This is a genomic window from Veillonella parvula, assembly GCF_042850485.1.
GTDB lineage: Bacteria > Bacillota > Negativicutes > Veillonellales > Veillonellaceae > Veillonella > Veillonella parvula_Q.
Genome location: NZ_AP031417.1, coordinates 310,685 through 368,355, shown reverse-complemented (window position 1 = coordinate 368,355; position 57,671 = coordinate 310,685). Strand labels below are relative to the sequence as shown.

Here is a 57,671-nt window from a genome sequence, read left to right as displayed (position 1 = left end):
AATTCATAAGCCTCTTCCACCGTCTTCGGTTGTAATACTTTCATAAATGCTAACATAATCTGTCCTCTCAATGGTATACTAATACTAACAGAATTACGGTGCTAACTATAAAAATACAGTTCTCACCAAACTACAAACTTAACAAAAAACTATAGAATCTCGTGCATTTCTTATACTTTTATTTTACCAATTATTTACCACTAAATCTACGATGAAAGATATAAATTTACAGGAAATTTGCAAAGAATTACATATTTATGAATTTGGAATTGCCTCATGGCCACTACCTGAACAGGCCAAAACTATTTTATTTGAAAGCAACCCATGCCCCTTTACTACGGCAGATGTGGAAGCAAGACTACTAGGAACGACTCAGTTTATGCCCAAAAGTGCCATCGTTTGTCTATTCCCGTACCATGTACAACACAAAGGCCATGCCAATCTATCGCGCTATACATGGTCAACAGATTATCACCTGGTCATTAATGAATATTTAGAACGTCTTATTGAAAGATTACAAATAATTGATGACTCGGCTCAGTTCTCTATTCATTGCGACACCTCTCCTTTAGCAGATCGGTACATGGCCTACTTAGCAGGTCTCGGCTTTTACGGAAAGAACAACTGTTTTATCAGCCCTAAATGGGGTTCTTATGTCGTTATTGGTACGATTTTAACAACACTAGAACTCAAACCAAATACCCCTCTTGAGCAGTCCTGTATAGGATGCAATCGTTGTATTACAGCATGCTTAGGCCAATGTTTGGGCCATGACGAATTTAAATTCGCGACTTGTAAAAGCTACTTAACTCAGAAAAAAGGAGAACTTACCGATGAAGAGGAACAGATTCTCGCTAAAACACCACTCGTATTTGGTTGTGATGTGTGCCAAGAGGTGTGTCCTCATAACAAAGATATTCCAACTACGCCCATCCCAGAATTCCAACAGATAGAACCGTATATCAATATAAACGAACTAGAAACACTAACGAACAAAGAATTCAAAGCAAAATACGGTCATCGAGCCTTCTCGTGGCGAGGTAAAAAAATACTAATGAGAAATCAAGAGATTATAGATAGAAAAAATAAACTATAATATTCAATAAAGCATAATAATTAACAAATACGCTTATAATAATTATTATTAAACAAACTAACAAAATTTGATAAAGCATTAGCAACATAATCTACAAATCTTTAAAATCAAAAAGAGACGGCCCAAATGAACTATACCTTCAAAATTGTGTGCAAATTTTGGGGTACAGTTCAAGAAGTCGTCTCTTTTAATAGTTATTTAATTTCGTAATAGTTCAACTCATCCAAGCTCTTACCAAGAGCAGGGATATATAATTCAATAAACATATCTACCTCAGGCATATTTAGAGTTTTCAACTTAGCTAAGATAGAGTCATGTGCCTCTTTAAACTCATCATTTCCTGCCTTGAGCTCTTTGACGCATTTCATATAGGCTGAAATTGTATCGGCAGCCTTAACAATAGGCCATTCTGGACTAGCCTCTGCATCAACAAGTATAGGCTTATAAACAGATTGTAACCGGTCTGGCAAGGTTGATAGCATTTTTTCTTGCGCCAAAGTTTCAACCTCACCATACAGTTCACGCAACTTTGGATCAAAATACTTGATTGGTGTCGGCATATCTCCTGTAAAGATTTCACTCACCTCATGATACATGGCTATGACAGCTACCTTATTAATATCTACATTTCCACCGAAGTATTCATTTTTTATAGCTCCCAAATTGTGGGCTACCATGGCCACTTCAAGGCTATGTTCTTGAATATTTTCTATTTCCGTATTTCGCATGAGGCTCCATCGATTGATAAAGCGCATGCGTTTTAAAAATGCAAAAAATGAACTCATATATCCCCCATTGCACAATAGGTCCTTAAATTACCCCACGGAGTTTAAAGCCATAATCAAGGAATTGCACCGCTTCATCCCAACGGTTATCATCGTTTAACATGACTACAATCATAGTATGACCCTTACGTGTGGCAGACGCAATCAAACATTCTCCTGCTGCATTTGTAAAACCTGTTTTCAAGCCATTTGCACCAGGATATTTGTTGCGAATGAAGTGGTTTGTAGTACGAATTGTTTCTGGTGCGCGGTTTTGGTACGGCACCTTGTAGTAATCATTGGCAACCTTGTCACGGAACATTTGGTATTTCATACCGTACGCGGCAATCATCGCTAAATCACGAGCCGTAGAATGGTGACCCTTTTGTGTTAATCCATGAGGATTCAAGAACACACTATTCTTTGCCCCCGCTTTTGCAGCAATGCGAGTCATATCTTTAGCAAATTTATCCACAGAACCACTTACATTTTCGGCTACTACAATGGCCGCATCATTACCACTAGCAACCATCATACCTTCAAGAACACCTTCCAATGTAATCTGATCGCCTACGCGAACCCCAAGGTTTGATTCTTCCATGCTCGTTGCATAGCTACTTATAGTAGCTAATTCATCAAGCTGTGTGCCCTTTAATTCTAAGGCAGTTAACAAGGTGACCATTTTTGTAGTACTAGCTGGATGCATCCACTTATCTGGGTTCTTTGCAAATAAAATTTCTTTTGTATCTGCATCAATTAGGACTACGGCCTCACCAACAGTAGAAGGAGGTGTAATGTATGCAGCTTGAGCAACACTAGCACCTATAAATATGATTCCTATAAAAGTTATGGCCAATACCAATTTCTTATAAAACATATGAATATTCGTCGTTAAAAGTGTCATCACTCTCGTTCTACCTTCCAGTATCTTAACTTTCAAGACTATCATCTAGTGCTACATTTGTAGTAGTTGCTTTCTTTTTTGTCCCTTTAATTTCACCTGTCGATGTATCTACATTTTGAATATATACTACACGTTGAGGATATGGAATATCGATACCATATTTATCAAAGGCATCTTTTACATCAGACATGATGCTATATTGAACATCGAGAAAATCATTCGACTTAACACGAGCATAAGCAGCAATTCGTACAGAATTATCTCCAAATTCAGAAATACCTATTTCCATATTCTTCGGATTAAGGACACGTTTATCTGCTGCAAAAATATTTTTTAAGATTTTTATTGCCTCATGATGATCATTATTATAACCAATGTCAAACGTAAATGGGATAACCCGTTCTGTAGTATAAACAATATTAGTTACAGCTTGGGATGTAAGAAGAGAGTTAGGAATGTATACATTCTTTTGATCTTTTGTAGTAATAACTGTATACATAAATTGGATTGATTTAACACTGCCGACTACATCACCCACCTGAATAACGTGACCCGCTCTAAAAGGTTTGAAGATAAGAATCAATAAACCAGATGCTAAGTTAGAAAGGTTATTCTGTAAGGCGAGACCAATACCTAAACCAAAAGCACCAAAAGCAGCTATAAAGGATGTTGTAGGAATACCGATTTGGTTTAAGCAAATCAATACTAACCCTACTAGCAAGGCATAATTAATAATTTGAGTGATAAAGCTCATCGCTGCTGAGTCATAGGAAGCTTTTGTCATAATGCGAACGGCAAAAGCTTTTACCCATTTAATAGCATATCGCCCTATCCAAAATAAAATTAGTGCTAATAAAATATTTCCAGCTTGTGCAAAAAACCAGTCCCTTATTTGAATTAATATATTAGCGTCTTTAAAAAGAAATTCAGAAACAGCACTTAAGAAATTAGCCATAGTAACCATCCATAATATAAATCTAAACAATCACAAATATCTATCACAACATAATAGCAATATAATAACGGTAAATATATATGCTATAATTTTACATATGCATTTGCAATACGATAATAAAGATATTATATCTTTATATTCCATATATAACAATCATAAAACTAGGGAGACTTACATGTTCAAAAATCTATACGAAGCACCCCAAGAGCTCGCTACTGGAGGCTATGTAACTAGAGAGTTACACTCCGTTACGGTACACTTTGACGATATCCACTATTCTCTTTCGAGCGGACAATTAAATGGTGGCTATCACCATACGCTAGCGGTACGCAACCAACAGCTAACATATCAAATCGAAACAGAAAAAGATTTACCCGGTGGCTCTGTAGCCGATTATTTGGCTCAAGAATTTGAACATATTGATACTCCTGTTCATTTTAGTACAGCACTTCTCACGTCTGCCACAATGCATCTACACGCCTATGCCAAAGTTGAAGAACATGATACTATTGTGGAAACTATCGTGACTGCAGGCTATGAAAAAACGGCACATCGCGCAGGTACAGGCTATTGTTACGAAGAGCGGGATGGAGACTTCATAGTGCCAGGCACAATCAATATCCTCGTATTTACAAATAAAGCTTTAACAGATAGCGCTATGGTAAAAGCTGTTATGACAATTACCGAAGCAAAAACCGCAGCCCTTCAAGATTGGAATGTTGAAAGCGTACGCCTCCATCCGTTTATTAATGAAGATATTCCTGATGCAATTACAAAAGAACGAAAAACATCTGCCACAGGTACCTCTACAGATGGTATCATTCTCACCATTGATACAAATGGAGATATCTTAACAGATGCTGGTTCCTTTTCACTATTTGGAGACACCTTAGCCAAGGCCGTCTATGTAGGCGTACAAAGAGCACTAGAAAATGCTATCGGCGCTGAATAATCCTATTTTGTAATATACAAAAATATCTAGAATAATACCCCAAAAATTATCATTCAATACCCCACTCATATATGAAAAATATAATACAAATGAAAAACCGCACATCCTAGGCGATCGGAATGTGCGGTTTATTGCATATAAAACTGTTACATATAGTATAATTTTTGAAAATGAATATCAAATTAAAATTTGAAATATTTTCTCAAATTTTTCAAATTAATTATTAGATTCAAAGAATTATTATGTTTCATATGTTCCATGAGTATTATGTGCCTTTAATATTCATGGAAGAATTGTTGTAACTTTTTAAGATTTTTAGTTTTTGTAAGCCCTAGCATCAATAGAATACGAGCTTTTTGTGGACTTAAAGTATCACATACGAGATAGTTTGCCAGTGCATCTTGTGGCACTGCAGATACCATGCCACTACCAGTACGAGAAGCACGTACCGTTGGAAATTTTGCATTCTGTGTAATCTGACGTACATTTTGTGGAATTGTACCATGACCAAGCCCTGTTAAGATCAAACCGTCAGGATTTGTAGCAACTACACTCATAGGCACCATATCATCCATACCACCGTAGCAAGTCATTATAACTACACGAGGCAACTCAGATAATTTACTCACATCAAATACAGAGTCTTGCGTATGGCGTCGAGTAGACGCTTTATAATAGTGGGCAATACCATCTTGTACAATACCAAGATGTCCCACTAATGGACTATCAAAAGTCGCTACATTAGTAGTGTTGCATTTAGATACATCCCTTGCCCCATCAATGTAGCCATTTAATACGACTACCACACCTTTACCTACAGACGATGGCGTCCTCGCTACTTGGATTGCTTGCAATAAATTAATTGGCCCGTCTGCACTAATAGCACCTGCAGGTCTCATAGATCCAGTAATAACAATTGGCTTGTCTGTATGAACTGTCAGATTCAGAAAATATGCTGTCTCCTCCATGCTATCTGTGCCATGAGTAATGACAACACCACCGATATCATCTCGGTTAACCAATTTTTGCACCAACTTAGAAAGTTCTAACCAGTGATTTACGGTAATATCGGAGCTTTCAATATTACTAAACTGAGCATATGTATAAGGACCATACGGTTTTGTGCCAGGTACAGAGGCTAAAATTTCGTCAAGGCCTAACACCCCTGCCGTATAACCTGTTAAATCCGTATTTGAAGTACCTTTTCCAGCAATAGTTCCTCCAGTACCAATCAAAGCGATTTTTGTCTCCATATTGCCTCCACTATAAATCAAGATTTTCACCCTATCAATTAAAGGTTTGGGTCAAATGACGGCATCAACTCTAATTTATGCTTATTAATTCGATTCAGATAATCGATTCGCTCTTTTGTTGCTTGATCTTCAATTTTCCCAGTTCTAATATAATGATCCAATATAGCATAGGTAAATCCTAATTTATCCTCATCGGACTGACCGCTGAGACCATCACTTGGCACCTTATCAACTAGGTGCAATGGAATATCAAGAAGTTTTCCTATTTGACGAACTTCTTCTACTACGAGTTGTGCGAGAGGGCTAAAATCACCTGCACTATCTCCGTATTTTGTAGAGTATCCTACGTAGTCTTCAGATCCATTACAAGTATTTGCTACACGAGCACCATTTGGTAAATTTTGTCCTATTGCATAGAGAGTTGCCATCCGGAGACGAGGCGGGGTATTAATGGCAGCATCTTTAGATAAATCGGCTCTCCCCGTTACAGCATCATACCCCTTAGCCTGAACGATAGCATGAGTTAGCGCCTCATAGGCAGCACCAATATTGACCGTCATGTGCGGAATTCCTAAATGATTTACCACTGTCTGAGCATCATCAATATCCGATTGCACTCCATTTGGCATAAGAACACCAACTACGCGATCTGCACCGAGAGCTTCTTTGCAAAGAGCTGCCACGATAGTCGAGTCCTTACCACCTGAAATACCAACTACAGCACTACAGTTAGGACCATTTTTACCAAAATAATCTCGAATCCATTGAATGAGGGCATCCTTTGTAGCTTGTGGATTTTCTAACATAGGCCCTCCTACTTTTTCCGATAAATACGGTTCAATAAATCCATCTTCAATTGATAGTAGCTAGGACTCATATCAAGGTAGTGACGATGTGGATTTTCAAAGCGTTGCTCTTCAGGCCAAATTTCATTAGCTAATTGATCTTGCACATATGCTCGAATTTCCTCTAGGGTCGGTAAGTTCACAACTAATTTACCATCCTTGATAATAAGCTGCTTCATCTCTTTAAAAGTACAATTTTCAAAATATAATTCACGCCAAGGTTGCTCAGGATCGATATAACGATATGGTTCCTCTGTATCAGGTACCTCTCTCAACAATGTTAATAGATCTGCAATCGCACGACCTTTATCATTATAAACACGATATACCTTTTTAAGACCTGGATTAGTAATTTTTTCTACACTTTCAGAAATCTTGATACGAGGTTCCCACATACCATCTTTCTCGATGCTAGCAATTTTATATACCGCACCAAATACGGGGTCACTCTTAGAGGTAATGAGGCGTTCCCCTACACCAAAAATATCAATAGGGCCACCTTGTATGAGCAAAGATGTGATTGTATACTCATCTAGACTATTAGATGCCATGATTTTACAATCTTCTAAGCCTGCATCATCTAGCATGCGCCGCGCTTTTTTCGCCAAATACGCAAGGTCACCAGAATCTAGGCGAATTCCTTTTAAGCGTTTCCCCATTGGCTCTAATACATCCTTTGCTACCTTAATAGCATTGGGCACGCCAGAGTTTAACACATCATAAGTATCAACTAGGAATACTGCATTATCTGGATACACTTCGGCATAGGCTTTAAAAGCATCGTATTCAGAACCATAGTACATAACCCAGCTATGTGCCATGGTCCCGCTGACAGGAATGCCAAATTGTTGCCCTGCTAAAACGGTTGCAGTGGACTGAACACCACCAATGTAAGCGGCTCTTGCACCATATACAGCAGCGTCTACATTATGTGCACGACGAGCACCAAAGTCAGCCACAATACGCCCATCCGCAGCGCGAACAATGCGATTAGCTTTTGTGGCGATAAGGGATTGATGGTTCATCATAGTAAGCACTGCAGTTTCTATGATTTGTGCATCTATGAGAGGCGCCACAATTGTAATTACAGGTTCATTAGGATAGATGATAGAACCTTCTGGGAAGGCATATACATCACCAGTGAAAGAGAAATCTTTTAAATAAGCTAAAAATTCTTCACTAAAAATACCCTGACTCCGTAAATAAGAGATATCACTTTCATCAAAGTGTAAATTTAAAATGTACTCAACGATTTGTTCGAGACCACCAAAAATAGCAAAACCGCCCTTGTCTGGATTACGTCTAAAAAAAACATCAAATGCGACGCGATCCACATTTTTTAATTTTGTAAAGTAGCCATGTGCCATAGTCATCTCATAAAAATCCATAAGCATGCTAATATTGCGGCTTTCATGTTGCATTAGTTCACCAACCTTCTAAGATCTATAGAAATTTAGTTAATTGTTATTCGTTATTCGTATACCCTCATTATACAATATTATTCCTATATAGCTAGCACCTAGCATAAGCTATCCTAATAATCTTTATTGTGATATAACTATATATATACAACAATAATTTATATAGTTCGTATGTATGAAAGAAGCTAGTCTAGACTGTAAAACAAGCGACCATTACGCCATAATATTTTATTTTATATTGTTTTAAAAGCTTTCAATAATACATACATATCTATTTTACATGAGAATGAAAGGTACCATTATGGAAACAATCGTTCAAGCAAAACGCGTATTAGAAATTTTTAAAGAAATGAGCCAAATCCCTCGTGAGTCCGGCAATGAAAAAGGCATCAGCGATTACATCGTGAACTTTGCTAAAAATTTAGGTCTTGAAGTTCATCAAGACGAAATCTTTAATGTAGTTATCAAAAAAGCTGCATCTCCAGGTTATGAAAACCGTCCATCCATCATTTTACAAGGTCATATTGATATGGTTTGTGTTAAAGACCATGACTCTAACCACGACTTCTCTAAAGATCCAATTGCCAATATCATCGAAGGCGAATGGATGCACGCAGACCATACAACATTAGGTGCCGATAATGGCATGGGCGCTGCTATGATGCTTGCTCTCCTTGAAGATGAAAGCCAACAACATGGACCAATGCAATTATTATTCACTACCAACGAAGAAACTGGTATGGATGGTGCCTTTGCCATTAAAGAAGGTCAAGTAACTGGTGACTACTTACTCAACCTGGATACAGAGGTAGAACATGACTTCACCGTTAGTTGTGCTGGCGGTTGCCACGTACATGTAAAAATTCCATTGTTACGCGATAACAATCAACTAGGCTATGATGCGGGCTTATCCATTACAGTAACCGGCCTTAAAGGGGGGCACTCTGGCATCGAAATCAACGAGCAACGAGCCAATGCAAACCAAGTGTTAACCCGTGTACTCTATGATATTCAACAACAATATCCTATTAGCTTAGCGTCTTTTGAAGGTGGCGTAAAACATAATGCAATTCCGTCTAAGGCAGTAGCTGTACTATCCGTACGCTCTGAAGATGTGGCAGCCATTAAAACATTGCTCGCATACCAAGAAAAACAATACCAACACGAATATAGCGTACAGGATCCAGGCCTTACATTTGTAGTTGAAGATGTTCCTACTCCTGAAATAGTATATGCAGAAGACACAACAGAAGCACTTATTACATATATCTATCTTGCACAAGATGGGGTTCATTCTGTAAGTAAGTCTATCCCAAACCTTGTAGAAACATCTAATAATATTGCTATCGTACGTGAAAATCAACATACCATTGAAATACTCATTTCTATTCGTAGTTCCAATAGCAATAGTCTTGAATTCTTAACGAAAAAAATGATGCTTCTTGCAAAAGCACTTGGCGTAGCTGCAGAGCGTACAGGTGGATATCCAGCATGGGAATACGACAAAGGCTCAAAATTGGAAGAACAAGCGATTTCCTTGCATAACGAAATGTTCGATACACCAGCTAATGTAAATGCTATTCACGCAGGTCTCGAATGTGGTTTGTTAAAAGGCGTATTGCCAAATACACAAATGATTAGCTTTGGGCCTACTATCGTAAGTCCTCATACACCATCAGAACGCGTTCATTTACCTTCTGTTGAAAATGTATATGTGTACCTCAAAGCATTATTAGCAAAATTACAATAAAATAAATAATTACTATATTTTTGATGTATAATTTGTTATACTATAAGCAAATAACACATCAAGTTACGAGACCCATGTAATAGTGACTCTCCAACCCTCCTACAAGTAATTCAGCCATCTCTCCAACTGAATTATCTTGTAGGAGGGATTTTTTTCATAAAAATTTTTCAACTACATAAATAAATATTTATTCATACAGGAGTATTCTTTCATATATGAACAACATGGAATGCATCGTTTTATTTATAAATAATTATGAATATCAACTACATGTGCCAGTATACTCATATATAGTATATAATCTATAAATTTCAGAGAAGGCTGTTAAACTCTGATAAACTTGCTAGTTTCCATATACCCCATAGAGTATTTTCTGTGTTATCCTATAGGTGTATACTGTGTTTACATTACGCAGGAGGTATATATGATTCCAATAGTTATCATATCCGGATTTCTAGGTTCTGGAAAAACAACATTCTTACAACATATACTAAAAGAACATACATCGAAAGATAAAATTCTTATTATAGAAAACGATTTTGGTGAAACTAGCCTCGATGCTGCTAATCTTGCAAAAACAGGGGCCACAGTCCGTGAAGTAACATCTGGCTGTATTTGCTGTAGCTTACAAGGAAATTTCCAACAAGCACTACTTGATATTCTGCAAAATTACAAAATCGATATGATCTACATCGAGCCATCAGGTGTTAGCAAGCTCAGTGAAATCATCCATACTTGTAACGACGAGGACATTGCAAAATCTGCTTACATTCACGCATCGATAACGACTGTCGATGCTATGCAAGCACCAATGTTTATCAAAAATTTTGGTCTTTTCTTCAAGGATCAAATCACTCATAGTGATGCGATTTTTTTGAGCCATACAGAAGATATTCAACAGACAAGCATTACAAAACGTATGATTCGCGACCTCGCGCCACATACACCAATTCATGAAGAAGCATGGGATACCATTGGTTTGCGTGATTACATCAAGCGCCTGTATCATTGTCATGATGATCACTGCTTACACGATGAACATTTATTTATGAGTCATACCTTTAAGGATTTGCGCACCCTTAGTCTTGCACAATGGAAAACCATTTTAGAAGGCATGCCTGATACAGTGCTTCGTGCCAAAGGGATTGTACCAACCACGGAAGGTCCTCACGAACTCCAATACGGCACTCATTACTGTTCGCTTTCACCTAGTGAAACTAATGACTATAGTTTAGTCGTTATCGGCACAGATTTTAATGTACCAATGGTACATAACGAAGTGTGTCAATCATGATACCAGTTTATATCGTTACAGGGTTTATTGGATCCGGTAAAAGCACGTTCATAAACGAACAATTACAATACCGTAAAAAGCTAGGCGGTACCGCAATAATCAGCGCCGAAGAAGGCAGTGAACCTCTCATCAAAGAGCCCTTACAACTCAATGCGGATGAACTCAGTGCCATTGTTCCTAGCGATATCAAGTCTTACGAATTGATAGCCTGTAAAATCGGGGATTATTTAAAACGACTACAGCCAAAAGAGCTATGGATTGAGTGGAATGGCATGGTAAGCTTTCATCAACTAGAAGCCTTACTATATAGCGATATATTAAGCCACCTATTACAAGTAGAAAAGGTATTGTATATTTGTACCGATCAATTTGTCTCAACCATACTCCCTGGTTTAGGTAATGATGTAATGAGTCAATTGTATAGTGCAGATTGTATTATCACAGAATCCAATACACATCACGCTTTACTACGTACCTACAACGGAGAGGCTAAAATTATAACAGCTCCTACACCAGAAAAAGTAGAACAACTGTGCCGGAATTCCACATGGGGACTCATTCCTAATCTATTAGTTATTGGTATTACAACCTATATACTGTTGGTCACAGCTTTTCGCCATGACATCCCCTATTCCATTCACCAATGCTTCGCCATAATCACGGGCCTCATCATCGAGGCCATTCCATTCCTTTTATTAGGCACGGTAGGCTCAACGATTATTCGCTATTTCGTACCACAACGAGTATTACTAAAACTGTTAGGTGACCATTCTTTGAAAAGCTATGGGGCTGCTATGGTCAGTGGCTTTGCCTTGCCAATTTGTGACTGTGCCATCATCCCCTTATTCAAGGCGCTAATAGATCGAGGCATCCCTTTATCAGTAGCTCTTTTATTTATGCTCGCTAGCCCGATTATCAACCCTATCACCATTCTTTCTACATGGTATGCGTTTCCTGACAATCCCATGCTCTCCGTATGGCGTATCGTTTTAGGACTAGGTGTTGCCTTGTTAGTAGCCCTATCGTTCCGATTTTGGCCTCCAGCCACATCTATTTTGAAAGCAAGAACACCACAGAATCTTAGCTACGAAGAAATCGTTTTAGAAACAACTAAAACTAAACATATCGATAAAAAAAGATTGTTAGTCCATATGGAACGAGAGTTTTCTCAACTCTTATTCTATTTTTCCATGGCGGCAACTGTACTATCTATAGTTCAAGTGTATGGCAAGCCTTGGCTTCTCAACGCAGGATTAACCTTGCCAGAATTTACAGCCATTCCAATTTTGCTGATGTTAGCATTCTTCTTTTCAATCTGCTCTACATCAGATGCCATCATCGGTAAATCCTTGAGCACCTTATTTCCTATTAGTTCCGTAATGGGCTTTCTCATCTTAGGTCCGATGTTAGATATCAAAAACGTATATATATTAAAACAATATATGCCTACCTCATTTATCATACGATTAAGTATAACGATTGCCGTTATGTCCTATATAGCAGCATTAGTATTCAAATTCTTTCTTAGCTAATTTACAAATTTTTATAATCATTATCTCAGTTCTTAATTAATTAAAAGGAGATGATTTCATGACATTAGGACTGAAAGATCGCTTTTCTATCGTGAAAGGTCTATTGTATCTCATCTTAGGTATCTGTTGTATTTACCTCATTGTGACAGGTCGTTATTTGAACTATATTGCACCTCGTTATGAACTTTTACTAGGTATTAGTGGCGTTGCCCTTATTTTAGGCGGTTTAGCGACGATTATTTGGGCTCCGTCAAAATACTACAAACATAACTGGAAATCTATCGTTCCAATTATTATTCCTATTATGTTGCTCATCGTTCCTCCTGTTCTTGTACCATCAACAGGCGTTCATGGTGCCGCTCGTGTAAACGATGATACTAACAATTTTGACTTTACAAACGATGCTATTGGAGAGGTTGTCACCGTTAACAGTGAAAGTAAAGAGCCAGGAATTTCCAAGGACAAAAAAGAAATCGTTTTGAACTCAGACAATTTCTATCAAACCATTGTAAAAGTTGGATCTAATGCGGATCAATATAAAGACTACACAGTTTATATGACAGGCTATGTGAACCGCGAAGATAATACATTAAAATCTAACGAATTTACTATTTCTCGTATGGCTATGGCTTGTTGTATTGCTGACGTTGCCCCTATTGGCATGACAGCCTATAAAACAGATGGTGATAGCTTACAAAATGAACAATGGGTATCGATTGAAGGAAAGGTTTCTACGCGAGACTTCCACGGTCGTAAACAACCATATGTAGAGATTACAAAAATCAAATCTGCAGAACCTATATTAGGCTATGTATACCCTTAAGAATTACATAAAAAACGAGGCTTAACGCCTCGTTTTTAATAGGAATGATTCTGTTAAATAAAATAACCTATATTTTATAATTCAATGTCTATATGAATCTACAACAAATTGATGCCTTATAATAATTATAATAATTATTATACTTATTCTAGTTATTCTAATTATAATAGTTATTAAAACGTTCTATTAGTGCTGTAATTCTTTAATAATTCTCTTGCCAAGAGATGCTGCTACAGCGCACAAGAAAATGTCTGGGCCAACTGGGATTAGGAAGCAAGTAATAATGACAGCTTCCACACCAATCGGCTTACCTAAATACAGATTCATAATAAAGTATAGGTACACCATGCCAAGACCATATACAATAAATAGATTTAATATGGATCCGGCTAGCAAACGTTTGAACGATAGTGTATCCATTGTCTCTGCAATGCGTCCTACTGCATACGCACCAACCATAAAGCCAATTAAATAACCAAAGGTAGGTTGCAAAATATAACTAGGACCTCCACCAGATGTAAAAATAGGAACCCCAACAAGGCCTAGTACAATATAAATGCCAACACTAGCGGCACCTAAACGACTACCTAAAACAATGCCCGCTAATGTAGTAAATAAGATTTGCAATGTAAACGGACAATTCGGTAATGGGACCCGTATGAAAGCACCAACCGCGATTAGCGCCACAAAGAGTGCTGTCATCGTTAACTGACGGGTGGTAATGCGAGTTTGTTTTGATACAGTAGAGCTCATGGTATACCTCCATTCATAACAGACCTAAGCAGGAATTTGTGCTATCAATGGAGAATAAAAGTCCAAGATAACACGGAAACAAACTACTAACTATCTAAATTAAAGCACTTGTATTTTTAATTGTCAACTATAATGGTTGACTTTTAGTTTACTATATAGTCTAATACTATATATACTATGTTTTTAGTACTTTTTAATTTTGACTATAGCTAATAGTTATTATCAATAGTTCATAATAACTAAAAGATATACTCATCTTCATACAAAAATCATCTAATTTCACCTTATTTTCATACAATAATATTAAATTATACATAAGTAGATTGAGTAAAATCTACTTTCACAAAATCGTAACTAAACGAAAATTATAATTTGGTATCAGGAGGCATTGCTTATGAAAAATGTTAAGAAAGTATCCAAAGTACTATGTGCATTTGGCGTTAGTACAGTATTATTAGCAGGTGTAGTTGGTGCAGCTAGCAACCATGGTTACAACAACCATAGCAACTGGAATGGTGTTGGTAGCGTTGCTCCATCCGCACAAGCTAACTATTCTGTTGACTATATGGGCGCTGTTACAGTATTCCAACAACAATTCCCTGGCGCTACTGTAAAATCTATTTCCTATGATGCAAAACATAATCCTTACTATGAAGTAGAAGGTTATTATGGCAACCGTGAAGTAGAGCTTAAAGTAGACGAAGCATCTGGTCAAATCGTTGGTAAAGAAGTAAAAGGTTACTCCAAAGCTTCTAAAACAATTAACGTTCAAAACATCATCATTCCTGAAGTAGCTGAAACAAAAGCTATGGAAAAAGTTGGTTCTGATTTCCAAACTATGGATTGGACTGTTGAACGTGAAAACGGCAGAGTTGTATATGAATTTGATATGACAACTGGCGGCGGTAAAAATGCTGAAGTTAAAGTAGACGCTACATCCGGCAAAGTTATTAGCGCTAAAGTTAAAAACACAAAATACTAAGATTTTCATTTCATCAAGTGAAACCCTATCCTAACCCACTTAGATGACACACTACACATATAACACACATACTATACACACTGTATTCTTTGGATACACTCTCTAACACACTCTCAGAGAGCCCGTAACACTAACCACGGGCTCCCTAACATCCTATCTCACACAATAGGAAAACGGTCTGTGCACACACCACAGACCAAACGTTACACACACTATACTCCCTTAAAGACCTTGGATCATTAAATCCAAGGTCTTTTTATGCCCATTCTATCAAGGTTGTATTACACCTACACAACATTTCATTCTTATAAAGACAACAACACACTAATAACAAAAAAGCCTCCCAGTGGGAGGCCTTTTGCATAAGTTTTATAGGTTTGATAGTTATGTGTTCTATTTCTTAAGCAAAGTTCAGCTTAAGGATATCATTTGTAAGTTTTGAAGGTTTGATCTATAGTTTTCCAAACAAGAGGTACGAAAATTATGCTTTATCTAAAGCTTGTGCCAAGTCTTCGATGATATCATCGATATTTTCAAGGCCGATGGATACACGGATCATATCTGGTGTTACGCCAGCAGATTTTTGTTGTTCTTCGTTAAGTTGTGCATGTGTTGTGGATGCAGGATGGATAACAAGAGATTTAGCATCTGCTACGTTGGCAAGATTGGAGAAGATTTCCAAAGAATCAACTAGCTTAATACCGGCTTCTTTACCACCTTTTACACCGAATGTGAATACTGCACCAACACCTTTAGGGAAGTATTTATCAGCTAATGCTTTGTATTTGCTGTCTTCTAATTCTGGATAGCTTACCCATGCTACCTTAGGATGTTTGCTCAAGAAATCTACTACTTTACGAGCATTTTCTACGTGACGTTCTACGCGCAAGGACAATGTTTCAATACCTTGCAAGATTTGCCATGCTGCAAGTGGAGTAATGCATGCACCAGTATCACGAAGTAATTGAGCACGAATTTTTACAGTGAATGGGATTGGCAAATCACCAAATACTAATCCATTGTAGTGTTCGTCACCTTCGGAGAAGCCAGGGTATTTACCAGAACCTTTATAGTCGAATTTACCAGATTCTACTACTACGCCAGCCAATGTTGTACCGTGACCACCAAGGTATTTAGTAGCAGAGTGTACAACTACGTCAGCACCATGTTCTAATGGACGGAATAAGTATGGAGATGCAAATGTGTTATCTACGATCAAGATGATATTGTGCTTATGTGCAATATCAGCTATAGCTTGTACATCGATAAGATTAATACCAGGGTTACCAATAGATTCGATATAAACGGCTTTAGTCTTTTCATCGATAGCTGCTTCAAATTCTTCCAAATGATCCGGATTTACGAATTTAGTTTGAATCCCCAAGCGAGGCAATGTAGCAGTAAACAAATTATAAGTACCACCATACAATGTGGATGCAGCAACAATATTATCACCAGCATCTGCTACATTTAAAATAGAGTACGTAACCGCTGCAGAACCAGATGCTACTGCAATACCAGCAGCACCGCCTTCAAGTTGTGCAACACGAGCATCCAATACATCTGTAGTAGGATTACCAAGGCGAGAGTAAATACCACCAGGATTAGTCAATGCAAAACGACCTGCGGCTTCCTCAGCATCTTTAAATACGAAAGATGTAGTTTGATAAATCGGTACTGCACGAGAACCTGTTGGATCCACCGTATGACCAGCATGTAATTGTAATGTTTCAAATCTGTATTGTTTACTCATTATAATAACTCCTTTATATTAACTATATTTTAAGTTCGTTCTTTATGCCTAGTATATTACTATGCTTTAAAAGTTATGTCTACTATTTTTTATATTCTTTTCTCCATAACTTTAAACTATGGTGGACAAAGGAGGATAAAAGCTTTTACCAAAACCACTAAAGCGAACTAAGTCATTTATGAGAAATAAAATCCCCTAATTACTTCCAAAGAACTAGCTCCCTTAAGAGATGTTAGAAGTAATTAGGGGTACATAGTACTATCAATAGATTAGAAATAAGTACTTACATTTAGATGTAAGCGCCTAAATTTTTATCCCGTTCAAATTTCATTTTTTGGATTTGTTCAATGATGTACGGTGTTTCTTGGTATACATAGTAGTTTAACCAGTTTGTAAATAAAAGTGTACTTACAGAGCGCCAGCGCACGATGGGACGTTGTTTCGGATTATTATCTGGGAAGTAGTTTTCAGGAACCGCAATATCCATACCTTTTTTGATATCCCGCACGTACTCACGGTTAAGTGTGTCCCAATCGTATTCAGCATGACCAAATACAAAGATATGTTTATTATCTAAGCTACGAACGATAGCAGCACCTGTTGGTTCAGACCCAGCCAAAAGTTCCAAGTCACGATTTTCCTTAATTTGTTGCAACGAAACTGTGGTGTGACGAGAGTGTGGCATCCAAAACTTTTCATCGAATCCACGCATGAGCACTGGTCGATCATTATAAATATCGTGTTCATAAACACCAAATAATTTCTCATCCATAATAGATTTGTTAATACCAAAGTGATGATATAAACCAGCTTGAGCCCCCCAACATATATAGAAGGTCGAATATACATGTTCTTCGCCCCAGTTCATGATTTCTACGAGTTCAGACCAATAGTCTACCTCTTCAAAAGGCATTAACTCTACAGGAGCACCGGTAATAATCATACCATCAAAGAACTGGTCTTTTACTTCATCAAAGGTGCGGTAAAAGGTTTCTAAATATTGTTCATCTGTATTTTTAGCCTTACGAGATGCGGTATGCAACAATGTTAAATTAACTTGCAATGGGCTATTACTGAGAGCACGCAAAATTTGCGTCTCCGTCACTTCTTTAGTAGGCATCAAATTGACTAGCAAAATTTGCAAAGGTCGGATCTGTTGATTCTCCGCCCGTTCAGTATCCATAACGAAAATATTCTCTTGAGCTAATTTCGTAATGGCCGGTAAATTTTTTATTACTTTAATAGGCATAATATCACCTCTACACACTAAACAATTTGATAACCTAATCTAAATAATTTAACTAAGCTAGTTAAAAACCTCTCGCCTCATAGGCACAACGCCAAGCTTCGAGCCCTTCTTTTAAAATTTTACGAGGACAAGCAACATTAATGCGTTCAAAATCCTCCCCATCGACGCCAAACATAGATCCCGTATCGAGCCATAGCTTGGCATCATTGATGATCCATTCGTCTCGCTCTTTAGGGCTAAGTGGCAATTGAGAGCAATCTAGCCACATGAGATATGTCCCTTCAGGACGATATACATGAATCTTTGGCATATATTTTGCTACATAGTCGATGGTAAATTGAATATTATCTTGAATATATTCTTTCAATTCATCAAGCCAAGGAGCCCCTACTTTGTAGGCCCCTTCACAGCCCACAATCCCCATCGTGTTCAATTGGCTATAACCAGCACGGTCGATTTCTTTGATAAAACGGCGGCGTAAGGAATCATTAGGAATGAAAATATTACTTACTTGTAAGCCTGCAATGTTGAAGGTCTTACTAGGTGCTGTACATACAATACAGTGTTCTGCATAGCTTTCACCAAGAGCGGCAAAGACCTTATGCGTATGACCTTTCCATACAAAATCTGCATGGATTTCATCGCTTACAATGAGCACATTATGTTTAATACAAATATCACCGAGGCGTTTCAACTCGTCCTCAGTCCATACGCGTCCTACCGGATTATGGGGGTTACACAAGAGGAATAATGTAACATTTTCCTCAACGATAGCTCGCTCAATGCCTTCAAAATCGATAGTATATCTCTCTTCGCCTTTGATGAGTGGCACATTGATAAGACGGCGATTGTTATCGTCAATAACCATACTAAATGGGTAGTACACCGGTTGGTTGATGAGCACGCCCTCACCCTCCTTGGTGAAAGCTCGAACAGCCATCGCCAAGGCAAATACTATACCTGGCGTTTTAACGAGCCATTTTTGTTCTGGAGTCCAATTGAAACGTGTGGCGAACCAATTTTTCAACACATCGAAATACTCATCATCAGACTCGGTATAACCAAACACACCATGGTTTACGCGGTCCAATAAAATTTGCTTCAATTCAGGGGGAATTTCAAAATCCATATCCGCTACCCAGAATGGCAACACATCAGCTGGTTTACCGCACTTAACAGCAAAATCATATTTTAAAGATTTCGTGTGCGTTCTATCTAAAATTTGATCAAAATTATATTGTCCCATAGGAACTCCTTTATTTATTAAAAGCTTGTTCCAAATCTGCAATCAAGTCTTCTGTATCTTCAATCCCTACAGATAAACGCAACAAACGACGTGTAATACCTTTACGTTCAGCATCTTCCGGTTTTAAATCTGGATGTGTTTGCGTTACAGGATATGTCAACAAGGATTCTGTACCACCAAGACTTTCAGCGAATTGAATAAGCTTAATACCTTCTAATACTTGTTTAGCCGTTTCTTCGCTGTCTACTTCAAAGGATAGCATGCCTCCAAAGCCTGTTGTTTGAGCTTTATTGATTTCATAACCAGGATGTTCTGGAAGGCCTGGGAACAAAACTTTAGTTACTTTTGGTTGTTTTTTTAGCCATTCAGCAAGAGCAATGGCATTCTTTTGATGTTGCTCCATGCGTAGAGCCAATGTTTTTACACCGCGAATAACGAGCCAGCTATCCATAGCAGATAAACATGCACCTACGGTTTTATATGTTAAACGCAATTTTGCAGCGATTTCTTCGTCTTTTACAATAGTAAAACCAGAAATTACATCGTGATGACCACCGATGAATTTTGTACCACTATGAACAACAATATCGGCACCCAAGGTCAATGGTTTTTGGAAGTATGGGCTCAAGAAGGTATTGTCGATGATTACTAGCGCATTGCGTTCGTGAGCCAATGCACAAAGTGCACGAATATCGGTTATCTCCATCATAGGATTTGTTGGTGTTTCAATATATACAGCCTTTGTATTCGGTTTAAAAGCTGCTTTCACCGCATCAAGATCAGAAGTGCCTACATACGTAAACTCGATACCATTTTGCTCGTAAATATTCGTGAACATGCGGATAGAGCCACCATACAAATCATCACCCAAGATGATATGATCCCCAGGGGAGAATAGATGGAATACTGCGTCCACAGCTGCCATACCGGAGGAAAATGCCAATGCATCTGTACCTTCTTCAAGGCCAGCTATCAATTGTTCCAAACGGTCGCGCGTTGGATTAGACTCGCGCGAATATTGATAACCTGTTGTATCCCCCAACTTTGGATGGGAAAATGTACTAGACATATAGATTGCAGGGGAAATTGCTCCAGTGCTATCTGGTTTGCCACTGCCGTGAACACATTTTGTATTAAATTTCATTCCTATCAACTCCTCATATTTGTATACAATATATTAATTATAAAAGTAGACAATGATTACGGTCAACAAAAATGGGCACTCATAGGTCTTGAGTGCCCTTAAAAGGTCATATATATTTTGAATGGGTTGTCATAACTATAAGTTAAGTTCACCTAATATTTAGTGCGTTTTGTAATAAGTAATGCCAAAATTATACCTAATGACGAAGTTACCAATTGCGGCCAACTAGATACGAAAAGCATGGTATTTACAATCTTTGGTGGAAATTGGAACAAGGAGAAGAACAAGGAATACCCTCCAAAAAGTACACCAGCTTTTACCAAAGCCGCCACAATGATAAGCAATGCCTTTGGTTTATGTTGTAACCAATGAGCTACGAATACATACGCAGTCGTACCAAGAGCCGTAATCAAAATGAACGGTGGTAGCGGTAACATACCTTGTAAATGCGCCACTACCGGAGCAATCCAAGCGATGACGAGACCATTCTTCCAACCATAGCGCCACGTTGCAAGCACAAATGTAGCAGATGTAATGGAACCGATGAGGAACATACTCACCTGGTTTGGAATAAATGGAAACATGAGGCGCAAGCTTTGCGCCAATAAGGCAACGGCCAACAAGAGACCTGTACCTGTAATAGATTTTGTAGACATAAGAACCTCCTACTATACGATATAGATTTTTCAAGAGGTACTTACCTCATATATTAAAACTAAGCTTCTACAAATAATAAACGTGCCCGATCATACACCCAATTATAAACATACGTATAACCTAATATGACTAATGTCATCGTTATATCTGTAACAAAGGCCATCCAAAAGCTCATATGCATCATGTACATAATAATCGGTACTGTAGCAAGCATAAACAAACCTTCAAACAACACCGCATGAACTGTACGGATTACAGGACCTCGTGCTAATCGATCACCTGGTACTAGTTTATCAAATATCCAGTTAAACACAAAATTCCAAACCATAGCCAGTAAGGAAAAAATAACCATCAAAGCAAGAGGCTGACCCTCATGAGGAACAAACTGCATCACCGACCAGCCAATCATAACACAGCCTAACTCATATAAAATCGACTGTACAACACGCTCTGTAGCAGACATAATAATAAACCAGCTCCATCAGAAACCCCAAAAAAGATATTTACTATCACATCAATATTATATTTATTTTCTTAGATTTGTCGAGCTCTATCGAGTTTTTCCATTTTCGGATATAAAGAAAGCTACTCGTAGTATTCTGTAAGCTCGACTTACTTTTCCTAAAGTGAGTATTGTTATTTTAAGATAGAAGAAGCCGCCATATGTCTGTCCAGCGACTTGCAGCGAATGGAGCGCAGAGAGACATATGGCGGCGGAAAGCCTATCCTAAAAGTGGCATTACGAACTGAATCCATGGAATACCCACCACAATGAATATAGCAAGGTAGATAATCCCAAAGATAGCACCTAGTTTCCAAAATTCAGGACCTTTATTATAGCCACTAGCAAACCAAATTGGGCTATGACCAGTACCATAAGGGGTAAGAATCCCCATAATCCCCATTGGTACTAAAAGAATCAACATAACTTGAGCTGGATCAACACCAGGAATCTGAAGAATTAGAGTAGCAAACAAACCTACCATAGCTGTTACATAAGCAGTGCCAGAAGCAAAGAAGTAACGAAGTAAGCAAAATGCTAATAACAAGCCAAGAACAGCCATTGTTGGATCTAAAGAAACTAAAGAACCACCTGCAGATTTAGCAAGCCATTCCAAGAATCCTACATTTTTAAGCCCCGAAGCCATAGGCACAAGTGTGGCAAACCAAGTCAAAACATTCCATGCTGGTTTGTTAGCAAGGAAATCTTGCCAAGTCATAATCTTAGTAAAAATCATCAAGATAATAACAATTAAAGCCGTTGTAGTTGGGTTGATTTTAAATGTAGAAGCACCAATCCACAATACAAGAGCTAACACAGAAATCAAGGCCATGAAGATTTCACTGCGTGTCATGGAGCCTAATTTCTTATATTCATCCTTTGCCCATGCTGCAATTTCAGGGGAACCTTTTACCTCCGGTTTGCAGAATACATACGTCAACAATGGTGTAATGATAAATAGAATAATACCTACTGGCAAGAATGCTAAGAACCATGTACCCCAGTTGGCAGCTACGATACCCGACTTAGCAGACAATTCAAGAGCCAATGGATTTGGCGCCGCACCAGTCAAGAAAATAGAACTAGATACACAAGTTGTTGCCAATGCTACCCAATTTAAATAAGAACCAATTTTACGAGGATTCTTATCTGGATAAGAATCGAACATCGGACAAATACTGGATACGATTGGATAAATCGTACCACCAGAACGAGCCGCATTACTTGGAATAAATGGAGCCAACACAAGGTCAGTAATAGCAATGGCATAACCAAGGCCTAAAGAGGACTTTCCAAGCTTGGCTACGAGGAACAATGCAATACGTCGGCCAAGGCCAGAATTTTCATAACCGATACCGATCATAAATGCTGCGAATATCAACCACACGATGGCATTAGAGAAACCGCTAAGCCCCCAGCTGATAGCTTGAGCATCCGTAATAGCCTTTGCTACACCAGTTGCTTTGTCTACAATAGGTGCTGGACCAACCTTAAATAACATAGATACGGTAACAGCAATGATACCGATAAAAGCAGGTGGGATTGGTTCTAAAATCAACCCCACCACGAGGCCTGCAAAAATACTTACATAAATCCAAGAATTTGGACTAAGGCCTTCAGGCGCACCGATGAGCCATACAAGAATAGCTACTACAAGCGGTGCGAATAATTTCCAATTCGACTTCATTAGGAACACTCCTTACTAAAAATAAAACTGCAAAATTGCTAATACAGTATAGCAGAATATTTTTAGTAAAAATATAATATTCGTCATAATACTTATTGATTGATACTAAACTTTTAGTAATAGTTTTTACTAGATATTTTTGGTTTTATACAATATAATATAAACATCGAAAATCACTAATATATCGAAAGATATGTCGAAAGGATTGAAATGAAGTTAATTTCTAGTTATATAAAACCTTTATGGTTCTCTATTATCATTGTGTCACTTCTTTCGTTACTCAATGTAGCAGGCACTTTATATATACCAACCTTAACAGCTACCATCATCAATGACGGTGTCCTCCATGGTGATTTAGAGATGATTACTAACTCTAGTGCAACGATGCTTATCGTTGCACTATTAACAGTATCGTCTGCCATCCTAGGTGTTGCTATGAGCGCTCATATTTCAGCCTCTATAGGCAAGGTATTGCGCGACAATTTGGTGAAAGCTATACAAGCCTTTTCACTACGCGACTTTACACACTTTGGTACAGGCACCATACTCATGCGGACCAGCCGAGACGTTGAGAAAATTCAATCAGTTCTAGGAGAAGGTTTAAATATGATTCTCCCTATGCCTCTCATGATATGTATTGGTCTAGGACTAACCTTCTATAAGAGCTGGCAACTAGGTCTCGTCATCCTCGCTGTTATGGCATTCATGATACTGACCATAATCTTTATTGAAAGTCGCGCCTTACCTATTATTAAAGCGTTACAACTAAAACTAGATACTATTACCGATATGGTACGTGATCATATTGTGGGCATGCCTGTTATACGAGCTTTCAATAGAAGATATTACGAAAATACTAAAGAAATAGAAATTTTTACAGAAACAGCTCAACTAAATAAAAGATTACGCCAAACCTTTGCTATTGGTTTACCGACTATATTAATTCTCTTTAACATGAGTACCGTTGCTATCCTTTGGCTCGGAGGCTATAACGTAAGCATAGGATCCCTACAAATAGGTGACATTATGGCCGTTATTGAATACGCTAACCTTATCCTCTTAAGTATGCTCATGGCTATTTTCGTCATCATAGATATACCCGAAGCTATCGTATGTTACACCCGTATTCGAGAATTATTGGAACACGAAAACTCTGATACATTCCCTGAACCATATAATAAAAATACAAATTTAGACACCTATTATATAGTTAACCAAAAAGATAGTAAAAATTTTATAGATTTGGCATCAGCATCGGCATCGGCATCGGCATCGGCATCGGCATCGGCATCGGCATCGGCATCGGCATCGGCATCGGCAAACGATGATACTCCACTTCTGGAATTTCGCAATGTTACGTTCCGTTACGATAATGCAGAATCGCCGGCTTTAGAAAATATTTCCTTTACCGTTCATCACGGTGAAACATTGGCTATTATGGGTGATATTGGTTCTGGTAAAAGTACGATTACAAACCTAATCCCTCGCCTATTCTCCATTGAGTCTGGAGACATTCTCTTCAAAGGCAAATCCATCTATGAATGGAATGTAGATGACTTACGCTCACGCATCGGTTATGTCCCACAAAAAGCCTACTTATTTACAGGGACTGTAGAAATGAACATCCGTTACGGTGCTGCACCAAGCCAAGATATTTCAGTTCAAGATATAGAAAATGCATGCCGATTATCTAAGGCGGATGAATTTATTAGTCGCCTTGAAGGTGCTTACCAATATATCATCTCCCAAGGTGGCACTAATCTATCTGGAGGTCAACGCCAACGTCTTGCCATGGCTAGAGCGCTCGTGCGCAAACCAGATTTATTTATATTCGATGATAGTTTCTCTGCTCTCGACGGCACCACAGAGCGTGCCGTTCGCACCGTATTACATGAGGAATTGCAAAAGGACAATCGCCCCGCTCTCATCTCTGTAGAGCAAAAGGTAAGTGCTGCAAAAAAGGCAGACCACATCTTAATCATCAACAGAGGTCAAGTGGCAGGGTATGGCACTCATGATGAGTTAGCTGAAAACTCTACCGTATATAAACAAATTTTAGCATCTCAGGAGGTGACAGCATGAACCCATTACGTCGTTTCCTGATCGATTCTAAAAGCCAATGGGGTTGGCTAGCACTACTCATCTTAGCCCTTATCACAGCAGCTATGTTTGAGGTATCAGCTCCAGTATTACTTGGCAAGGTCGTAGATGCTATTATTAGCGGATTACAAACAAACCAAGACATTAATACCATATTCGCCTCTATTGATACAATCATCCTCTGGCTTATTGCCATCTATGGAGGTCATGCTTTATTCACATACTTCGGCGAATACATGATGGCCTCTATTGGATCAAAAACAGTGCTCGCCTTGCGTACACGCATGAGTACTCACTTATACTCATTGCCTATCGAATACTTTCACGATCACCAACGTGGTGATCTTCTAAGCCGTCTAACCTCTGATTTGGATGCCGTTGCTGAAACGATAGGTGAAGGTGTGCCCGGTCTCGTGTCCGCCATTATCGGAATCATCGGCGCCACTGCAATGATGCTCTGGATCAGTCCGATTTTGGGAACATCCATCATCGTCATCATACTGATTGGTATCGTATGCTTAACGTGGCTATCTAAACGAGCCCGCCGCGTGTATCTTAGAAATCAGAATGCATTAGGCGCTTTCAACAGTGGCATAGAAGAAATCGTTGTAGGCAAGCCAATTATTCAAACCTTTGGTCTAGAAGAGACTACAACTCGCCAAGTAAATATACTGAATGACAATCTATTTAAAAGTATGCGAAGTGCTGCTTTCACCAGTCAGCTTGTAGAGCCTCTCGTAAAATTTTTAAATCAATTTACCTATTGCCTCGTCGCTATTCAAGGCGGTCTTATGGTATTACGTGGGTCCATTTCCATTGGGGATATTCAGGCATTCTTCCTCTATGTAGGTCAGGTATCCGACCCCCTATCTCGTAGTTCCTATATTATGACAAAATTCCAAGAAACCGCTGCAGCCTTAGGCCGTATTTACGAGGTAATTGATGCCCCATCTGAAATTGATGATGGAAAATTGACATTATCCAATAGCTCATCAAAAACTGATAGAGACGCTATTAGTACTAACACATCTATGACGGCCAATCAACCAAGTAATCAAGCTCATACGGGGACAATTGATTTTGAGCATGTTGATTTTGGTTATACACCGTCCAATGTGTTTATGAAGGATATTAATATTCACATTCCAGCTGGCTCTATGGTAGCCATCGTAGGCCCTACCGGAGCTGGCAAATCTACATTAGTGAATCTCATCATGCGCTTCTATGACATTAAAAATGGTCGTATCACTATTGACGGTGTAGATATTCGGGATTTGTCTCGTGAAAGCTTACATAATACGGTAGGAATGGTATTGCAAGACGCTTGGATTTTCACGGGTACTATCGCCGATAACATTGGCTACAGCAAACCAAATGCTACACGTGAAGAAATTGAGTATGTCGCAAAGCTTGCCATGGCAGATCACTTTATCCGTACATTACCCAATGGATATGATACGATGCTCAACCGAGGTGGTGATGATCTCTCCCAAGGTCAACGCCAATTAATTACCATCGCTCGGGCTTTCTTAGCCGATCCTAGCATTCTCATCCTTGACGAAGCAACGGCTAACGTAGATACCCGCACCGAAGTAGAGGTTCAAAAAGCGATGAACACTCTTCTCAAAGGTCGAACTAGTATCGTTATCGCCCATCGCTTGTCTACAATAAAAAATGCGGACTTCCTACTAGTGGTAGAAAACGGTACCATTGTAGAACAAGGGACACATGATGAACTCATGGCACTTAACGGATACTATAAAAAACTATATGAAAACTATGCTGTAGGAATGACAGTATAGAATAATAATTTTATCAATCTTACACATGGAAATCTCCTGAGATTATTCTGTAAACGGCAAAATAACCGCTGACAAGTAGTAACTTATCAGCGGTTATTTTATTTGTGCACATGTATAGTACGTTTTTCTATCAATTATTCACCTTTTGGTACAAACCATAAACCGTTATTATTTTTTTCCATGTAGTCCTTAAATTCTTGAGAATGATAAGCTGCTACAATATCTTTTGCCCATTGAGCCTCTTTGTTTTTCTCGTTAACTACAAGTTGTAATAACCATTGTGGCAATACATCCTCATTTGCCAATGCAGATTTAGGGTCAATTTTTGCATTATAAATGATAGCTCCTGTAATAACAATATAATCAAAATCAGTACGTACAGAAGGAATTGTAAGGGACTTCATTTCTGTAAATTTAAGATGTTTAGGATTTTCAATAATATCTGCTTGTGTGACTGTCGCTAAGTCTTTATTAGGATCAAGTTTAATCCAACCGATTTTTTGCAACAACGCATAGGCACGAGCCATGTTAGATGCATCATTAGGAACTGCAATAGTATCGCCATCAGCTACTTGATCTAAAGATGTCTTAGAACCACTAAAGATACCAGCTGGCACTGTTGGAATTGGAGTCAATGCTACAAGATGACCATTTTGTTTTTCGTTGAAGTTTTTCATGTATGCTGTATGTTGTTCAACATTAAAATCCACTTCACCATCACTCAATACTTGGTCTGCTTGTACCAAGTCAGACATATCTACACCTTTGAAGGTATAGCCTTGTTTTTCTAAAATTGGTTTTACACCTTTTTCAAACAATTCAGAATAAGGGCCTTGAGATTTACTATAGGTTAATTCTTTTTTAGCACCATTATCACTATTATTAGAACCACAACCTGCGATAAAAGCTACGCTAAATACTAATGCCATACCAAGGGCAAGGAATTTTTTAAATTTCATAGTACATTCTCCTATACTTTCACAATCCATATAACTAAAATCTATTTCATCAAATTAGGAACGACGCGCACGACGTGCAAAGTAGTTACCTATTGTTTGAATAATTTGAACAAAAATAATTAAAATAACAACGGTAAATAGCATCAATGGGAAGTTCAACCGTTCATAACCATAGGTAAGGGCCAAATCACCTACACCACCTGCACCAATAGCACCCGCCATAGCAGTAGCACCGATAAGACCTATGGTACCTGTTGTAATAGATAGAATAAGCGAACCCTTTGCCTCTGGTAAAAGGAAATGCCAAATCACCTCAAAATGAGAGGCCCCCATCGACTGTGCAGCCTCAATAATGCCTTTATTGACCTCTAAAATAGAGTTTTCAAAGAGTCGAGCAAGATAAGGCGCAATGAATATAACAAGCGGTACGATGGCCGCTGTTGTACCAACACGAGTACCAACAATCATCTTTGTTAATGGCAAGATAAACACCATCAAAATGATAAATGGTACAGAACGCACGATATTAACAATTGTATTTGTTATAGTATAGACCACACTATTTTTAATGATGCCATTAGGATTTGTCACCACTAGTGTAACTGCGATAATTAGACCTAGTACGGTACCAATGAATAAAGACAGGAACACCATATATAATGTCTGTTCTGCAGCTAGTACTAACTGTGAACCTGGAACTCCAAGTTCTTGCATAAAGAAGTCCATTATAGTGTCACCTCCTGCCATTCGATGCCTTGTGTCACAAGATACTCTTTTACCTTGCCCACTTCCAAATCATCACCAATAAACTGAACAATGAAAATACCAAGTACCGTATGCTCTAACTCTGTTACCGTAGCAAACAACACACTCGTTTCTAAATCAAAAGTTTTATTAATATGATATAGCACATTATCAGTTGTATTATTTCCTAAGAAGTGCATTTTAAGTATTGTGTAAGGCCTTTTATCACAAGCCAAGGTATGTTTCACTGTAGATGGGATTTCATCAGGAATAACAGTCCTAACAAATCGTTTTGTTGTTTCATGCTTAGGTTTACTAAACACCTCAAGTACAGAACCTCTCTCGATAAGCTTCCCATGTTCCATAACTACAACGCGATTACATATCTTTTGGATTACATCTATCTCATGAGTTACGATAACGACTGTTACCCCTAGTTCACGATTAACGCGTTCTAATAATTGAAGAATAGACTCTGTTGTATCTGGATCAAGAGCACTTGTTGCTTCATCGCAAAGCAGAATTGATGGATCTGTAGCCAACGCACGAGCAATACCAACGCGCTGCTTTTGACCACCAGATAATTCTCCTGGATAGGCATTTGCCTTATCACCTAAATCAACAAAGTCTAACAAGGTTTTAACCTTGTTATCAATCTCTGATTTAGAAACTTTATTTAGAATTAATGGAATCGCCACATTATCATACACAGATTTAGCATTCAATAAATTGAACTGTTGAAACACCATGCCGATGCGCTTACGAACCTTTCTGAGCTCGTTAAAACTTAAACCATTGATATTCACACCATCTATTTCAACATGACCAGAGGTAGGTACCTCTAAAGCATTAATCATGCGTAACAGTGTAGATTTACCGGCTCCACTAAAGCCAATAATACCAAATATGTCGCCTCTTTCTATGGTAAAGTTTACATCAGATAATGCAGTAACCTTTTGCTTATTAACATCAAACTCTTTCGTTACATTTCGTATAGCAATCACTGTACCGCCTCTTTTCCTGCAATTTAGTAGGAATTAAACTTAAATTTAAAACATATTTATAAGGTATGATTTAATTATGTACTTAGATTACTACAATTTATAAGGACTGTCAAACCAAAAAAGAACCTCACCAGTTAAAAGGTTGAGGTTCTTTTATTATATAACTCTTATCTTATAAGGGTTTACATCCCTATTTATCTAATTTTATATTTTTACATCAATCTGAACCGATTCAGACACTAACAAATAACTTATCTATATCGATTAAAGAGATATAGGGATCCTAAAATGACAGGCGCCCCTATATAGAGACCCATATTAGGTATTTCCCCCAATAAGAAGGCTGCTACAATAGCTGCCACTATAGGCGAGATATACATAAAATTAGTTACATCAGAAACCTTTTCAGCATGTTCCAAGGCATAGCTCCAGAATACAAAGCCTAACGCACTAGATAGGAATGCTAAATAGGCCATAGCAAATTTTGCACTAATCGGTGCCACCACAATCAATTCAATAGCATGTTCCGCAAAGGGCAATGCCATAATAGCCCCCGTAAACATAGACCACATGGCGATAGTGATAGGCTTATGTCCCTTTAAACTAAGTCCACGATTTAGAATATTATACACTGCAAAGAGTATCATCCCTAACAAAGTCCACAAGGCTCCTACAGGAATAGTAAGGGCGGAATTCCATAGAATAATTATGGCTACACCTATAAATGCAGTTATGGTAAATAGCCATCCTATAGGTCGTATTGTATCCTTATAAATAATCGTGGCCATCAGTGCTGTCGTCATCGGAGTCAAGGCCATAATAATACTGGATGTGGCCGCTGGAATTGTGCGCAAGCCTTCATTAAATACAACTTGGTAAAGAAAATTCCCTGTAGCACCTAACAGAATATATAGTCCCCACTCACGCCATGTTGTCGGTATATGTAGCCCTTTTACAACACCGATTACCAGCATAAGTAAAGCGCCACCCATGACCCTTGCCACAGACAATGTCAATGAATCTACTGACTGTAATGCTATTTTACTGAAAGGAAATGCAGTAGCCCACACCGCAATAGTAGCAGAAGCACCTAAAAGTGCTTTCTTTCGATTTGTCATTAACATCCACCTTTCAATAGCATTCGCCTATACAATCTTATAATCCACTTTGATTAACGTATATTCTATCCAAATTATTTCTATCTTGATTCATTCTACCAAGATCATGTTATCTACATGTTTTATAGCTTAATAACACTATCTCAATAGTACCATAATATACCCCTAACACTACAATAAATTAAATCATATTTTTTATTCCTATGAAGGGGATGCTTTGTTCCTTATGGGACCTACAAAATGTGTAACAAAGTCGTTAGAAAAAGTAATAACGCTTTATGAAAACTATGTAGCAGATATGTCTATGTATTTAATACAACTATTCACTTAACTTGACTATTGTAAGTTCACTATTGATTCCATTAATTTCAATTTGATTTTCTGATTCAGACACAGAAAAATCGTCTACAAGATGTCCACGATCTTCAAAGAGCAATTTAGTACGAATACCTTTTTTCACCGCTTTGAAAGCATACTCGTGAGGGACATGCAGCCGAGATTTCGCCGATATCTGATTCACATCAATTCGCCCCGTATAATCCGCTACATATATCTCCATTGGAGAGTTGTTATCCAGCTCTATATGACTGTTACCGCCGGCAATATAAATTTCTTTAACCGCTCCGTCTAGCTCAAACTTTTCACTAATAATATCAAATAGCTCTAGTTTTTCACAATGGGTCGCTAGCTCCGTATCTCCCATATATTTTTCAGGCAAATTTATAAAAATCCACAAATGTTCTTTTACAAGCTCTTCAGATAAGGATTTGGAACAATTTACATCCACATCGATACGCCTTTTGATATCATCGATTTTTACTTTCACCAGTTCCGTCAAATTTTCAATAGTATCACTGACCAATTGAACCTTTATCTTCTCACCCTCTCCAGCTCTCATTTTTACGCAATTAACAGAACCCAGTTTAATATCGAAATGTTTTATCTCATCGATATCATATTCTACGATGCTTTCATAAGGATATCGAGGTTTAACCGCTTCTTCTGAAAGCAATTCATCCACAGAGACATTGAATACACCTGAAAGGGCCTTTAAATTTGAAATATCCGGCATTCCATTGCCCGATTCCCACTTTGTTATGGCCTGTCTCGACACATTAAGTGTTTCTGCTAATTTCCCCTGAGATAATCCAGATTGTGTTCTATACTCCCGTAATTTTTCATTAAAATCCATAATGTGACCTCCTATTTTAAGCAATATCAGTTACTCTTCAACAAGAGCTGCTCAGAGTATAGTATATAGTGTCAGTGAAGAAAAGAAACGCTTGTTTTCCTGGCTGGCAACGTTCCGTAGCATTACAATATACATGCATTTATAAAGACTTGCAGGCTGATTCTGTACAAGATATAAACGGCCTCCGAACAGTACACAAATATAAACTATCCAATCATACTATTGAATAATCCGCCTTCATCCTCTTTAATAAAATTTTTATTTCCTTTATTAATATTGATATGCAATTTCATATTATTATATATACATTAAATGAAATTGCAAAAAGCAAAATCCCATATAAGCCTATATATACTGGTGTATTTAAACAATTTAGCTTATGGAAATTTATGAGATACTTCACAAAATTGCATAGTATGTATTGAAAATCTATATCATCTATTCATTGTAGAATTGCTACAAACATTGTACACTATAGGCATAGAAATCTATAGTTATATCCTTTTATGGAGGTGCAAAATGCAACATACTGCATGGAAAGATTTTAACACAGGTGTGTGGGATAAAGCCGTTGATGTACGCGACTTTATTCAAAGAAACTATATTCCCTATGAAGGGGACGATTCCTTCCTTGCTGGTCCTACAGAACGAACAACAAAATTGTGGGAACAAGTAATGAAGCTTTATGAAGAAGAACGTGAAAAAGGCGGCATGCTCGATGCTGATACTTCCGTGGCCACACACATTACTGCCCATGCGCCAGGATATATCGACAAAGAACTTGAAACAATCGTTGGTTTGCAAACTGACAAACCTTTAAAACGCGCTATGTTCCCATATGGTGGCTTGCGCACAGCAAAATCCGCTATTGAAGAATACGGCTTCAAAATGGATCCGCAAACAGAGGACTTCTTCAAGAAACATCGCAAAACTCATAATGATGGCGTATTTGATGTATATACTCCAGAAATGCGTGCTGCACGTACAGCTCACATTGTAACTGGTTTGCCAGATGCGTATAGCCGTGGTCGTATTATCGGTGACTATCGTCGTATCGCTCTTTACGGTGTTGATTACCTTATTGAAGATAAAAAAGAACAATTTAGCATTACAATGGGTGACATGCTAGAAGATGTTATTCGCGACCGTGAGGAAATACAAGATCAAATCCGCTCTTTGAAAGAATTGAAAGAGATGGCAGCGTCCTATGGCTATGATATTTCCAAACCAGCTAAGGATGTTCGTGAAGCTATGCAATGGATTTACTTCGGCTATCTTGGTGCTATTAAAGAGCAAAACGGTGCTGCTATGTCCATTGGTCGTAACTCCACATTCCTCGATATCTATGCGGAACGAGACCTTCGCAACGGCACATACACAGAGGAACAAATCCAAGAATTCGTAGACCATTTCATTATGAAATTGCGCATGGTTCGCTTCGCACGTATCCATGAATACAACAATTTGTTCACAGGTGACCCTGTTTGGACCACTGAATCCATCGGTGGTATGGGTACTGACGGCCGTACATTGGTTTCCAAGATGTCCTTCCGTTACCTACATACATTGACTAACCTTGGTCCTGCTCCAGAACCAAACCTCACTGTATTGTGGTCCCCTCGCATGCCGATTGGCTTCCGCCGTTTCTGTGCGAAATTATCCATTGAAACATCTTCCATTCAATACGAAAATGACGAATTGATGCGTCCTAACTCTGGTGATGACTATGCAATCGCATGTTGCGTATCCCCAATGCGTATTGGTAAAGAAATGCAATTCTTCGGTGCCCGTTCCAACTTGGCTAAATGCTTGCTTTACGCTATCAACGGTGGCGTTGACGAAAAGTTGAAGAAACAAATTGGTCCTAAGTACCGCCCTATCACTTCCGAATACTTAGAATTTGACGAAGTATGGGAAAAATTCGACGACATGATGGAATGGTTGGCAGGCGTATATGTAAATGCATTGAACATCATTCACTACATGCACGATAAATATGCTTATGAAAAACTAGAAATGGCATTGCATGACCGCAAGGTAACTCGTTGGTTTGCAACTGGTATCGCTGGTTTATCCGTAGTAGCAGACTCCTTATCCGCTATTAAATATGCTAAGGTAAAACCTATCCGTGACGAAAATGGCATCGCTGTTGATTTCGAAATCGAAGGTGACTTCCCTAAATATGGTAACGATGATGACCGTGTAGATAGCTTGGCAGCAAAGGTTGTTTCCACATTTATGAACAAGATTCGTAAACATCCTACATATCGTCAATCCGTTCCTACTATGAGCTTGTTAACAATTACTTCCAACGTAGTATATGGTACTGCTACAGGTTCTACTCCAGATGGCCGTAAAGCTGGCGAAGCTTTCGCTCCTGGCGCGAACCCAATGCACGGTCGTGATTCTCACGGTGCTGTATCCTCGTTGGCATCCGTAGCTAAAATGCCATGGCGTGATTGCTCCGATGGTATTTCTAATACCTTCTCTATCATTCCGGACGCATTAGGTAAATCTGGTGAAACATTTGTTTCCGTCAGCGATTTTGATATTGAGTTAGACCCTTCTCAATTGCCTAACAGCAATACAAACTTCGCATGCAGCGAACCAAATGTTACTATAGAGGAAGATAAGTAAAATCTTCCACAGTATCGAACTGCTTTCACCGGCATCGATACGCGTGTTAGTCTTGGTTGAAAGGAGGTTATACCCATGAGCAACCAACAAGTTGATAACTTGGTAGAGTTATTGGATGGTTATTCCCAAAAGGGCGGCCATCATTTGAACGTTAACGTGTTTACTCGTGAAACATTGTTAGACGCTCAAAAACATCCTGAGTTGTACCCTCAATTGACGATTCGTGTATCCGGTTATGCGGTGCACTTCAACAAATTGACAAAACAACAACAGGACGAAGTTATTTCCCGTACATTCCATCAACGTATCTAATCGAGGTTTCCTATGACTGGACGTATTCATTCGGTTGAAACGATGGGTACAGTTGATGGTCCAGGCATGCGCATGGTGGTATTTCTTCAAGGATGCCCCATGCGCTGTGCTTATTGCCATAATCCTGATACATGGGATGAAACTAGCGATAATGCTAAATTCATGACCGTAAAGGAATTATGGGACCAGTACGAACGTAACCGCCAATTTTATACTAATGGTGGTATCACCGTCACAGGTGGGGAAGCTCTTATGCAAATCGACTTTGTTATTGAGCTTTTCACATATTTCCGTGAAAGAAACGTCCATACCTGTTTAGATACAAGTGGAATTTGTTTTGACCCCCACCAAGAGGTGGCATACCGTAAATTACTCAGTATAACTAGTCTCGTCATCCTAGACATTAAGGAAATCGATCCAGCCAAGCATTTATGGTTAACGGGTAAACCGTTAGAACCCATTCTCGGGTTTGCTCGATTGACGGCAGACGTGGAAGTTCCGATTTGGGTTCGTCACGTAGTAGTCCCTACGATTACAGATAATGCCGATCGTCACTATCGTCTAGGCTTTTTTCTAGGATCTCTGAAAAATTTACAAGCCGTTGATTGCTTACCTTATCACGTTATGGGTATTGCTAAATATAAGGAGTTAGGTATTCCCTATCGCCTAGAGGGCATCCCAGCTGCGACGAAAGATATTGCAGCTAAAGCGACAAGAACCGTGGTGGAAGGCATCAAGGCCTATAGACGCCATTGGTGGAGTCCCATCAAAACACAACAACAATCATAATCAAGTTTGAGGATAACTACCTCCCTTGATATATATAAATATATATACCAAGACTTGATCTATGATAGCCCTAATCAATAGAGCCGCCCCCATACAACCGGGGACGGCTCTTATTGCGTTTAAATAAACTTTCTATCATACAAACGGGCAGCGATGAGGACCACTAAACAAGATCCCACATTATGCACTAATGCACCTGTAGTAGGCGTCAAAACCTCAAGCAATGAGAGAATAATAGCGATACAATTAATGGCCATTGATAAAGCAATACTAAATTTTATAGTTTTAATCGTAGCATCTGATAATCGTTTAATATAAGGAATTTTACTAAGGTCATCACTCATCAAAGCAATGTCTGCTGTTTCTATGGCAATATCACTACCAATAGTCCCCATTGCAATACTCACATCAGCAGTCTTCATAGCCGGAGCATCGTTAATTCCGTCGCCAACCATACAAACCTTGTGCTGTTTCCCTTGCAATGATTCGATAATACTTACTTTTTCTCCTGGTAAAAGCTCCGCATGTATTTCGGAAACGCCAGATTTCTTTCCAATATATGTAGCTGCTGCTTTACTATCACCAGTAAGTAATACTGTTGTCATATCTAAGCTTGAGATAGCAGATATAATATTTATCGCATCATTTCGCATTGTATCAGATAATGTAATGATACCTATAATATACTCATTATTTGCAATAATGACAGATACCTTTCCTTCACTTCGATATACATTAATGGCTTGTTGAATAGACTCACTGACAATAATATTATGCTCTTCAAGGAATCGTTCATTTCCACAATATAATTCTCGACCTTTTATTACAGCTATAATCCCTTTACCTACAGACATCGTAAACGAAGTAGTGTCAAGTATTTCTAAATCTTGCTCTATCGCATGAGAAACGATAGCCTTGCCAATAGGATGCTCACTCTTAGCCTCTGCCGATGCAGCTAATTGAAGAATATCAGTCTCACTATAATCTGTATCAACGGCTAAAATAGATTGAACCGCTAACTGCCCACGTGTTAAAGTACCGGTTTTATCAAATGCCATGGTATCTACTTTTCCCATAGTTTCAAGAATTTCACCAGATTTAATAATAACGCCATGTTTAGTAGCTTGACCAATAGCGGCCATAACCGCAGTAGGTGTAGCAAGCACCAATGCACAAGGACAAAATACTACCAACACAGTAACACCAACGATGATATTTCCAGTTACTAGATAGCCTATGCAAGCAATCAACAATGCAATAGGAACCAATCGACTAGCAACAGTATCAGCTATACGCTGAATAGGAGCCTGTTTCTGTTCTGCATTTCTAATAAGCTGAATCATTTTTTGAATAGAACTATCTTCGCCCACTTTGGTAGCTATAATATCTATGGCACCAAAACAGTTAATCGTTCCGCCAAATACATCATCATCAATTGTTTTATCAACAGGTATAGACTCTCCTGTCATAATGGATTGATCTACCGTTGTTTCACCATTAATAATGCGTCCATCTACAGGGATTGTTTCGCCCGGAAGGATTCGTAAATAATCACCACTTTGTATAGACTCTACAGAAACCATCATTTCTTTGTTATCTTGTATTTTACGACCCTTAACAGGTGCTAATGAAATTAACTTTTTTAATCCCTTTTTTGCTCGCTCCGTAGTTGCTTCTTCAAGGAGAGCGCCTAAAGCCATAATAAAGGCAACCTCACCAGCCGCAAATATATCTCCAATAGCAATGGCCGCAAACATAGCCATAGAAATCAATAAAGCTGACGAGATTTTACTAATCCCCTTATTATATACAATCCTTCGTATAGACAAATATACAAGAGGAAAACCACAAATAATAACGGTAATCCAGGAAGGTTCAAAAGGGAATATATTTTGAAATGGTCTCTGTCCACAAAACTCTTCTATCAAATGCGGAATCCCATCAAGCAGTAAAAATAGCCCCGCTAAAATCGTCATATATAAACCAGATAATATATCATGTATTCGATGTACCATACAACAATCCCCTTATCACACTTTCACTACCAATATGAATTGAATTATGACTACACTTACAGTACAATAATTACGATAGCGAACACCTTGTTCACTTTAATTGTATCAACCTATGGTTTTAATACAATATATAAAACATCTCATATGTTCATTACGGAACATATACGCTATTCTGTACTAAAAGAATGACAGGAGTTAATATGGATCGTAGGCAGAAAAAAACTCGTAAAGCCATATTTATAGCTTTTAACAAATTATTATCTAATAAGGCGTATGACAAAATCACCGTTCAGGAAATCATTAGTGCCGCAGACATTGGCCGCACAACCTTTTATGCTCATTTCGACACAAAAGAAGCATTACTAGAAGCACTCTGCGAAGACTTATTTTTACATATAAAAGATAGTATTAATCATTTACCTCATGCTCATGGGCTGTATCAACAAAGTATTTATCCAGTCTCAGTATTTGGTCATTTATTACAACATTTACAGCAAAATGAAAATAAAATCCTGGAGCTACTAGCTAGTGATAATAACGAAATCTTTTTGCGCTATTTCAGGGATCATCTAAATGAGTTGGTACAAGGATATTTTATCAACCAAGACCGTAAAGCAAATACAAATCTACCGGATGACTTTATTATTAATCATATTTCAGGTAGCTTTGTGGAAATGGTGTTATGGTGGGCAAAAAACGGCATGAAAGAATCGCCTACAGAATTAGACAATTACTTCCATGCCGTTATAGAACCTATTATATAATTATTTAAAATTTATCAAGATACAACATTGATTGGTTCCCCCTTAAAGAAGGCTTGTACATTATCTCGAATAATGCCTACCAAGCGTTGACGTGTTTCAAGGCCTTTCCAACCCATGTGCGGAGTAATGATGACGTTATCTAGTGTATAGAGAGGACTATCCTCTGCAGGAGGCTCTACCTCCTGTACATCAAGACCGGCTCCAACAATGCGTTTAGCGGCTAATGCTTCACAAAGGTCCCTTTCATTAATAAGAGGTCCACGACCCGTATTCACAATGACCGCATTAGGTTTCATCTTACTGATTGTTTCTTTATTAATAAGATGTTTAGTTTGGTCATTTAGCGGGCAATGTAAGGAAATATAGTCACTATTTTCTAGCAATTCATCAAGGCTCACATAACGAATGCCATCGCCATCAGCCTTTGGTGTACGTGTATGCACTAAGATGTTCATGCCTAGTGCTTTTGCAACTTTGATGACTTCCATACCGATGTGACCAGCTCCGACAACACCTAAGGTTTTACCATTCACTTCTGTATGGCTCACTTGAAGGTATTTCGTGAAATTGCTGCGATTACCTTTAGCCAGCATACCAATTTGTTGCTGCATGGTAGATGCAAAATTGAGGATCATCATGATCACCGTATGTGCTACACGCTCTGTGCTATACGCAGGAATATTGCACACAGTGATGCCCTTTTCCTTTGCTGCATCAAGGTCAATATTATTATAGCCAGTACCTGCTTCTACGATAAGCTCTACAGTATCAGGAAATTGTGAAAGCAATTCGGCATTTACAGGCAATTCTTTTGTAACCACAACACGAGCACCTTGAATCCGTTCAATAAGCTCAGCATTCGTACTATCTTCGTAGACCTGCACATCATTAGATAATATGGAGAAATCCAATGCATGATCATAATTCATTTTGCCTGCATTTACCACTACTACACGTTCACTCATGAGAACCTCCTAAATTGAATAGCTTTAAATATATGTAATACTACTTCTATATAAATTATACTATTATTTATATAATTTTATTTTTAAACAAAGTATAAATTTCTAATTATCTTTTTATATTTTCTTAAATGCTCGTAAAGCCTTATTCTATGTGCTTTCGAGTATTTTTACTGTAGGAAGATACTTCACGTTTCTTTGCATATTTCCTCATGTCTTAGCTGTCAGAAGTGGTAAATAAGTAGTAAATTCATTTGTACTACTAAGCAACAAGACGCTCCTGTTGCTTCTCTTTATTCAAGCGTTTCATTTCTGCCATTGCAGAATCGAATGTTGCATGTGCGTAATAGTTCAGCGTCATGGCTATATTAGCATGTCCCATAATGTACTGTAATGCCTTTGGATTCATTCCTGCATTTGCATAGTTGGTACAGAATGTATGTCGCAAACTATGTGGAGTGATGTGTGGCAATTTATCCTCGTTATACTTATTGTATTTCTTAACAAGACCTTTCATCATGCCGTTGTAATCACTTGCCACTTTTGGATAGTTCTTTCTATTAAGAAAGAGGAAATCACTATATCCATCAATCTCAACACGCTTATCATTCTTTCGATTCGCTAACACTCGCTTAAATGCTTGATAGGCTTCTTCAACCATAGGAACTTGACGTTCGCCACTTTTGGTCTTTGGTGTTTCAATGTAGTACCCAATTTCAGTATCTCTCAATAGCTGATGGTCTATATTGACAAGACGATTCTCAAAATCTAAATCTGGAAGTGTCAAACCACCAAACTCTGAAATACGAAGACCTGTTTTTAAGAGTATCAGAATTTCATCATAATTTTTGCTGTAGGTTTTATCAGCTTTTGCAAAGGCTAACAGTTTTTCTTCCTGTTCTTCTGTTAGTACGGTCTTAGGGACAGTATCATCATCAAGAACTGCTTTCAGTTGAAAGTCAAATGGATTCTTCCGAACACAATCATCTTGTATAGCAATATAGAATGAAGCCTTTAAAGAACGTTTGTAGTTATTGATGGTTTGATAAGCATAACCATTTTCACTCATTCTAATAGCCCATTCTTTAGCGTCTGATGGCTTAATACTGTCAATACTTCTTACACCTAACTTGTCTTTCTTCAAAATATCCATAAGATATTTGCGTCCAGTTTCAGTGTTTTTTCTAACCTTTGGTCTTTGAGCGTTCTGTTTTGCGTAAAGCTGGCAGAGTGTCATTTTCTTTCCTACAACATCAATACCATCATGAATGTCTTTCTGTAACTCTGCGATTTTCTCTCTAAGTGAGATACAATCACGCTTTCCTGCTGGTACTCGGTCTGTAGCCACAAGTTTCCACGAGTAAACAAATTGCGGTTCTCCAAATGAATCTATATATTTGTATAAGTATCTTCCGTCTTTTCGTTGGCTCTCTCCAGTCTTTAAGATTCGACCTTTATTGTCACGTCTTTTTTCTGACATGGCATTTGCTCCTTTCCTTTATGGAAAGAGCCTTGATACGACTTAATACTATTTTATCATATACAAGACCCTTTGGCGACGCTAGATTGCGTCCAATGTATCTATAATTTTTTCAAATTGTTTTCGTTTAATCTGAATACGATTGCCATTCATAATCAGCCAATTTGCATTTTTATTTTCCTCTGCCAAGCGTCGTAGCTTGTTTTCGCCAATACGAAAATATTTTGACGCTTCTTCAATGGTTAGGGTATAACGTTCCCAAATAGGAATGTCAGTCTGCTTCATAAAATCCTCCTTTCCAAATCACTTATTTGGATTTCATAAAAGTTGTTTTACCAGCAATCGAACAGCTTTAGCAAAGCTCACGGGAGTTCCACCCCTGCATGGTTCTCATGTAGCCATACTCATTGCCTGCGACGGTTTTATCACGCTCGGACTATTGACTGTATGGGAGTATCATTATCACGATAAGAATGTCGTTGCAGGCAATCCTGCTAAAGATTGCTTCTCGGATCACTAACATGAATCGCTCGCTATCTTTATAAGATAGGTCATGGCGGTTAGTTCCGTTGGCTCTTTTCTTATCGAAACGTATTCGATTACTTTTATTCAGTTTTCAAAGAACAATGGCTCGTTAGCCTATCAAAACACATTGAAAGCTCAATATGCTTTGGTGGAATAACAAACCTCCCTGTTCGGGAAGCGTGGAATGGTTTAGCACGCTTCCACGAAAGGAGAGAGGATATTACTTAATTTCAAATGACAAAATCTTTGTAATCAGTCTGGTTTCCATTCTTCCACGTAAGACTTCATCAACGACCATACTTTGATTGCCATATTCATCTTTCATAAGTCGTAGGAAACGCTTCGTTATGTACCCTCTGTAATGATGTAGAATCTGGTTAATCGCTTCGGTATCGCCATCTGTTGCCTTTACAATGAGAGGAAAGGGAATCATAGGATATTGTGTTTTCATTCTTCAAATTCCTCCATAAACTTTTTAATTAAGGCTAGTCCACTGGTTCTATGCCGATAGACAGTAGAACGGTTCAATTTCAACAGGTCTGCAATTTCTGAATCGCTCATGTCCATAAAGTAAAACAGCAGTAGAATTTCACGTTTCTTGTCTGGCAACTCACGTAATGCTTCACTCAACAAATCATTTTCAACGCCTACTGATAACCCATTGAGTGTAAAAATCTGAAAGTCAGTTGAATAGTTATCTGTTGTCGCAAACTGGCTAACAAGATAATCGCCAACATCCGAAAAGGACACCTCACGCTTTGCAATCCTTGAAAGATAAAGCATATAATTCTTTCGCTCGTCTTCCATAGCACGTTTACAGATATAGTCAAACTGATTTTCTATTGTGGTCTGAAAAGAAGATGGTTTCATGTTTCTCACCCCCTTTCTGTCTAGGAAAGGAAGTGAGCCTTGCTCGTTTATCTCCTTTCACTCTTAGTCCCAATGTGAAAGGGGGATTTGTTGCATTACTGATAAATAAACTTTGTAAAAAAGTTCTGAATAGCCAAAAAAGCATATAAACAGATTTATTTCTCTGTTTACATGCTTCTGTTATTCTATCTATATGATTTATAAAACCACATTGGTGGACGTACTTATCTATTGCAGATAGACGACTTTTTTTGACAAGAACCCAATGTAAGGAAATTTATTGTATATGATGTACTTCATGGCGACGTTGACCTCCAACAAACCGCCATTTGGAAGTAATATACAATATTTTAACAGCGTAAATAGCACTACCATATAACGGTTTTTTTTATTGGCGTTTAGTAGTGCTTTTTATTAAATATAAACCTATAAACCATATAACACGTTTTTCTATACCTGTTTTTAATTCAGTAGGAACAATAAAATGTATAGAGGTGGTCTACTATGCGTAAAAAAGAAGATAAATATGATTTTAGAGCCTTTGGTTTAGCCATTAAAGAAGCTCGATTGAAACGAGGTTTAACTCGTGAACAAGTGGGAGCATTGATTGAAATTGACCCACGGTACTTAACTAATATTGAAAATAAAGGGCAACACCCCAGCATACAAGTTCTTTATGACCTTGTATCGTTACTTTATGTTTCCGTTGATGAATTTTTCTTACCTGCTAATAACTTGGTAAAAAGCACCCGACGATTACAGATAGAGAAATACATGGGTAGCTTTACAGACAAAGAACTATCCTTAATGGAATCTTTAGCCAGCGGTATCAACGAAGCAAGAAACATCGAAGACTAATTAAAAGAATCCATACATAACGGAAAGAGCCGATAAAATGAGATTGTATTAATCTCATTTTATCGGCTCTGCGTCTTTGCGTCTGGCTCTGTAATCACAGTTACTTTGAACTGCTTTATTTCAATTAAATTTTCTTGTCTGCATTTCGGACAATAGAGGGGGAATTTTTTTAATTCAGTATCTTCCCTTATCTTTAATCGTGTTTTATTTCCACATACAGGACACAATATCCACTTGTAGTTTATAATAACTATCTCCTCCTTTACACTTTAATTCAAATCTTTATTAAAAAATATTTCATCTTATTTAACAAGAAACCATATTTATATAACAACATAAAATACACTAAGTTATTTTATTGAACATATATCGTACTTTATCTATCCGACTATTTGGACGACGGGGCTGGCAAACAGGTTCACCGGTAGTAACATGGTACCCTTTTAACTCTGTTAAACAAACACTACGTCCATTTGTAAAGAAAGTTAAATCACTACGATATTCTTGAATACACCGAGCAGGGATTTCTCCACTAAGAATGACCTCATTATTTTTCAATTGAGTGTCTACGATGTTCGCACAATATTTAGGAGCATCGTTGTATGCTCGTGAAAGATATTCCTGTGGCGCATAAATTTTAAAACTAAGATATGGCTCTAACAATTCTGTTCCAGCTTTTTTTAAGACTTGTTCCAATACAATAGGAGCAAGCATCCGAAAATCTGCTGGGGTACTAACAGGGCTATAGTATAAGCCATACTTAAAACAGATTTTACAGTCCGTCACATTCCAACCATACAATCCTTGTTCACAGCCATAGCGTATCCCCTCCATAACTGCATTTTGAAACGATTGATTTAAGTATCCAAGAGAAACCGAGCTCTCATACTGTACTCCGCTCCCTAATGGAAGCGGTGCTACAGATAGACCAATGGAAGCCCAGAAAGGATTCGGTGGAACTTCGATGTGAATGGTATACTCTGCTTTTTTTAACGGTCTTTCCATATAAATGACTGTAGGCTCTTTTATTTCTATCTCCACATGATACTTTTCTTGCAGCAGAGCACAAGTCACTTCCATTTGTACTTTCCCTAAGAAAGAAAGTATGATTTCATGTGTCGCAGAATCCACATAATATCGCAGAAGCGGGTCACTGTCGGAGATTTCTAAAAGTGCATCAAGTAACATTTCCCTTTGTTGAGGTTTGCTCGGTTCAACAGTCGTTTGCAGCAGAGGGAGGGGATTTTCAATTCTCTCTCTCTGTGGCAATAGCTTTGTATCTCCAAGAACACTATTTAACTTCAAAAACTCATTCTGCAAAATAACAATTTCCCCGGAATAAGCCTTATCGATTTTACATAATTCACCATTTATTGAAGTATACATTTCTGTAATTTTTATTTTTTCCTTTTCCGATATTCTAACCGAATCTCGCAAATGCAGTACGCCACTATAAAGACGTATATATGCAAGACGCTGTCTTTTTTCCGAATACTCAATTTTGAAAACTTTTCCGCAAAGTTCAGACTGACCTCGATGTGTTGATGAATAAAATTTATTCGTAATCACTTCTATAAGGTTATCAATCCCTATATTGTTTTTTGCACTTCCGTGATAAACAGGGAACAGGGAACAATTATGAAATCTTATGCTTTCCTCTTGTTCGAGTTCTAATGCTTCCAATAATTTCCCAGACGTATATTTCTCCAAAAGGTAATCATTTCCTTCTATTACCATATCCCATTGTTCAGATTCGGTAAAGTTCATTACACGCATATTAGGATGCAGTTCTACCTTCTGTTTGATTACAATTTCCGCAGAAAGTTTCTCTTTAATATCCTGATAAACCGTTGATAAATCAATTCCATTTTGGTCAATCTTATTGATAAAAAAGATTGTGGGAATACCTATTTTCCTAAGTGCATGAAACAATATACGAGTTTGTGCTTGTACGCCATCTTTTGCAGAAATCAGTAGAATTGCCCCATCTAATACTGATAATGAACGATATACTTCTGCTAAAAAATCCATATGTCCTGGCGTGTCTATGATGTTTATCTTAGTATTTTTCCACTGAAAAGAGGTTATCGCCGTCTGAATTGTAATTCCTCTCTGACGTTCTAAAAGCGTATTATCCGTTTTCGTTGTACCTCTGTCCACGCTTCCTAATTCTGTAATCGCTCCACTGTTATATAATAAGCTTTCTGTTAAGGTAGTTTTTCCCGCATCAACATGAGCTAAAACTCCAATATTAATAATTTTCATGTGATTTTCCTCCATTCAAAAGCCCAAAAGGGCATAAAAATCCCAGTGATAAATACTCTTATCACTGGGATTTTTATGCATAACCATAGGCATATAAAGCATACAGATATTCTCCGGATACTTTAGAATCACATGATAAAGGTATTCTTAAACTGGGTACAAAAAACTAAGCCCTCCTAAAAAAGGACATCCAATTATTTGTTCCCACTATCAAATTGACAGTTTATTTAAGAATACCTTGCCGCATATTTATTAACTCCTTTTAAATAGATACTTAAATAATAGCACGTAAGAGCATATTTGTAAAGGAATCTCCAATTTTTTATCAAAGAGAGTACGTGATTACAAAATAGCTGTAATAATGTACCAATATTTGTTATTCTATAATCTTCCAATTACTCCCGTTCTTTTCAAGTACCAAATCAAATTGAGATACCTGCGTTGCTTTGGTCTGCTGGTCGATATACTCCACTGTCAGCGATACCGTGACTTGATTATCCTTACGATTGTGAATAGGATTTACCAGTTCTTGAAAGATGTACTCTTTTCCGATTGGTTTTAATATCCCGTCATTCACATAGTAGGAAAGTTCACTGGCTGTCGCTGTAGGATAGAGCTTGAAGAACGTCGTTAAAAACTCATTGATTTCATTGGTTGTAATGGAATCAACCGTCCCCTCACTTTCAATGGCTTTTGGTTTATAACTTGATTTCTTAGGTATGTTGGTAATGGTCGGATTCTTAACCAGTACCATATTTCCAGAACCATCTACATAGACACTCACTATATAAGCAGAGTGGACGGTCTTTGTATTTTCTCCCTCTGTAATGAGCTGGTCTACACTGTAGGTTACATTAAACTCATTGTCGCCAGTTGGCTCTACCGTCCATATCTGAAATCCTCTTACAGAAGACGATACAGGAATATCTTTGCGTACTGTATCAACATTGAGAGCTTGAAGTTCATCTGTCAGATAGCCTTTTAGACTTTCCATTCGATTATCAATGGACTTATCGGATTGCTCCCATGAATAGTAGACTTTCGCAAAGTTCTCTACAAAATTTTCTACATGATGAGTATCAACGTATTCCTTTTCTATGATAGTTGTTTCGTGAATAGTATGAGTATCTATAGCTGTAAAGTGCTTGAATATCGCAAAGCTGAAACTAAGCCCTAAAAGTACCCACAAGGCAATCACAACCTTTTTATGAGGATTGACCTTATAGTAGACACGAGGTTTCTTTTCCTTTGGTATCTGTTTTTCTTTATTCTGATTTTTTCTAAATTTCATCATTAAATCTTCCTTTCTCATTGTTTGATTCGTCCTGCTCCCACTAAATGCTGTTGCCAGTAGGGGCTTGTTAAGTCGGCATAACCGATTGGGTCGCCTGCATGAAACATACGGTTATTGCCAAGGTATATCCCAACATGAGTAATATAAGAGCCAGCGTTATAGGTAGAATGAAAGAAAACCAAATCGCCAGCTTGTGCTTCCGATAGTGGGATATGCTGGGTCACATCATATTGCTGTTGTGCGGTTCGTGGTAAGTTAATTCCAGCTTTTCCATACGTCCATTGTGTCAGTCCGCTACAATCAAAAGAAGTAGTCGGGGAAGCTCCACCGTAAACGTATCGCCAGCCCTCATATTTCAGTGCTTCGTCCATGATGGCTTGTACCGTATCATCATCAAACTCTGTTGTGACAAGATACTGCGTTACCAGTTGCACATAAAACATATTGCCATAGTTGTATCGCCAGCCCCCATTGATAGGTATGGCTATGGGATTGGGGTAAGACACTTTTTCGCCACCTGAATACTCTTTTGAGAAACTTTGAGCCAGTTCAAAGGTATATTTATTTCCACGATTAGCCACATACCCTAAGAAACCACCACCATAATTGTAGGACTGGATAACCGATTCTAAATCTACACTGAGCCTTTCGCTACTGGCTAATAATTCACTGAAATACTTCACACCTTGCTTAATGGATTCTTCTGTACTCAATGAATTAGGTGGAAGACCGAGGGATTCCGAGGACTGCATAACATCTTCCGCAGTACCGCCCGATTCCACCTGTATAATCGCAAGAAGTATGTTGACATATTCTTCAACGCCATATTCTTTGGCATATTTTTCTACCATAGGCTTATGAGCCAGCACTTCTGCGGAAACATTCACACCTCCATAATGAATATTGGAAATTCCGCTGTCCTGTTCATCTGAAAATAAAATGGCAACAAACAGAAGCAGTGAGAAGACCATCAAGAATAATCCAGAACCACCAATCACTAAAGTTTTCAACTTCATGGTTTCTTACCGACTTTCTTAATGGTGGCGGTTTTGATTGGTGGTCTACTTCTTGTATTTTGTAGTGGTACTCTTTGAACAGTAGACGGACGTTCTTTTGTGATTGGACGTTGTGAAGTTCTATCTGCTGTAGTGGTTGAAGTTGCTGGCTTTTGAACGGTTTTTTCTTGAACGGTATTGCCTTGGCGTTCCACTTTTGGACTTGAAAAATCGGACTTAACTGCTGGACGCTCTTGTTTGGCTTGTTGAGATTCCTTATATGAAGTCTGAATATTAGACTGTTTTGAGGTCTGTTCATCATGATATTGTTCTTGTCTTGTAGTCGGTCTTTCATGAACAGAAGAAGCAGGCTGTTTTTTCTGTTTGACCTGTTCCATTTCAGAGCGACGCTTCGCAATGGTTTTTCGCCTTTGTTCCTGCTGTTCCTTGCGTCCACTGGCTCTGTCCGCTTTGGTTTGAGAAATACTACTGGTTAAATCACGGACATTCTCTTTTACTTTGGATTTTCCTTGATATACTGCATATCTTGCATTGGTCGGCAAATCTTTAACCTGTTCTTTCAAACCACTAGCAGTGTCTACCATTCTGTCTTTGGTATCAGCTACTGTACCGATGGTTTGACCGATACGTTTTCCAAGTGTTGATTTTTCCTTTCCGTCTGGTCGGGAGTGATCTGCTTGTGTCCTTGCAGAACTCCCCGAACCCGACTGTCCTTTTTTACCTGTAACAATGGCAGACCCAGCCCCTAGAGTAGTCATGGAACGTCCAAGTTTCCGCTGTAGACGGTGCATGTGAGCGTGCATAAGCATACGAGGTTTTCTCATCACACGACTTCCCACACTTTGAGAATCGTTACTCTGTAGAGAAAACATACTCATTAAATCGCCCAGCTTGAAGTAGATTCCTGCAAAGGTCACAATCTGTAGAAAAGCAATCAAAAAGAACGGATAACCAGCCGATAAGGTATAGAGCATGGTTGAAATACTAAATGCTGTCGTAATAATCAATGTGATTCCAGCTCGTGTCAAAATGGTATTAAAGAGCTTTGTTATGGCTCGTTTTGACATACCATCAAATGATGGAATCATGCTTAAAATAAAGCTCACAGGCAGAAACATAGCATAGATGATAAAAAGTACCTGCGAGAAAATCATGATTCCTGTTAATAGGAATACAAATATGGAAATCCCAATATTGAAGACAAATAGGAAGAAGACTGTACCTAAACGGTTAATGGTCTTTGTAATGGTTAGATTGGTATTGCTTCTGTCTTCAATTTCTTCCGCAACAATTTTTTCTCTGTCTTCGCCATTGTTGGAATCTGGGCTGGTGGAGAGCAGGCTTTCCACACGGTCAATACCGATACTTTCAATGTCTGAACTGTTGTATTGAAGCAGTAGCCACGGTTGCTGAACCTGTATGGAAAACAGGCTATCTCTGATTAAGTCCACGCTGTCCTTGCCTTGACTATCGGAATGGGGCATGACAATCTTCGTGCCAAGTGATAAACTGGCATTACTGATGTCTGATGAAAAGTCATTGATTTTTTTAATGTAGTCGGGAGCGTAGGCAATAAAGGAAGCCGATAGGATAAACACCAGCACAAAATTCATAATGGCATGAATTGCCTTTGTGGTTTCTCTCTTTATCAGTCCCGTATAGGCAACATAAACCCCAAGAACCAAAATCAAGAGTAAGAGGAATCCAACATAGAAACCCTCTGTTGAAAATCCGTTTGCACTCACACCAGCTAAGGTCTGCATATTCTTACCAATGGAATCTGCTGTAGCGGAAATGAAGTCTAAGGAATAGGCTTCCTGTACTAAGTAACCTGTCGCATTGGAAACATACAAACTGATTGTCCAAATAAAATTGGTAATGGCATATAGTCCATACATGACCTGTTTTCCAATCCCGTCCGACCAGTTCCACGGAAGCCAGCCCCAGCTATTATCCACATAAAAATCCAGTTGATAGTTTTCAAGTGGGTATCGGCTGTATTCATTTGCCACATTGACCGTATCATCTACCAAGCCCGCAGCTTGAACCACCGTTCCCAGCATGGCTAAAAGAAAAATGGCAATCACAAGTGTGAAAGCCACTGTCATTGCCACTTTACCTAGACGTTTCAGCGTCCAGTTTGATTTTATTCTGTTTACTATTGATGGTTTCACATTTACACCTCTTTTCGCACAGGTGGTCTGGTATCAAAGGCATGGAGCAGTTCTTCAAATACAGGGTGGAACTGTATCACACCGACACGACCATATAAATCACTGATAAGGCATTGCCCGTTTTCCAAATCACGCAATCGCTTCTGATTGTTTTCGTCCTCTGGGTCTACACCAAAAAAGGCTAAGGTCTTTTTAATCTCGTTAAGGTCAGTGGAACGAAATGCAAATTTTAAGCCGAGGTTATTTTTCAGTTTTTCATCTAAGAGGTCGTCTGTATTTTGGGTCACGAAATATACCCCAGCGTTCATAGCACGACCAGCCCGAACCAGCTTCATAGATAGTGTTTTTCCTTGTGCTACCTGTAAAAAGCTCCATGCTTCGTCTAAATCTACAATCTTGAAAATGCTTCGGTCTGTATGGATAAAGTCTAAAGCAAAGGTACTAATGACAATCAGCATAGCAACGGATAAAAGCTCCATAGTGGTATATTCCTCAAAGGAAGTTTCCTTGTCGGGAAGTACCAAGTCCGCAACCTGTATAATGTTCAGTTGTTTTTCTAAGCTGATAGACTGCTCCACATAACCATTACTGAATAATAAATGTGCAAAGTCATAGTCTGTAAAACTTTCGATATGGTCGGCTATACTGGTACTTAGTGGCGTATTCTCAACCCGTAATTCCTCAATCACTTTCATCAACCCTCGTACTTCACTATTGGTTACTGCACGAATGGCTTTTCTAAGGATTGGGAAGCGTTCCCCATCACGAGAGGAAATCCCCGTAAGGAATGTCAGAATATCAATAGCCAGTGATTCAGAATCTTTGGGATTTTTCATAATCACATAAGGGTCAAGTAAGCCTTTGTTTTTCTCATCAGAAGTCAGAGTGACGATATTGATTTCATGGGAAATCTCTGGCAAGGTTTCTTTCCATCTGCCACGTTCTGCTTTTGGGTCTACAATCACTGCTTGTGCCCCATAAAGCACCGCATAATAGACGATAAGGTTATTCGCAAAGGATTTACCACCACCCAGCGAACCAACAAAAGCCGACGCTAACGCATTGGTTACTGAACCCTTAACCCCTTGACTGGCAAGAGCAGGTTTCAGATAGACATTGCGTCCAGTATCTAAGCTGTAGCCAACATAAATCCCCTCATTTTCCCCCAGCATTTGAGTAGCACCAAAACCTAAACCAGCGAGGAAATCAGAGGTCACGTATTGAATATAATCATTCATATAACGCTTGCTGGCAGGTAAAAATTCTTCATGTAAGCCGAGCATATCCCCAAATGGTCGTACCAGTTTTACGCTTAAATCGTCATAAAAATCTTTCACTTCATTACAACGACGTTTGAGTTCGTCAAGATCATTTGCTGATACCCTTACCACATAAGACAGCTTGTACATAGATTCCTTGCTTTGGTCTAAATTGGTTTCCAGCTCATTCACACTTTCCAGAGCTTCCGCCACATTGGAGCTGGTTTCATTATCACTTTGCCAAGCGTGGTTATCCAAGTCTTTCAGTTCTTTCTTTTTATTGCGGACAGTAGATAGGGCTTTACGATTCGCTACAATTTCCACATTCATTGACGTATCAATCGGGAATGTAAATTGCTGTTGCTGGTAGTAGAAGATTTCAGAGGACGGGAAGTCCAGTTCTCCGACAATGCTGTTAATGGTAAAGTAAGCTACATAGACGGTTTCATCTTCCTGCTGGATTTTCAAATATCGCTGTTTTTCTTCCACCAAACAGCGAGTAGGCTTAATCAAGTCATAGTATTTAATCAGCGTTTCATTATCCAGCTTTTTCTTTGATAGATGGTACTCATACTCTTCATAGGCAGTGCCTGTCTGTCCGTAAAGGTGTTCAATCAGATAGCCGAAGTCGTCCTTATCTAACCTGCGGATTTTGAAACGACGAGAGATTTTATTTTCTAAGAGCTTTTCCATCTTCTGAAAACGCAGGATTTCATCATTACTCATACTAACAAAATCGCCCATCAGCTTATGGTTCACATCATAGACAAAATCAGACAAAGCATTTTTTGCTTCAACGGTAAGACTTTTCATAGAAAACTCCTGATCGTTGAGAAGCAACTTAAAGCCGATAAAGAAACGGTAGTTCACTTGATTTTCGCCAATCATGGATATTAAAGCGTCTGTCTGTTGGTCGATTTTGTCATAGGCAACCGCTTTGAGCTTGCCAGTGACTTCATTTTTGGAACGCTCTTGTGCAGAACGTATGCTGGATTCTGTACTGATTTGTAAAGCATGAATTTTGCCATCACGATTTTGTGCGATAAGCTGTCTGAAAGAATCATGCACTTGTATTTTCTGTTCTGGACTTAGAAATGAGTAATTGTAAGGAACAAGCTCATAGTAAGCATAACATTCCCCGTCTTTATTCCAGACGAGATTGTTTTCAATGTATTTAATTGGATATGCCATAAAATTCACTCCTAACTGCTGTAATGGCTTCTTGTGGCTGGTTTCTGCCAAGCGTTACTTTTTTTCCTGCATAGGTCAGCTTTGGTCGCAGTGCATAAGCAATGACAGACTTCAAAAATCCATAAGGCTTTTTACCATCAAAAGTTTTTGTAGACATAAACCATGTGAAAGCCACAGGAATCCCAAAGTATTTGAGAAATGCTCCCTCTATCATGGAAAGAGGGGGCAAGTTGCCAAGTATCATCACTGCAAAGAGTGACACGACAAACCATGTCATTTGCGTAAAGGTTATGGGAAACGGAAGTCTAAAATCATTGATAGAATACAGTACCTTTTCCACAGACCAGATACTGGTATAGCTTCGTATTTTCTTCATGTAATCAATCCTTTCATAAAAAATAGGGGTAGCTGATTGAGCCACCCCGTAAAATAGAAAATCTGCCAGTAGTAATGTACCGACAGATTTAATAGACGATTTCAAAAATCCCATGATTGGTTGAGATAAACGTTCCTGAAAGGTCTAAATCCCGACCATAGGCTTGATAATCAATATAGTTTTGAAGACTAGCTGGTACTTCGCCTAAAGCACCCGTTTCTTCAATGTAGTAGCGTGCCACGTCATACATATCATCACAATCGGAATGAATGATAATATCCTCTTGATGTTCGCTTAGTTCTTCAATGCTTGAAAAATGAGTGAGCAGAGCAGATAGCTCCGATTGTAATTCTTCGGGTAATTCCGATACCATTTCCCATAGTCGATTGAGTTCGCCAATGGAAGTGTATTCGTCAACCGTAAAGGGTAACTCGTAGTCATGAATGGCGTATTCCTCATATTCATCATTCAAGCCGATTTTCTCTTTGACTTCCTCAAAGTCAATGGGAAAGGTAAACCACGCACCGACCAATTCGCCCTCATTGTATTTGCCTAAATTCGCAATATAGACTTGCATATCGTCCATATATTCACGTCCTTTCTTTGTAGAGATTCAAAAATCCCTACCGCACTTCGTTTGGTGTACCATTCCTTTGCGGAACATAAGAAAACCACTTATATTCCACAAAAGAACGGTTTTATTTAAGCACCAATAATGCGATTGAATAGCTCTAGTAAAATGTCTTTTACTCCAGCAGCGTTGAAGACTAAGCCAACCGCAATAATCGCAATAATTAAAAAGCCAATCAGTTTGCTAAACTCACGCTTGAAGCCAAGATACAAGCCAATCACAACGATTGCTAAAAGCACCAGTGATTGAGCGTTTGATAGAAACCAGTTATAAAGGTTTTGTCCAAAATTCATAAAAATGTTCTCCTCTCTATATTCAATGAATTTGTATTTGAGTTATTTTTTTGTTGTTATCACGTCCTGTTCTTTTACTGACTGTTGCTTCAAAATCTGCTTGTGTCGGTCTGTCAGTTTCGCATGGTCGAGAATGTCTTTTACAACCTGCGTCTGGTTGATTTCATCAAGTTTAATCGCAACCTTTAAGGTCGGGGCAACTTGATGAGATAGCCAGTTCAGCGTCCTTTGGAAGGAGTAAGGCTCTGGTTTTGTGGTTAGTTTTAATCGTTCACGATTGTTCCCAATAAACCAAGCCCATTCTTCATTCAGTTTCCAATCAGAACGAGGTTTGGAATCGTCTTTATCTACAAAACGGATATACCGATTGATAATTTTAAAGGCGGTATGCTCTGGATTGTCATAGACGAGTAAATCACGGACTGCATAATAGGCACGCTCATTTTTCAATCGAATCTCAAAACGGTTTTTTACTTCTGCGTCTTCAATGGGAATATCATTTTTCTTGTACTGCTCGTAGTCCTTTTCATAGATACAGAAATAAACTTCACTTTGTAATGAACCGATATAGAGGGTGTTTCCCATACATTCCTTTTCCTCTTTGCGTACCAGTTCGCCACTGCGATAGCTTTTAAAACTGCGGAAGACGGAGATACATTCTTCCTGTTGGCACTTTTCAGTGAGTACAGGGATATTCAAAATCCCTGTCTTATCGTTAATGGCAAGGTCAAGGCGTTTCATCACACCGCCAGCCACCAAAACGTCCATAAAGAACTCATACCAGCTTCTTTGTTGTGCCAGAAGATAGCTTTCAAATTGTCTGCACCCACGACCTTTCAATTCCACCAGAACTCCTTTGTCCAGTTCATGGGAGCAAAGGACGAATATGTCGCCTAAAGCATAATGCTCTGAATAAGAATAGAAACCATAGTCCTCATGAAGAAAATAGGACAGTTTCAGTTGTAAGATGTTTTCGACCACCTGCTGTACGTCTGTTGTCGGAAAGCGAATCCTTACATAATCAAACAGCATTTCAAGGGGAGCGTCGGGATTGAAGCGTTCCAGAGCTTCCCAAAGGGACTGCTGTAAATCCTCTGATGGCTTGACTTTTCCTGTTTCAATATCGCTTAGATACTGCCTTGTAATACCAGTCGCAACAGCTAAACGGTTTTGAGATAGTCCATAAGCCAAGCGTTTTTCTTTTAAATGCTGTAACCAAGTTTGTTCATTCAGTAAAAATCCCTCCAATCAAAAAGGCGTATGTCAACTTTTAAAGCCCATTTGACATACGCTGAAATTTTGTAAATCCCTTGTAACCAAAGGATTTTCTAATGTTTTTTTGACTGTTTCCTGTCGATTTGTACCCCCCTGTTAGATACGGGGGGTTAAGTGCTGGCGTGGCTATTGCCACACCAGCCAGCAAGATCAGTCCACACCTGCGACTTCCGCTTCGCACGTCGCCTGCGTGGACTGTCTGCTGTTGGATAACTTTTTAATTTCCTCCAAGAAATCATATCCTTTTGGTACAAGGGGAGTATAAAACTCTGATATGACACTTGTTCCTACATCAACATAGCCACGACCTTTGATTCGCTTTAAGAAGAAATCCTTTTGTACGTCACTGCCAAACATCATGCCATAGCCCATTTCAGACATACGACCTAAAGCCACTCTGAAATTAAACTGATCACGGATTCCGTCGCCTAAATATTTTGCGTCTGGACGTTGACAAGCCAGTATTAGAAAGAAGCCAGCTTGACGACCTAACATGACAATCTGTTTCAGCTTATTCATAACTGCGGTGTTTTCTTTTGTTCCCAGCATTTCCATGAAAGCGACGTATTCATCAAAGATTAAGAAGTGTGCCGGGAGACCTAAGTAAGCATAATTTTTGCCAGTCTTATAGTTCTTCATCTGCTTCATTTCCTCACTACGTTTCATCATTTCTTCATAGAATGTTTCAATGCAAGAAAGCAAGTCTTCTTTTCTATAGTAGACATTTGCCATCACAGAACCTAAGTCCGCAAGGTCAGCATTTTTCGGGTCAAGAATATACAGTTTTGAATCTGTATGAAGCAAGGCTTCAATCAGTGTCAGTATAAAGTAAGTTTTACCGCCACCTGTACCACCAGCAATCAACATATGAGGGAGCTTATCATATTCCCACCATACGTTTTTCATTAAGCGAAGTTTACCATCTTTAGCTTCTACTTCATCAATAGAAATACGACTGGCTATGGTGTCATAGAGCAAAGTATATTCCACATAGGAATCCTTTAACTCTTTATCCGTCAGCTCACAGTACAAGCCACTCTCTAATTTCTTTTCCAAGTGTAAGAGTTGGTCTTGATATTTTCCCAGCGTGATTTCCACCCGTATCTGTATCAAGCCATTTTTAAGTCGATAATACATTTTAGGGAAGTAGGTTATCTTTTCCTTTGTACGACCAGCACTATCTTTAAAGAAACCCTCTGTTTTGACCTGTTCAGATTCATACCACTTGTTTTCAAGTATCATCTTTGCCAGTTTTTGACGGTGGTAAAGTTGTTTAACCGTATCATAGCGAACCCGTTTGAATACAAACGCTACCAGCAAGCAGATAAGAATTGCGACACTGAAACTGATAATTAAATAGGGAATGTCAATCTTATCTGCTTGTGATAGGTTAAAATCCTGCCAGTTGATCTGCTGGATTGTCTTCACATGAAACAGTCCGACAACCAGCAGGAAAACAGGCAGGAGTGACGCTATCGTAAAATGAAAGACTAAATCTTTACCAGATGGGCGAATCCTTTTACCACGCTGTTTCATGCGAAAAAGTCTCCTTTCTACCTAGCGACTATTTGTCTTGTGTCGGTTCTTTCTTTGCTTGTGGTTGAGCTTTGAATGAACTAGAATCCTTTGTCAGCACAATATCGTCTGCCTTGATATACCAGTCAACATCTGCTCCTTGATAGGTGGCAGTAGCAACGGTGTCCGCAATGGGATTGATAAGTTCCACCCGTGCGTTATAATCAAACTCTTTCAAAGGCACGCTGGCAGGAATACTTACTTGAATCATGCGTCCTTGTCCTTTGGATTTTAAGTCATAGGTACGTTCCTTGATTTCATCTGAAACCGACCCGTCTTCATTTTGGATTCTCACTTCACGACGTAGAGCAGAGAATTTCAATTCTCCAAAAGTCGTGTCTTTATCTAATACAATGCCATTTGCTAATCTCATCATTTTTCCTCTCTTTCTTTATTCTTTTATCATGTCGTCAGCATGTAAAAGGTAATTTGTAAAACCACGAGTGCCGATTTTGTAGCCCTCTGCGGTAATACGTGGATTGACTAACTTCACACGTTCCTCAAAGCCGAAATGTTTTTCGCCAGCTTCAGCAGGAAGCACCACCACAATATCATCTGCTCTTTGAACATCAGAATAGAGATTATAGCTTCTTGATAAGACAGTTAGCCGTCCGTTGATTCTTCGCTGA

56 protein-coding genes (2 of these 56 running past the window's edge) are annotated in these 57,671 nt (G+C 38.5%); 15 read left to right on the top strand and 41 right to left on the bottom strand.

Annotated elements, in window-relative coordinates:
• Window positions 1-56, bottom strand: the beginning of a protein-coding gene (locus tag ACGHIY_RS01505; RefSeq protein WP_008602942.1) for a xanthine dehydrogenase family protein subunit M. 727 nt of this gene lie to the left of the window's left edge; the window shows 56 of its 783 coding nt (coding positions 1-56); its start codon is at window positions 54-56; its stop codon lies beyond the left edge, outside the window.
• 155 nt (window positions 57-211) lie between these two features.
• Here ACGHIY_RS01505 and ACGHIY_RS01500 point away from each other — a divergent pair, with 155 nt between their 5' ends.
• On the top strand, window positions 212-1,096 hold the full coding sequence (locus tag ACGHIY_RS01500) for a QueG-associated DUF1730 domain-containing protein (protein ID WP_187002517.1): 885 nt from the start codon (window positions 212-214) through the stop codon (window positions 1,094-1,096).
• A 194-nt stretch (window positions 1,097-1,290) separates the two neighbouring features.
• On the opposite strand, the gene yfbR is transcribed toward ACGHIY_RS01500, so the two are convergent.
• From yfbR to ACGHIY_RS01485, 3 genes are read right to left on the bottom strand one after another with little or no spacing between them, the layout of a single operon-like run.
• Window positions 1,291-1,881: a 5'-deoxynucleotidase gene (gene yfbR / locus ACGHIY_RS01495; protein WP_039965374.1), complete on the bottom strand. Its 591-nt coding sequence runs from the start codon at window positions 1,879-1,881 to the stop codon at window positions 1,291-1,293.
• A gap of 25 nt (window positions 1,882-1,906) precedes the next feature.
• Window positions 1,907-2,764 carry a D-alanyl-D-alanine carboxypeptidase family protein gene (locus ACGHIY_RS01490; protein WP_050760780.1) on the bottom strand — a complete coding sequence of 286 codons (858 nt, stop codon included), beginning with the start codon at window positions 2,762-2,764 and terminating at the stop codon, window positions 1,907-1,909.
• A gap of 25 nt (window positions 2,765-2,789) precedes the next feature.
• Complete coding sequence (locus ACGHIY_RS01485) at window positions 2,790-3,719, bottom strand: mechanosensitive ion channel family protein (protein ID WP_008602951.1); 930 nt, start codon at window positions 3,717-3,719, stop codon at window positions 2,790-2,792.
• Window positions 3,720-3,894: 175 nt separating this feature from the next.
• Here ACGHIY_RS01485 and ACGHIY_RS01480 point away from each other — a divergent pair, with 175 nt between their 5' ends.
• Window positions 3,895-4,671 carry an adenosylcobinamide amidohydrolase gene (locus ACGHIY_RS01480; RefSeq protein WP_004697710.1) on the top strand — a complete coding sequence of 259 codons (777 nt, stop codon included), beginning with the start codon at window positions 3,895-3,897 and terminating at the stop codon, window positions 4,669-4,671.
• Between the two features lie 275 nt (window positions 4,672-4,946).
• Here ACGHIY_RS01480 and ACGHIY_RS01475 read toward each other — a convergent pair whose 3' ends face one another.
• From ACGHIY_RS01475 to ACGHIY_RS01465, 3 genes are read right to left on the bottom strand one after another with little or no spacing between them, the layout of a single operon-like run.
• A complete protein-coding gene (locus ACGHIY_RS01475; RefSeq protein WP_039965375.1) occupies window positions 4,947-5,924 on the bottom strand; it encodes an asparaginase in 978 nt (325 codons plus the stop codon).
• Between the two features lie 38 nt (window positions 5,925-5,962).
• Window positions 5,963-6,730: an NAD(+) synthase gene (gene nadE / locus ACGHIY_RS01470; RefSeq protein WP_008602956.1), complete on the bottom strand. Its 768-nt coding sequence runs from the start codon at window positions 6,728-6,730 to the stop codon at window positions 5,963-5,965.
• 8 nt (window positions 6,731-6,738) lie between these two features.
• Window positions 6,739-8,190: a nicotinate phosphoribosyltransferase gene (locus ACGHIY_RS01465; protein WP_008602957.1), complete on the bottom strand. Its 1,452-nt coding sequence runs from the start codon at window positions 8,188-8,190 to the stop codon at window positions 6,739-6,741.
• A 301-nt stretch (window positions 8,191-8,491) separates the two neighbouring features.
• On the opposite strand from ACGHIY_RS01465, the gene ACGHIY_RS01460 reads away from it, so the two are divergent.
• From ACGHIY_RS01460 to ACGHIY_RS01445, 4 genes are all read left to right on the top strand, one after another.
• Window positions 8,492-9,940 carry an aminoacyl-histidine dipeptidase gene (locus tag ACGHIY_RS01460; RefSeq protein WP_008602959.1) on the top strand — a complete coding sequence of 483 codons (1,449 nt, stop codon included), beginning with the start codon at window positions 8,492-8,494 and terminating at the stop codon, window positions 9,938-9,940.
• Window positions 9,941-10,364: 424 nt separating this feature from the next.
• Complete coding sequence (locus tag ACGHIY_RS01455) at window positions 10,365-11,234, top strand: GTP-binding protein (protein ID WP_008602960.1); 870 nt, start codon at window positions 10,365-10,367, stop codon at window positions 11,232-11,234.
• The gene (locus tag ACGHIY_RS01450; RefSeq protein ID WP_021147704.1) at window positions 11,231-12,766 is read left to right on the top strand and encodes a permease; all 1,536 of its coding nucleotides are present in this window, start codon (window positions 11,231-11,233) and stop codon (window positions 12,764-12,766) included. Before ACGHIY_RS01455 ends, ACGHIY_RS01450 begins: the two co-directional genes overlap by 4 nt.
• A gap of 58 nt (window positions 12,767-12,824) precedes the next feature.
• Window positions 12,825-13,589: a TIGR03943 family putative permease subunit gene (locus ACGHIY_RS01445; RefSeq protein ID WP_008602964.1), complete on the top strand. Its 765-nt coding sequence runs from the start codon at window positions 12,825-12,827 to the stop codon at window positions 13,587-13,589.
• Window positions 13,590-13,775: 186 nt separating this feature from the next.
• Here the strand turns inward: ACGHIY_RS01445 and ACGHIY_RS01440 are convergent, their stop codons facing one another.
• The gene (locus ACGHIY_RS01440; protein ID WP_008602966.1) at window positions 13,776-14,342 is read right to left on the bottom strand and encodes a biotin transporter BioY; all 567 of its coding nucleotides are present in this window, start codon (window positions 14,340-14,342) and stop codon (window positions 13,776-13,778) included.
• Window positions 14,343-14,736: 394 nt separating this feature from the next.
• On the opposite strand from ACGHIY_RS01440, the gene ACGHIY_RS01435 reads away from it, so the two are divergent.
• On the top strand, window positions 14,737-15,324 hold the full coding sequence (locus ACGHIY_RS01435; protein WP_008602968.1) for a PepSY domain-containing protein: 588 nt from the start codon (window positions 14,737-14,739) through the stop codon (window positions 15,322-15,324).
• Between the two features lie 481 nt (window positions 15,325-15,805).
• On the opposite strand, the gene ACGHIY_RS01430 is transcribed toward ACGHIY_RS01435, so the two are convergent.
• The 7 genes from ACGHIY_RS01430 to ACGHIY_RS01400 all read right to left on the bottom strand — a co-directional run bounded on the left by ACGHIY_RS01430 (window position 15,806) and on the right by ACGHIY_RS01400 (window position 23,562).
• Window positions 15,806-17,077: an O-acetylhomoserine aminocarboxypropyltransferase/cysteine synthase family protein gene (locus tag ACGHIY_RS01430; protein WP_008602970.1), complete on the bottom strand. Its 1,272-nt coding sequence runs from the start codon at window positions 17,075-17,077 to the stop codon at window positions 15,806-15,808.
• Window positions 17,078-17,366: 289 nt separating this feature from the next.
• On the bottom strand, window positions 17,367-18,326 hold the full coding sequence (metA, locus tag ACGHIY_RS01425; RefSeq protein ID WP_008602972.1) for a homoserine O-succinyltransferase: 960 nt from the start codon (window positions 18,324-18,326) through the stop codon (window positions 17,367-17,369).
• 61 nt (window positions 18,327-18,387) lie between these two features.
• Window positions 18,388-19,572 carry a MalY/PatB family protein gene (locus ACGHIY_RS01420; RefSeq protein WP_008602974.1) on the bottom strand — a complete coding sequence of 395 codons (1,185 nt, stop codon included), beginning with the start codon at window positions 19,570-19,572 and terminating at the stop codon, window positions 18,388-18,390.
• A 10-nt stretch (window positions 19,573-19,582) separates the two neighbouring features.
• A complete protein-coding gene (locus tag ACGHIY_RS01415; RefSeq protein WP_038125772.1) occupies window positions 19,583-20,716 on the bottom strand; it encodes a PLP-dependent aspartate aminotransferase family protein in 1,134 nt (377 codons plus the stop codon).
• 152 nt (window positions 20,717-20,868) lie between these two features.
• Window positions 20,869-21,372 (bottom strand): ECF transporter S component, encoded by a 504-nt coding sequence (locus ACGHIY_RS01410; protein ID WP_008602979.1) that lies wholly within the window; start codon window positions 21,370-21,372, stop codon window positions 20,869-20,871.
• 59 nt (window positions 21,373-21,431) lie between these two features.
• Window positions 21,432-21,836, bottom strand: a complete 405-nt coding sequence (locus ACGHIY_RS01405) for a PACE efflux transporter (RefSeq protein WP_008602981.1) — start codon at window positions 21,834-21,836, stop codon at window positions 21,432-21,434.
• A gap of 259 nt (window positions 21,837-22,095) precedes the next feature.
• On the bottom strand, window positions 22,096-23,562 hold the full coding sequence (locus tag ACGHIY_RS01400) for a DASS family sodium-coupled anion symporter (protein ID WP_008602983.1): 1,467 nt from the start codon (window positions 23,560-23,562) through the stop codon (window positions 22,096-22,098).
• Window positions 23,563-23,772: 210 nt separating this feature from the next.
• Between ACGHIY_RS01400 and ACGHIY_RS01395 the strand changes: the two genes are divergently transcribed.
• Window positions 23,773-25,644, top strand: coding sequence for an ABC transporter ATP-binding protein (locus ACGHIY_RS01395; protein ID WP_390525604.1), 1,872 nt, complete (start codon window positions 23,773-23,775; stop codon window positions 25,642-25,644).
• On the top strand, window positions 25,641-27,464 hold the full coding sequence (locus ACGHIY_RS01390; RefSeq protein WP_008602986.1) for an ABC transporter ATP-binding protein: 1,824 nt from the start codon (window positions 25,641-25,643) through the stop codon (window positions 27,462-27,464). The genes ACGHIY_RS01395 and ACGHIY_RS01390 overlap by 4 nt, the downstream gene beginning before the upstream one ends.
• Before the next feature lie 134 nt (window positions 27,465-27,598).
• On the opposite strand, the gene ACGHIY_RS01385 is transcribed toward ACGHIY_RS01390, so the two are convergent.
• The 5 genes from ACGHIY_RS01385 to ACGHIY_RS01365 form a co-directional block, all read right to left on the bottom strand.
• Window positions 27,599-28,423 carry a MetQ/NlpA family ABC transporter substrate-binding protein gene (locus ACGHIY_RS01385; RefSeq protein ID WP_008602988.1) on the bottom strand — a complete coding sequence of 275 codons (825 nt, stop codon included), beginning with the start codon at window positions 28,421-28,423 and terminating at the stop codon, window positions 27,599-27,601.
• A 54-nt stretch (window positions 28,424-28,477) separates the two neighbouring features.
• On the bottom strand, window positions 28,478-29,149 hold the full coding sequence (locus ACGHIY_RS01380) for a methionine ABC transporter permease (protein ID WP_004693945.1): 672 nt from the start codon (window positions 29,147-29,149) through the stop codon (window positions 28,478-28,480).
• Complete coding sequence (locus tag ACGHIY_RS01375) at window positions 29,149-30,171, bottom strand: methionine ABC transporter ATP-binding protein (RefSeq protein WP_004693948.1); 1,023 nt, start codon at window positions 30,169-30,171, stop codon at window positions 29,149-29,151. Before ACGHIY_RS01375 ends, ACGHIY_RS01380 begins: the two co-directional genes overlap by 1 nt.
• Before the next feature lie 251 nt (window positions 30,172-30,422).
• On the bottom strand, window positions 30,423-31,289 hold the full coding sequence (locus ACGHIY_RS01370) for a DMT family transporter (RefSeq protein WP_039965380.1): 867 nt from the start codon (window positions 31,287-31,289) through the stop codon (window positions 30,423-30,425).
• Between the two features lie 319 nt (window positions 31,290-31,608).
• The gene (locus ACGHIY_RS01365; RefSeq protein ID WP_004693953.1) at window positions 31,609-32,481 is read right to left on the bottom strand and encodes a helix-turn-helix domain-containing protein; all 873 of its coding nucleotides are present in this window, start codon (window positions 32,479-32,481) and stop codon (window positions 31,609-31,611) included.
• A gap of 519 nt (window positions 32,482-33,000) precedes the next feature.
• On the opposite strand from ACGHIY_RS01365, the gene pflB reads away from it, so the two are divergent.
• The 3 genes from pflB to pflA all read left to right on the top strand — a co-directional run bounded on the left by pflB (window position 33,001) and on the right by pflA (window position 36,219).
• The gene (pflB, locus tag ACGHIY_RS01360; protein ID WP_039965381.1) at window positions 33,001-35,118 is read left to right on the top strand and encodes a formate C-acetyltransferase; all 2,118 of its coding nucleotides are present in this window, start codon (window positions 33,001-33,003) and stop codon (window positions 35,116-35,118) included.
• Between the two features lie 75 nt (window positions 35,119-35,193).
• Complete coding sequence (gene grcA3, locus ACGHIY_RS01355) at window positions 35,194-35,430, top strand: autonomous glycyl radical cofactor GrcA3 (RefSeq protein ID WP_004693956.1); 237 nt, start codon at window positions 35,194-35,196, stop codon at window positions 35,428-35,430.
• Between the two features lie 12 nt (window positions 35,431-35,442).
• The gene (gene pflA, locus ACGHIY_RS01350; protein ID WP_390525603.1) at window positions 35,443-36,219 is read left to right on the top strand and encodes a pyruvate formate-lyase-activating protein; all 777 of its coding nucleotides are present in this window, start codon (window positions 35,443-35,445) and stop codon (window positions 36,217-36,219) included.
• Between the two features lie 119 nt (window positions 36,220-36,338).
• Here pflA and ACGHIY_RS01345 read toward each other — a convergent pair whose 3' ends face one another.
• Complete coding sequence (locus tag ACGHIY_RS01345; protein ID WP_279008005.1) at window positions 36,339-38,234, bottom strand: cation-translocating P-type ATPase; 1,896 nt, start codon at window positions 38,232-38,234, stop codon at window positions 36,339-36,341.
• Window positions 38,235-38,434: 200 nt separating this feature from the next.
• On the opposite strand from ACGHIY_RS01345, the gene ACGHIY_RS01340 reads away from it, so the two are divergent.
• A complete protein-coding gene (locus ACGHIY_RS01340) occupies window positions 38,435-38,998 on the top strand; it encodes a TetR/AcrR family transcriptional regulator (RefSeq protein ID WP_105086915.1) in 564 nt (187 codons plus the stop codon).
• A gap of 14 nt (window positions 38,999-39,012) precedes the next feature.
• On the opposite strand, the gene ACGHIY_RS01335 is transcribed toward ACGHIY_RS01340, so the two are convergent.
• The 3 genes from ACGHIY_RS01335 to ACGHIY_RS01325 all read right to left on the bottom strand — a co-directional run bounded on the left by ACGHIY_RS01335 (window position 39,013) and on the right by ACGHIY_RS01325 (window position 41,725).
• Window positions 39,013-39,963, bottom strand: coding sequence for a 2-hydroxyacid dehydrogenase (locus ACGHIY_RS01335; RefSeq protein WP_279008002.1), 951 nt, complete (start codon window positions 39,961-39,963; stop codon window positions 39,013-39,015).
• Between the two features lie 259 nt (window positions 39,964-40,222).
• The gene (locus ACGHIY_RS01330) at window positions 40,223-41,440 is read right to left on the bottom strand and encodes a tyrosine-type recombinase/integrase (RefSeq protein WP_001291561.1); all 1,218 of its coding nucleotides are present in this window, start codon (window positions 41,438-41,440) and stop codon (window positions 40,223-40,225) included.
• Window positions 41,441-41,521: 81 nt separating this feature from the next.
• Window positions 41,522-41,725, bottom strand: a complete 204-nt coding sequence (locus ACGHIY_RS01325; RefSeq protein ID WP_000814511.1) for an excisionase — start codon at window positions 41,723-41,725, stop codon at window positions 41,522-41,524.
• On the opposite strand from ACGHIY_RS01325, the gene ACGHIY_RS01320 reads away from it, so the two are divergent.
• On the top strand, window positions 41,709-41,960 hold the full coding sequence (locus ACGHIY_RS01320; RefSeq protein WP_001845478.1) for a hypothetical protein: 252 nt from the start codon (window positions 41,709-41,711) through the stop codon (window positions 41,958-41,960). The genes ACGHIY_RS01325 and ACGHIY_RS01320 overlap by 17 nt on opposite strands.
• A gap of 225 nt (window positions 41,961-42,185) precedes the next feature.
• On the opposite strand, the gene ACGHIY_RS01315 is transcribed toward ACGHIY_RS01320, so the two are convergent.
• Together ACGHIY_RS01315 and ACGHIY_RS01310 are read right to left on the bottom strand one after the other, a co-directional pair.
• Window positions 42,186-42,416, bottom strand: a complete 231-nt coding sequence (locus ACGHIY_RS01315) for a helix-turn-helix domain-containing protein (RefSeq protein WP_390525602.1) — start codon at window positions 42,414-42,416, stop codon at window positions 42,186-42,188.
• A complete protein-coding gene (locus ACGHIY_RS01310; RefSeq protein ID WP_000804885.1) occupies window positions 42,413-42,835 on the bottom strand; it encodes a sigma-70 family RNA polymerase sigma factor in 423 nt (140 codons plus the stop codon). Before ACGHIY_RS01310 ends, ACGHIY_RS01315 begins: the two co-directional genes overlap by 4 nt.
• Window positions 42,836-43,339: 504 nt before the next feature.
• Between ACGHIY_RS01310 and ACGHIY_RS01305 the strand changes: the two genes are divergently transcribed.
• Entirely contained in the window at window positions 43,340-43,693 is a 354-nt protein-coding gene (locus ACGHIY_RS01305; protein WP_390525601.1) for a helix-turn-helix domain-containing protein, read from the top strand.
• A gap of 59 nt (window positions 43,694-43,752) precedes the next feature.
• On the opposite strand, the gene ACGHIY_RS01300 is transcribed toward ACGHIY_RS01305, so the two are convergent.
• The 15 genes from ACGHIY_RS01300 to ACGHIY_RS01230 all read right to left on the bottom strand — a co-directional run.
• Entirely contained in the window at window positions 43,753-43,920 is a 168-nt protein-coding gene (locus tag ACGHIY_RS01300) for a cysteine-rich KTR domain-containing protein (protein ID WP_000336323.1), read from the bottom strand.
• A 118-nt stretch (window positions 43,921-44,038) separates the two neighbouring features.
• Window positions 44,039-45,958: a tetracycline resistance ribosomal protection protein Tet(M) gene (gene tet(M) / locus ACGHIY_RS01295; protein ID WP_002414694.1), complete on the bottom strand. Its 1,920-nt coding sequence runs from the start codon at window positions 45,956-45,958 to the stop codon at window positions 44,039-44,041.
• A 15-nt stretch (window positions 45,959-45,973) separates the two neighbouring features.
• Window positions 45,974-46,090: a tetracycline resistance determinant leader peptide gene (locus ACGHIY_RS01290; protein ID WP_219383238.1), complete on the bottom strand. Its 117-nt coding sequence runs from the start codon at window positions 46,088-46,090 to the stop codon at window positions 45,974-45,976.
• Between the two features lie 244 nt (window positions 46,091-46,334).
• Window positions 46,335-47,270 carry a conjugal transfer protein gene (locus tag ACGHIY_RS01285; protein WP_001224320.1) on the bottom strand — a complete coding sequence of 312 codons (936 nt, stop codon included), beginning with the start codon at window positions 47,268-47,270 and terminating at the stop codon, window positions 46,335-46,337.
• The gene (locus tag ACGHIY_RS01280; protein ID WP_000769868.1) at window positions 47,267-48,268 is read right to left on the bottom strand and encodes a lysozyme family protein; all 1,002 of its coding nucleotides are present in this window, start codon (window positions 48,266-48,268) and stop codon (window positions 47,267-47,269) included. The genes ACGHIY_RS01285 and ACGHIY_RS01280 overlap by 4 nt, the downstream gene beginning before the upstream one ends.
• Complete coding sequence (locus ACGHIY_RS01275; protein ID WP_000804748.1) at window positions 48,265-50,442, bottom strand: CD3337/EF1877 family mobilome membrane protein; 2,178 nt, start codon at window positions 50,440-50,442, stop codon at window positions 48,265-48,267. The genes ACGHIY_RS01280 and ACGHIY_RS01275 overlap by 4 nt, the downstream gene beginning before the upstream one ends.
• Before the next feature lie 2 nt (window positions 50,443-50,444).
• The gene (locus tag ACGHIY_RS01270; RefSeq protein ID WP_000331160.1) at window positions 50,445-52,892 is read right to left on the bottom strand and encodes an ATP-binding protein; all 2,448 of its coding nucleotides are present in this window, start codon (window positions 52,890-52,892) and stop codon (window positions 50,445-50,447) included.
• Window positions 52,876-53,268 (bottom strand): conjugal transfer protein, encoded by a 393-nt coding sequence (locus ACGHIY_RS01265; protein WP_000723888.1) that lies wholly within the window; start codon window positions 53,266-53,268, stop codon window positions 52,876-52,878. The genes ACGHIY_RS01270 and ACGHIY_RS01265 overlap by 17 nt, the downstream gene beginning before the upstream one ends.
• Before the next feature lie 88 nt (window positions 53,269-53,356).
• Complete coding sequence (locus tag ACGHIY_RS01260) at window positions 53,357-53,854, bottom strand: antirestriction protein ArdA (protein ID WP_000342539.1); 498 nt, start codon at window positions 53,852-53,854, stop codon at window positions 53,357-53,359.
• 116 nt (window positions 53,855-53,970) lie between these two features.
• Entirely contained in the window at window positions 53,971-54,192 is a 222-nt protein-coding gene (locus ACGHIY_RS01255; RefSeq protein WP_001009056.1) for a hypothetical protein, read from the bottom strand.
• Window positions 54,193-54,234: 42 nt separating this feature from the next.
• Window positions 54,235-55,440: a MobT family relaxase gene (mobT, locus tag ACGHIY_RS01250; RefSeq protein ID WP_000398284.1), complete on the bottom strand. Its 1,206-nt coding sequence runs from the start codon at window positions 55,438-55,440 to the stop codon at window positions 54,235-54,237.
• Window positions 55,441-55,462: 22 nt separating this feature from the next.
• Complete coding sequence (locus tag ACGHIY_RS01245; protein ID WP_000879507.1) at window positions 55,463-55,615, bottom strand: hypothetical protein; 153 nt, start codon at window positions 55,613-55,615, stop codon at window positions 55,463-55,465.
• Window positions 55,616-55,617: 2 nt separating this feature from the next.
• On the bottom strand, window positions 55,618-57,003 hold the full coding sequence (locus tag ACGHIY_RS01240; protein WP_000813488.1) for an FtsK/SpoIIIE domain-containing protein: 1,386 nt from the start codon (window positions 57,001-57,003) through the stop codon (window positions 55,618-55,620).
• 28 nt (window positions 57,004-57,031) lie between these two features.
• Window positions 57,032-57,418, bottom strand: a complete 387-nt coding sequence (locus ACGHIY_RS01235) for a YdcP family protein (RefSeq protein WP_000985015.1) — start codon at window positions 57,416-57,418, stop codon at window positions 57,032-57,034.
• A gap of 15 nt (window positions 57,419-57,433) precedes the next feature.
• On the bottom strand, window positions 57,434-57,671 hold the 3' portion of the coding sequence (locus ACGHIY_RS01230; RefSeq protein ID WP_000420682.1) for a YdcP family protein. Its footprint extends 77 nt past the window's final position; only the last 238 of its 315 coding nucleotides appear in the window; its start codon lies beyond the right edge, outside the window — the gene reads right to left on this strand; its stop codon occupies window positions 57,434-57,436.

What these genes read in the sequence shown, in the direction of transcription:
- ACGHIY_RS01500 (WP_187002517.1), top strand. Translation starts at nt 212, where the DNA reads ATGAAAGATATAAATTTACAGGAAATTTGCAAAGAATTACATATTTAT.
- yfbR (WP_039965374.1), bottom strand. Translation starts at nt 1,881, where the DNA reads ATGAGTTCATTTTTTGCATTTTTAAAACGCATGCGCTTTATCAATCGA.
- ACGHIY_RS01490 (WP_050760780.1), bottom strand. Translation starts at nt 2,764, where the DNA reads ATGACACTTTTAACGACGAATATTCATATGTTTTATAAGAAATTGGTA.
- ACGHIY_RS01485 (WP_008602951.1), bottom strand. Translation starts at nt 3,719, where the DNA reads ATGGCTAATTTCTTAAGTGCTGTTTCTGAATTTCTTTTTAAAGACGCT.
- ACGHIY_RS01480 (WP_004697710.1), top strand. Translation starts at nt 3,895, where the DNA reads ATGTTCAAAAATCTATACGAAGCACCCCAAGAGCTCGCTACTGGAGGC.
- ACGHIY_RS01475 (WP_039965375.1), bottom strand. Translation starts at nt 5,924, where the DNA reads ATGGAGACAAAAATCGCTTTGATTGGTACTGGAGGAACTATTGCTGGA.
- nadE (WP_008602956.1), bottom strand. Translation starts at nt 6,730, where the DNA reads ATGTTAGAAAATCCACAAGCTACAAAGGATGCCCTCATTCAATGGATT.
- ACGHIY_RS01465 (WP_008602957.1), bottom strand. Translation starts at nt 8,190, where the DNA reads ATGCAACATGAAAGCCGCAATATTAGCATGCTTATGGATTTTTATGAG.
- ACGHIY_RS01460 (WP_008602959.1), top strand. Translation starts at nt 8,492, where the DNA reads ATGGAAACAATCGTTCAAGCAAAACGCGTATTAGAAATTTTTAAAGAA.
- ACGHIY_RS01455 (WP_008602960.1), top strand. Translation starts at nt 10,365, where the DNA reads ATGATTCCAATAGTTATCATATCCGGATTTCTAGGTTCTGGAAAAACA.
- ACGHIY_RS01450 (WP_021147704.1), top strand. Translation starts at nt 11,231, where the DNA reads ATGATACCAGTTTATATCGTTACAGGGTTTATTGGATCCGGTAAAAGC.
- ACGHIY_RS01445 (WP_008602964.1), top strand. Translation starts at nt 12,825, where the DNA reads ATGACATTAGGACTGAAAGATCGCTTTTCTATCGTGAAAGGTCTATTG.
- ACGHIY_RS01440 (WP_008602966.1), bottom strand. Translation starts at nt 14,342, where the DNA reads ATGAGCTCTACTGTATCAAAACAAACTCGCATTACCACCCGTCAGTTA.
- ACGHIY_RS01435 (WP_008602968.1), top strand. Translation starts at nt 14,737, where the DNA reads ATGAAAAATGTTAAGAAAGTATCCAAAGTACTATGTGCATTTGGCGTT.
- ACGHIY_RS01430 (WP_008602970.1), bottom strand. Translation starts at nt 17,077, where the DNA reads ATGAGTAAACAATACAGATTTGAAACATTACAATTACATGCTGGTCAT.
- metA (WP_008602972.1), bottom strand. Translation starts at nt 18,326, where the DNA reads ATGCCTATTAAAGTAATAAAAAATTTACCGGCCATTACGAAATTAGCT.
- ACGHIY_RS01420 (WP_008602974.1), bottom strand. Translation starts at nt 19,572, where the DNA reads ATGGGACAATATAATTTTGATCAAATTTTAGATAGAACGCACACGAAA.
- ACGHIY_RS01415 (WP_038125772.1), bottom strand. Translation starts at nt 20,716, where the DNA reads ATGAAATTTAATACAAAATGTGTTCACGGCAGTGGCAAACCAGATAGC.
- ACGHIY_RS01410 (WP_008602979.1), bottom strand. Translation starts at nt 21,372, where the DNA reads ATGTCTACAAAATCTATTACAGGTACAGGTCTCTTGTTGGCCGTTGCC.
- ACGHIY_RS01405 (WP_008602981.1), bottom strand. Translation starts at nt 21,836, where the DNA reads ATGTCTGCTACAGAGCGTGTTGTACAGTCGATTTTATATGAGTTAGGC.
- ACGHIY_RS01400 (WP_008602983.1), bottom strand. Translation starts at nt 23,562, where the DNA reads ATGAAGTCGAATTGGAAATTATTCGCACCGCTTGTAGTAGCTATTCTT.
- ACGHIY_RS01395 (WP_390525604.1), top strand. Translation starts at nt 23,773, where the DNA reads ATGAAGTTAATTTCTAGTTATATAAAACCTTTATGGTTCTCTATTATC.
- ACGHIY_RS01390 (WP_008602986.1), top strand. Translation starts at nt 25,641, where the DNA reads ATGAACCCATTACGTCGTTTCCTGATCGATTCTAAAAGCCAATGGGGT.
- ACGHIY_RS01385 (WP_008602988.1), bottom strand. Translation starts at nt 28,423, where the DNA reads ATGAAATTTAAAAAATTCCTTGCCCTTGGTATGGCATTAGTATTTAGC.
- ACGHIY_RS01380 (WP_004693945.1), bottom strand. Translation starts at nt 29,149, where the DNA reads ATGGACTTCTTTATGCAAGAACTTGGAGTTCCAGGTTCACAGTTAGTA.
- ACGHIY_RS01370 (WP_039965380.1), bottom strand. Translation starts at nt 31,289, where the DNA reads ATGACAAATCGAAAGAAAGCACTTTTAGGTGCTTCTGCTACTATTGCG.
- ACGHIY_RS01365 (WP_004693953.1), bottom strand. Translation starts at nt 32,481, where the DNA reads ATGGATTTTAATGAAAAATTACGGGAGTATAGAACACAATCTGGATTA.
- pflB (WP_039965381.1), top strand. Translation starts at nt 33,001, where the DNA reads ATGCAACATACTGCATGGAAAGATTTTAACACAGGTGTGTGGGATAAA.
- grcA3 (WP_004693956.1), top strand. Translation starts at nt 35,194, where the DNA reads ATGAGCAACCAACAAGTTGATAACTTGGTAGAGTTATTGGATGGTTAT.
- pflA (WP_390525603.1), top strand. Translation starts at nt 35,443, where the DNA reads ATGACTGGACGTATTCATTCGGTTGAAACGATGGGTACAGTTGATGGT.
- ACGHIY_RS01345 (WP_279008005.1), bottom strand. Translation starts at nt 38,234, where the DNA reads ATGGTACATCGAATACATGATATATTATCTGGTTTATATATGACGATT.
- ACGHIY_RS01340 (WP_105086915.1), top strand. Translation starts at nt 38,435, where the DNA reads ATGGATCGTAGGCAGAAAAAAACTCGTAAAGCCATATTTATAGCTTTT.
- ACGHIY_RS01335 (WP_279008002.1), bottom strand. Translation starts at nt 39,963, where the DNA reads ATGAGTGAACGTGTAGTAGTGGTAAATGCAGGCAAAATGAATTATGAT.
- ACGHIY_RS01330 (WP_001291561.1), bottom strand. Translation starts at nt 41,440, where the DNA reads ATGTCAGAAAAAAGACGTGACAATAAAGGTCGAATCTTAAAGACTGGA.
- ACGHIY_RS01320 (WP_001845478.1), top strand. Translation starts at nt 41,709, where the DNA reads ATGTCAGTCTGCTTCATAAAATCCTCCTTTCCAAATCACTTATTTGGA.
- ACGHIY_RS01325 (WP_000814511.1), bottom strand. Translation starts at nt 41,725, where the DNA reads ATGAAGCAGACTGACATTCCTATTTGGGAACGTTATACCCTAACCATT.
- ACGHIY_RS01315 (WP_390525602.1), bottom strand. Translation starts at nt 42,416, where the DNA reads ATGAAAACACAATATCCTATGATTCCCTTTCCTCTCATTGTAAAGGCA.
- ACGHIY_RS01310 (WP_000804885.1), bottom strand. Translation starts at nt 42,835, where the DNA reads ATGAAACCATCTTCTTTTCAGACCACAATAGAAAATCAGTTTGACTAT.
- ACGHIY_RS01305 (WP_390525601.1), top strand. Translation starts at nt 43,340, where the DNA reads ATGCGTAAAAAAGAAGATAAATATGATTTTAGAGCCTTTGGTTTAGCC.
- ACGHIY_RS01285 (WP_001224320.1), bottom strand. Translation starts at nt 47,270, where the DNA reads ATGAGAAAGGAAGATTTAATGATGAAATTTAGAAAAAATCAGAATAAA.
- ACGHIY_RS01280 (WP_000769868.1), bottom strand. Translation starts at nt 48,268, where the DNA reads ATGAAGTTGAAAACTTTAGTGATTGGTGGTTCTGGATTATTCTTGATG.
- ACGHIY_RS01270 (WP_000331160.1), bottom strand. Translation starts at nt 52,892, where the DNA reads ATGGCATATCCAATTAAATACATTGAAAACAATCTCGTCTGGAATAAA.
- ACGHIY_RS01265 (WP_000723888.1), bottom strand. Translation starts at nt 53,268, where the DNA reads ATGAAGAAAATACGAAGCTATACCAGTATCTGGTCTGTGGAAAAGGTA.
- ACGHIY_RS01260 (WP_000342539.1), bottom strand. Translation starts at nt 53,854, where the DNA reads ATGGACGATATGCAAGTCTATATTGCGAATTTAGGCAAATACAATGAG.
- ACGHIY_RS01255 (WP_001009056.1), bottom strand. Translation starts at nt 54,192, where the DNA reads ATGAATTTTGGACAAAACCTTTATAACTGGTTTCTATCAAACGCTCAA.
- ACGHIY_RS01240 (WP_000813488.1), bottom strand. Translation starts at nt 57,003, where the DNA reads ATGAAACAGCGTGGTAAAAGGATTCGCCCATCTGGTAAAGATTTAGTC.
- ACGHIY_RS01235 (WP_000985015.1), bottom strand. Translation starts at nt 57,418, where the DNA reads ATGATGAGATTAGCAAATGGCATTGTATTAGATAAAGACACGACTTTT.